Annotated in this window: 46 protein-coding genes, 3 tRNA genes and 1 other annotated feature (2 of these 50 cut by a window edge); of the genes, 20 read left to right on the top strand and 29 right to left on the bottom strand. The window is 43.2% G+C overall.

The genetic code is table 11. The annotated features are described in order from the left end of the window. On the bottom strand, window positions 1–1823 hold the 5' portion of the coding sequence (gene adhE, locus BM243_RS10735) for a bifunctional acetaldehyde-CoA/alcohol dehydrogenase (RefSeq protein WP_074912370.1). Its footprint begins 766 nt before the window's first position; only the first 1823 of its 2589 coding nucleotides appear in the window; it begins with the start codon at window positions 1821–1823; its stop codon lies off the left edge, out of view. Between the two features lie 546 nt (window positions 1824–2369). Between adhE and thiM (BM243_RS10730) the strand changes: the two genes are divergently transcribed. From thiM (BM243_RS10730) to BM243_RS10715, 4 genes are all read left to right on the top strand, one after another. After that, entirely contained in the window at window positions 2370–3209 is an 840-nt protein-coding gene (gene thiM / locus BM243_RS10730; protein ID WP_177213511.1) for a hydroxyethylthiazole kinase, read from the top strand. A 10-nt stretch (window positions 3210–3219) separates the two neighbouring features. Then, on the top strand, window positions 3220–4050 hold the full coding sequence (thiM, locus tag BM243_RS10725; RefSeq protein ID WP_074912369.1) for a hydroxyethylthiazole kinase: 831 nt from the start codon (window positions 3220–3222) through the stop codon (window positions 4048–4050). Window positions 4051–4164: 114 nt separating this feature from the next. Then, window positions 4165–4240 (top strand) — tRNA-Thr (locus tag BM243_RS10720). Window positions 4241–4566: 326 nt separating this feature from the next. Further along, complete coding sequence (locus BM243_RS10715; RefSeq protein ID WP_074912368.1) at window positions 4567–5016, top strand: tyrosine-type recombinase/integrase; 450 nt, start codon at window positions 4567–4569, stop codon at window positions 5014–5016. Between the two features lie 184 nt (window positions 5017–5200). On the opposite strand, the gene BM243_RS10710 is transcribed toward BM243_RS10715, so the two are convergent. Both BM243_RS10710 and BM243_RS10700 read right to left on the bottom strand, forming a co-directional pair. Continuing rightward, window positions 5201–8350, bottom strand: a complete 3150-nt coding sequence (locus tag BM243_RS10710; RefSeq protein ID WP_074912367.1) for an ABC transporter ATP-binding protein/permease — start codon at window positions 8348–8350, stop codon at window positions 5201–5203. A 676-nt stretch (window positions 8351–9026) separates the two neighbouring features. Continuing rightward, window positions 9027–10409, bottom strand: coding sequence for a transglutaminase domain-containing protein (locus BM243_RS10700; protein ID WP_074912366.1), 1383 nt, complete (start codon window positions 10407–10409; stop codon window positions 9027–9029). Window positions 10410–10679: 270 nt separating this feature from the next. On the opposite strand from BM243_RS10700, the gene BM243_RS10695 reads away from it, so the two are divergent. The 4 genes from BM243_RS10695 to BM243_RS10680 are packed head-to-tail and all read left to right on the top strand — an operon-like array spanning window position 10680 to window position 15192. Further along, complete coding sequence (locus BM243_RS10695; protein WP_074912365.1) at window positions 10680–12068, top strand: SLC13 family permease; 1389 nt, start codon at window positions 10680–10682, stop codon at window positions 12066–12068. 14 nt (window positions 12069–12082) lie between these two features. Beyond that, window positions 12083–13441, top strand: coding sequence for a condensation domain-containing protein (locus BM243_RS10690; RefSeq protein ID WP_074912364.1), 1359 nt, complete (start codon window positions 12083–12085; stop codon window positions 13439–13441). After that, window positions 13401–14927, top strand: a complete 1527-nt coding sequence (locus BM243_RS10685; protein ID WP_074912363.1) for an AMP-binding protein — start codon at window positions 13401–13403, stop codon at window positions 14925–14927. The genes BM243_RS10690 and BM243_RS10685 overlap by 41 nt, the downstream gene beginning before the upstream one ends. Before the next feature lie 28 nt (window positions 14928–14955). Beyond that, window positions 14956–15192: a phosphopantetheine-binding protein gene (locus tag BM243_RS10680; RefSeq protein WP_074912362.1), complete on the top strand. Its 237-nt coding sequence runs from the start codon at window positions 14956–14958 to the stop codon at window positions 15190–15192. Between the two features lie 105 nt (window positions 15193–15297). Here BM243_RS10680 and BM243_RS10675 read toward each other — a convergent pair whose 3' ends face one another. Beyond that, window positions 15298–16161 (bottom strand): DUF368 domain-containing protein, encoded by an 864-nt coding sequence (locus BM243_RS10675; RefSeq protein ID WP_074912361.1) that lies wholly within the window; start codon window positions 16159–16161, stop codon window positions 15298–15300. Window positions 16162–16501: 340 nt separating this feature from the next. Here BM243_RS10675 and BM243_RS10670 point away from each other — a divergent pair, with 340 nt between their 5' ends. Together BM243_RS10670 and BM243_RS10665 are read left to right on the top strand one after the other, a co-directional pair. Then, window positions 16502–17932 (top strand): DEAD/DEAH box helicase, encoded by a 1431-nt coding sequence (locus BM243_RS10670; RefSeq protein ID WP_074912360.1) that lies wholly within the window; start codon window positions 16502–16504, stop codon window positions 17930–17932. A gap of 209 nt (window positions 17933–18141) precedes the next feature. Continuing rightward, window positions 18142–18624 carry a hypothetical protein gene (locus tag BM243_RS10665; RefSeq protein ID WP_074912359.1) on the top strand — a complete coding sequence of 161 codons (483 nt, stop codon included), beginning with the start codon at window positions 18142–18144 and terminating at the stop codon, window positions 18622–18624. Between the two features lie 46 nt (window positions 18625–18670). Here the strand turns inward: BM243_RS10665 and ade are convergent, their stop codons facing one another. The 7 genes from ade to BM243_RS10630 form a co-directional block, all read right to left on the bottom strand. After that, window positions 18671–20416, bottom strand: coding sequence for an adenine deaminase (gene ade / locus BM243_RS10660; protein ID WP_074912358.1), 1746 nt, complete (start codon window positions 20414–20416; stop codon window positions 18671–18673). A 134-nt stretch (window positions 20417–20550) separates the two neighbouring features. Next, window positions 20551–22551, bottom strand: coding sequence for a S9 family peptidase (locus BM243_RS10655; protein WP_074912357.1), 2001 nt, complete (start codon window positions 22549–22551; stop codon window positions 20551–20553). A 201-nt stretch (window positions 22552–22752) separates the two neighbouring features. Then, entirely contained in the window at window positions 22753–23361 is a 609-nt protein-coding gene (locus BM243_RS10650; protein ID WP_074912356.1) for a superoxide dismutase, read from the bottom strand. A 248-nt stretch (window positions 23362–23609) separates the two neighbouring features. Beyond that, window positions 23610–24404, bottom strand: a complete 795-nt coding sequence (locus BM243_RS10645) for a putative ABC transporter permease (RefSeq protein WP_177213510.1) — start codon at window positions 24402–24404, stop codon at window positions 23610–23612. Window positions 24405–24479: 75 nt separating this feature from the next. Beyond that, window positions 24480–25094, bottom strand: a complete 615-nt coding sequence (locus BM243_RS10640; protein ID WP_074912354.1) for an ATP-binding cassette domain-containing protein — start codon at window positions 25092–25094, stop codon at window positions 24480–24482. Beyond that, the gene (locus tag BM243_RS10635; RefSeq protein ID WP_143093582.1) at window positions 25091–25732 is read right to left on the bottom strand and encodes an amino acid ABC transporter permease; all 642 of its coding nucleotides are present in this window, start codon (window positions 25730–25732) and stop codon (window positions 25091–25093) included. Before BM243_RS10635 ends, BM243_RS10640 begins: the two co-directional genes overlap by 4 nt. Then, a complete protein-coding gene (locus tag BM243_RS10630; protein WP_074912353.1) occupies window positions 25725–26507 on the bottom strand; it encodes an amino acid ABC transporter substrate-binding protein in 783 nt (260 codons plus the stop codon). Before BM243_RS10630 ends, BM243_RS10635 begins: the two co-directional genes overlap by 8 nt. Before the next feature lie 63 nt (window positions 26508–26570). After that, window positions 26571–26823, bottom strand: a binding site (T-box leader). Window positions 26824–27191: 368 nt separating this feature from the next. Between BM243_RS10630 and BM243_RS10625 the strand changes: the two genes are divergently transcribed. Further along, on the top strand, window positions 27192–28112 hold the full coding sequence (locus BM243_RS10625; protein WP_074912352.1) for a PfkB family carbohydrate kinase: 921 nt from the start codon (window positions 27192–27194) through the stop codon (window positions 28110–28112). A 132-nt stretch (window positions 28113–28244) separates the two neighbouring features. Here the strand turns inward: BM243_RS10625 and BM243_RS10620 are convergent, their stop codons facing one another. Both BM243_RS10620 and BM243_RS10615 read right to left on the bottom strand, forming a co-directional pair. Next, window positions 28245–28709, bottom strand: coding sequence for a GNAT family N-acetyltransferase (locus tag BM243_RS10620; protein WP_074912351.1), 465 nt, complete (start codon window positions 28707–28709; stop codon window positions 28245–28247). A gap of 109 nt (window positions 28710–28818) precedes the next feature. After that, window positions 28819–28909 (bottom strand) — tRNA-Ser (locus tag BM243_RS10615). Between the two features lie 263 nt (window positions 28910–29172). On the opposite strand from BM243_RS10615, the gene addB reads away from it, so the two are divergent. The 3 genes from addB (at window position 29173) to BM243_RS15130 (ending at window position 36500) form a co-directional block, all read left to right on the top strand. Beyond that, window positions 29173–32613 carry a helicase-exonuclease AddAB subunit AddB gene (gene addB / locus BM243_RS10610; protein ID WP_074912350.1) on the top strand — a complete coding sequence of 1147 codons (3441 nt, stop codon included), beginning with the start codon at window positions 29173–29175 and terminating at the stop codon, window positions 32611–32613. After that, entirely contained in the window at window positions 32606–36256 is a 3651-nt protein-coding gene (gene addA / locus BM243_RS10605) for a helicase-exonuclease AddAB subunit AddA (RefSeq protein ID WP_177213509.1), read from the top strand. The genes addB and addA overlap by 8 nt, the downstream gene beginning before the upstream one ends. An 82-nt stretch (window positions 36257–36338) precedes the next feature. After that, window positions 36339–36500 carry a DNA-binding protein gene (locus BM243_RS15130; RefSeq protein ID WP_143004630.1) on the top strand — a complete coding sequence of 54 codons (162 nt, stop codon included), beginning with the start codon at window positions 36339–36341 and terminating at the stop codon, window positions 36498–36500. Window positions 36501–36834: 334 nt separating this feature from the next. On the opposite strand, the gene BM243_RS10600 is transcribed toward BM243_RS15130, so the two are convergent. The 4 genes from BM243_RS10600 to BM243_RS10585 all read right to left on the bottom strand — a co-directional run bounded on the left by BM243_RS10600 (window position 36835) and on the right by BM243_RS10585 (window position 41285). Next, window positions 36835–37566: a TIGR03915 family putative DNA repair protein gene (locus tag BM243_RS10600; RefSeq protein ID WP_083422760.1), complete on the bottom strand. Its 732-nt coding sequence runs from the start codon at window positions 37564–37566 to the stop codon at window positions 36835–36837. Next, complete coding sequence (locus BM243_RS10595) at window positions 37563–38912, bottom strand: putative DNA modification/repair radical SAM protein (RefSeq protein ID WP_074912347.1); 1350 nt, start codon at window positions 38910–38912, stop codon at window positions 37563–37565. Before BM243_RS10595 ends, BM243_RS10600 begins: the two co-directional genes overlap by 4 nt. A gap of 109 nt (window positions 38913–39021) precedes the next feature. Then, window positions 39022–39951 (bottom strand): AEC family transporter, encoded by a 930-nt coding sequence (locus tag BM243_RS10590; RefSeq protein WP_074912346.1) that lies wholly within the window; start codon window positions 39949–39951, stop codon window positions 39022–39024. Continuing rightward, on the bottom strand, window positions 39948–41285 hold the full coding sequence (locus BM243_RS10585; protein WP_074912345.1) for a CCA tRNA nucleotidyltransferase: 1338 nt from the start codon (window positions 41283–41285) through the stop codon (window positions 39948–39950). Before BM243_RS10585 ends, BM243_RS10590 begins: the two co-directional genes overlap by 4 nt. Window positions 41286–41393: 108 nt before the next feature. Between BM243_RS10585 and BM243_RS10580 the strand changes: the two genes are divergently transcribed. Continuing rightward, the gene (locus BM243_RS10580; RefSeq protein ID WP_074912344.1) at window positions 41394–42353 is read left to right on the top strand and encodes a 3'-5' exoribonuclease YhaM family protein; all 960 of its coding nucleotides are present in this window, start codon (window positions 41394–41396) and stop codon (window positions 42351–42353) included. A 58-nt stretch (window positions 42354–42411) separates the two neighbouring features. Beyond that, window positions 42412–43632: a peptidase T gene (gene pepT / locus BM243_RS10575; RefSeq protein WP_074912343.1), complete on the top strand. Its 1221-nt coding sequence runs from the start codon at window positions 42412–42414 to the stop codon at window positions 43630–43632. Between the two features lie 61 nt (window positions 43633–43693). Here pepT and BM243_RS10570 read toward each other — a convergent pair whose 3' ends face one another. Then, entirely contained in the window at window positions 43694–44584 is an 891-nt protein-coding gene (locus BM243_RS10570; RefSeq protein WP_074912342.1) for a DegV family protein, read from the bottom strand. 198 nt (window positions 44585–44782) lie between these two features. On the opposite strand from BM243_RS10570, the gene BM243_RS10565 reads away from it, so the two are divergent. Further along, a complete protein-coding gene (locus BM243_RS10565) occupies window positions 44783–45010 on the top strand; it encodes a hypothetical protein (RefSeq protein WP_074912341.1) in 228 nt (75 codons plus the stop codon). Between the two features lie 23 nt (window positions 45011–45033). Here the strand turns inward: BM243_RS10565 and BM243_RS10560 are convergent, their stop codons facing one another. From BM243_RS10560 to BM243_RS10515, 10 genes are all read right to left on the bottom strand, one after another. Beyond that, window positions 45034–46296 carry an MFS transporter gene (locus BM243_RS10560; RefSeq protein WP_074912340.1) on the bottom strand — a complete coding sequence of 421 codons (1263 nt, stop codon included), beginning with the start codon at window positions 46294–46296 and terminating at the stop codon, window positions 45034–45036. Between the two features lie 150 nt (window positions 46297–46446). Continuing rightward, a tRNA-Arg gene (locus BM243_RS10555) sits at window positions 46447–46523 on the bottom strand. A gap of 46 nt (window positions 46524–46569) precedes the next feature. Next, window positions 46570–47595, bottom strand: coding sequence for a threonine aldolase family protein (locus tag BM243_RS10550; protein WP_074912339.1), 1026 nt, complete (start codon window positions 47593–47595; stop codon window positions 46570–46572). Then, window positions 47595–48728 carry a patatin-like phospholipase family protein gene (locus tag BM243_RS10545; RefSeq protein WP_074912338.1) on the bottom strand — a complete coding sequence of 378 codons (1134 nt, stop codon included), beginning with the start codon at window positions 48726–48728 and terminating at the stop codon, window positions 47595–47597. The genes BM243_RS10550 and BM243_RS10545 overlap by 1 nt, the downstream gene beginning before the upstream one ends. Before the next feature lie 73 nt (window positions 48729–48801). After that, window positions 48802–49689 carry a phosphatidylserine decarboxylase gene (locus BM243_RS10540; protein WP_074912337.1) on the bottom strand — a complete coding sequence of 296 codons (888 nt, stop codon included), beginning with the start codon at window positions 49687–49689 and terminating at the stop codon, window positions 48802–48804. Next, window positions 49673–50125 (bottom strand): nucleoside deaminase, encoded by a 453-nt coding sequence (locus BM243_RS10535; RefSeq protein ID WP_074912336.1) that lies wholly within the window; start codon window positions 50123–50125, stop codon window positions 49673–49675. Before BM243_RS10535 ends, BM243_RS10540 begins: the two co-directional genes overlap by 17 nt. A 133-nt stretch (window positions 50126–50258) precedes the next feature. Further along, window positions 50259–50975, bottom strand: a complete 717-nt coding sequence (treR, locus tag BM243_RS10530; RefSeq protein ID WP_074912335.1) for a trehalose operon repressor — start codon at window positions 50973–50975, stop codon at window positions 50259–50261. Between the two features lie 34 nt (window positions 50976–51009). Beyond that, window positions 51010–52677, bottom strand: coding sequence for an alpha,alpha-phosphotrehalase (gene treC / locus BM243_RS10525; protein WP_431602455.1), 1668 nt, complete (start codon window positions 52675–52677; stop codon window positions 51010–51012). Window positions 52678–52699: 22 nt separating this feature from the next. Beyond that, complete coding sequence (gene treP, locus BM243_RS10520) at window positions 52700–54142, bottom strand: PTS system trehalose-specific EIIBC component (RefSeq protein ID WP_074912333.1); 1443 nt, start codon at window positions 54140–54142, stop codon at window positions 52700–52702. Window positions 54143–54302: 160 nt separating this feature from the next. Continuing rightward, window positions 54303–55571, bottom strand: a complete 1269-nt coding sequence (locus tag BM243_RS10515; RefSeq protein WP_074912332.1) for an HlyC/CorC family transporter — start codon at window positions 55569–55571, stop codon at window positions 54303–54305. A 156-nt stretch (window positions 55572–55727) separates the two neighbouring features. On the opposite strand from BM243_RS10515, the gene BM243_RS10510 reads away from it, so the two are divergent. The 3 genes from BM243_RS10510 (at window position 55728) to BM243_RS10500 (ending at window position 57471) form a co-directional block, all read left to right on the top strand. Beyond that, window positions 55728–56318 carry a guanylate kinase gene (locus BM243_RS10510; RefSeq protein ID WP_074912331.1) on the top strand — a complete coding sequence of 197 codons (591 nt, stop codon included), beginning with the start codon at window positions 55728–55730 and terminating at the stop codon, window positions 56316–56318. 93 nt (window positions 56319–56411) lie between these two features. Beyond that, window positions 56412–56624 (top strand): hypothetical protein, encoded by a 213-nt coding sequence (locus BM243_RS10505; protein ID WP_074912330.1) that lies wholly within the window; start codon window positions 56412–56414, stop codon window positions 56622–56624. A 106-nt stretch (window positions 56625–56730) separates the two neighbouring features. Continuing rightward, complete coding sequence (locus BM243_RS10500) at window positions 56731–57471, top strand: NlpC/P60 family protein (RefSeq protein ID WP_074912329.1); 741 nt, start codon at window positions 56731–56733, stop codon at window positions 57469–57471. Between the two features lie 180 nt (window positions 57472–57651). Here BM243_RS10500 and BM243_RS10495 read toward each other — a convergent pair whose 3' ends face one another. After that, a protein-coding gene (locus tag BM243_RS10495; protein ID WP_074912328.1) for a Gfo/Idh/MocA family protein crosses the window boundary here: on the bottom strand, window positions 57652–57671 show its 3' portion. 973 nt of this gene lie beyond the right edge of the window; 20 of the gene's 993 nt are visible here — the last part of the coding sequence; its start codon lies off the right edge, out of view; the stop codon is at window positions 57652–57654.

Below are 57671 nucleotides of genomic sequence, written 5' to 3'. Positions count from 1 at the left end.
GCAAATGGAGTCACCTCAGAACCCGTACCGGAAGTGGTAGGCACTGCAATGAAAGTGGCCTTCTCACCCAGCTTAGGGAATGGATAGATTCTCTTTCTGATGTCCATGAATCTCATGGCAAGATCTTCAAACCGCACTTCTGGATGCTCATATAGGGTCCACATGATTTTGGCTGCATCCATGGGAGAGCCTCCACCTAGTGCGATGATGACGTCAGGCTGATAGCTGAGCATTTCTTCAGCGCCTTTTCTAGCGGTTCTTAAGGTTGGATCTGGTTCTACGTCCATGAAGATCTTGAAATCAACCCCTTGTTCCTCCAGCACTTTTATCATCTGATTGCAGTACCCTAGGTTGTAGAGAACTTTATCTGTTACGATATAGGCCTTCTTCTTTTTCTGTTCACCTAGTTCCCGAAGAGCTACCTCCAAGGCACCATATTTAAAATAGATTTTTTGGGGAACTCTGAACCACAGCATATTCTCTCTCCTCTCAGCGACGGTTTTGATATTCAGAAGGTGCTTTACTCCGACATTCTCACTGACAGAGTTTCCGCCCCAGCTTCCGCATCCCAGCGTTAGAGAAGGTGCAAGTCTGAAATTGTAAATGTCTCCGATGGCTCCCTGGGAGGAAGGCATATTGATGATGGTTCTTCCGGTTTTCATGCGTCTTCCAAAAGCATCCATACGATCCTTGGAACGGATCTGATCGGTGTAGAGCACCGAGGTGTGTCCAAACCCACCCAGCTTCACTAGAGCATCTGCCTGGTCAAGAGCATCCTCGAAGGTGGACGCACGGTACATACCAAGGACAGGAGACAGTTTTTCGTGAGCGAAAGGTTCTTCCTCTGTGATTTCTTCCACTTCACCGATGAGCACCTTGCTGTTTTCAGGGATATCAAGACCTGCAAGAGCAGCAATTTTATAAGCGCTCTGGCCTACGATATCGGCATTGAGAGCACCATTTTTAAGAATGATTTTTCTCACTGCCTCGGTTTCTTCAGAGCTCAAAAGATAGGCACCACGGTCTGTAAGTTCCTTCTTCACTTCATCATACACATCGTCCACAACAATGATGGACTGTTCGGAAGCACAGATGACTCCGTTATCAAAGGTCTTGGAAAGAAGGATGGAGCTTACGGCCATTTTGATGTGAGCAGTCTCATCGATGATGGCAGGTGTGTTTCCAGCACCTACGCCGATGGCAGGCTTACCTGAAGAGTAAGCTGCTTTCACCATGCCAGGACCTCCTGTGGCAAGAATGATATCAGAAGAGGACATGACAGTCTGTGTCATGGCCAGAGACGGAGCATCAATCCATCGGATGATGCCTTCGGGAGCACCAGCTTTCACTGCAGCATCAAGAATGACCTTTGCTGCCGCGATGGTGGAGTTCTTAGCTCTAGGATGTGGGGAGAAGATGATGGCATTCCTTGTTTTTAACGCCAAAAGAGCTTTGAAAATGGTGGTTGAAGTAGGATTCGTTGTTGGGATAACGGCAGCGACCACGCCAATGGGTTCAGCCACTTTCTGGATACCAAAGGAAAGATCCTCTTCGATGATGCCGCAGGTTTTATCGTTTCTGTACTGGTTATAAATATATTCAGAGGCAAAGTGATTCTTGATTACCTTATCTTCTACTATGCCCATACCGGTTTCTTCTACAGCCATTTTGGCCAGGGGGATTCTATGATTGTTGGCGGCCAGCGCAGCCTGTCTGAAAATCTCATCCACTTGTTCCTGGGTGTAGGTTGCGTAGCTTTGCTGCTGCTTTCTGAGATCCTCCATGGCAATCTGGAGTTCTTCTACGGTGGTGATTGGTGTCATTACATCCACATCCTTTGTTAAATTATTGACAATATAAGAATACCACCAGAAAACAGTACCGTCAATGGAATTCCTTATAATTATGTTAAAATAATATCAATATTATGATAAAAATAAAATTAAACGGTTTCATTTTAATAAATATAGTAATAACGCTGAAATATTCAGCAAATAGGAACCAATTCATGAAGAGGATTATTTGCGTATAAATTGATTTTTCTACAGGTTTTACTGCTAATTATGTTAAATAATTAACCAATGAGAGGGATTTCATATTTTATCAATGATTCAGGGCTGGTGTTTCTATTATGGAAATAATTGAGGAGATCTTTTTTGGGTTGAGGTTCAGGCGGTTTCCATAAAAACAAGGAGAAGTGTTTCTCGAAGACGCTATAAAAAACAAATATGGAGAGAAAGTGATGAAGTTAGTTTAAAAACTCTGTGATTTTTTTGAGACGAGATTGATTTTCAGGAGGGAGGTTCTATATAATGTGCTCTCGTGCAGAGGTTGCACTATGAAAAATGAAAATTTCGGAGGAAATGAAAATGAGCCATATAGATCAGATCATTCATCTAATGGATGAAGCAAAGAAAAAGAACCCCCTGGTGGACTTTCTTATTAATTATGTGACTGCCAATGAGCTGACCAGTATCACATCTTATTTCGGAGGAACTCCTGTCATGACAGATGATCCTATCGATGCGGCTGAGGTGGTGGAGTATGCGAAGGTAGATGCTTTGGTATTCAACATCGGAACCGTAACCAACAAACAGGTCAATGCTATGATCGAGGCTGGAAAGAAGGCTACAGAGCTTGATATTCCAATCATTCTGGATCCTGTTGCAGCGGGTGCAACGCCATTCCGTTCCGCATCCATCAGAAGAATGCTGGAGGAGCTGAAGATTTCTGTCATCAAAGGAAATCTTGCAGAAGTGAAGGCATGCCTTGGCGTGGAGACCACTTCCAAGGGCGTAGACTCCAATGAGGATGAAAGCGAAGCGGAAAAGTATGTGGTTGCTCTGGCGAAAAAATACAACTGTGTGGTTGCCATGACTGGCATTGAAGATGTCATCAGCGACGGCACAAGGGTTGTACGTATCAAGAACGGCTCCAAGAACCTTCCTAAGGTCATCGGAACCGGATGCACCATCGGCGCTCTTGTGGGCACTTTCAGCGGTGTTACGAAGGATTACTTCTACAGCGCCATGACTGGTGTCATCATCATGGGGATTGCTGGTGAGATTGCAGATACCATGGTAGAAAAAGGCGAAGGATACTATACCTACAAGCATCATCTTCTGGATACTCTTTCCATTCTCAGCAATGAGGCTGTAAGAGAAAGAGCGAATATTGTAGATGTTGCAGCGGAAGAGATTGCGGTATAAGGAGTTTTAAATGAATCTGAGAAATCATGTAGAGAAGCTCTACGCACAGAAATTCGAGGAGAAATATCCTCTGGTCTGTTTTCTGACCAATTATGTGACCGTACTGGATTTGGTGGATATGTGTATTCATTCCGGAGGTTCACCGGTGCTGACGGATGAAATCTCGGAAGCTCATGAAATGGTGGAATATTCTAAGTCCCAAGCGGTGGTCATGAACTTTGGCACCATCAACAGGGAGTATCTGGACATTATGACTTTGACAGGAAAAACTGCCAATAGAGTCCATGTGCCAGTGATTCTGGACCCTGCAGCCATCACTGCTTCTTCCTTCAGAAAGTATGCCATCGAGCATCTTCTGAAAGAGGTAAAGGTGGATATTCTCAAAGGAAACCTTGGTGAAATCAAGTTTATTCTAGGATACGACACAAAAAACAAGGGCATCGATTCTTTTGAGGATGAAGATGGAGCCGAGAAGTACTGCATCGAGCTTGCAGAGAAGCTGGGTACAGTGGTGGTGATGACAGGAAAAACAGATATCATCACCGATGGAAAGAGAATGGCCAAAGTATCCAATGGAGATGCCAAACTGAAGAAAATCTGCGGAGCGGGATCTTCTGTTGCGGCCATCATGGCGACCTATTCAGGTCTCACAGAGGACTATTTCTTAAGTGCCACGGTTGGGTGCGCTGTCATGGGCGTAGCCTCTGAGATGGCAGAAGAAAGAATGAAGGAAAGAGAAGGCATCCGCACCTTCAAGACCTATGTTCATGATGCGGTTTCAATGATGGAAACGAAGGAACTCATGGACAGGCTGAATCTTATGGAAATTGAGTTAGATTAGAAGAAGAGCATGCTGCGATCCGGTTCATCTGGTTTACAGCATGCTTTTTTCTTCAGACCATTGCAAAATTTTTCTGAATCCCTTAAGATATATAGGTATCGATGATACGGGTTTGCTACTATGGCTCAGTCGGTAGAGCAGCTGATTCGTAATCAGCAGGTCGCCGGTTCGATTCCGGCTAGTAGCTCCAAACTAGTAATTGCAATGATTTTGATGATTCAAGTCATTGCTTTTTTTATTAGGAAAAAAAGTAAATCAGCTGATTTAAAATATTAAGGAGTGATGTTTTAATGAAGAAGATTTGCAGTAGAAACGCCAGAGGAGTTATTAGCATTGAGGAGCTATATAATGAGTTATAAGTTCCAGAATAATCAGGAAAGTAAGAAAGGCTACAATAACTAGTTATAATAAGAATACAAAGAATTTTAAGTTGTGGCTTGATAGTGAAGGTATTAAAGATGTTAGCGAAATTGGTAAACATACGATTTTGATTACATGCTTTACTTGCAGGAGAACATGAAGAATCAAGCAAGTATTAACTCGTATCAAAGGGCTGTGAAAGCGTTGCTATATTTTGCGATGGAGGAAGAGCAAGGATATATAGAGTATTTTAGGTTCAAATTACCTAAAGAAGATTGTGCTGTTGGAAGCATTTATACAGAAAGTGAAATAAAAAAATTACTGAAGAAACTGAACTTTAAAACATGCTATGATGGCGAATATAAGATATGGGTTGTTGTAAACTACATGTTAGAAACAGGTAATAGACTATCAACAGTAAGAAATATAAAAGTAAATAATGTTTATTTTGAAAAGAATATCATCATGTTAAATCATACAAAGAATAGAGATGCCCAGTTCATACCGTTAACGAATCCTCTTAGTAAGTTACTTAAGAAATATATTTGTGATTTTGGATTGAAGGAAGAGGATTTTCTCTTTCCAACAGTAATGGGTAAGGCTTAGTTGTCATGCCCATAAAACAACGCTACTGGACTGGCGCTCATATTTTTGAGTTTTTGTAAACCTATGAATATCAATAATCAAGCAAAAGGAGCCGTCACAAAACTAGATCTAGTTTTGTGACGGTTTCTTTTTAGCACCTTAAAATTAGAGTATAGGTTTTTTCGGTTAGTATTTCAGTGTGTAATTATTCACTTCTCAAAGCTTCTACTGGATCTTTATTGGCAGCAGATGAAGAAGGAATTAAACCTGAAACATAGGCTAAGAACATGCTAATGCCAATTAAAACGCCTACTGCTGTAGGTTCTAAATTTGCGATGTTTGGAATATTAAATTGATTATAGACGATAATATTTGCAATAATGCTGATTCCATAAGTGACTAATATCCCAAAAGTCCCAGCAACAAAACCAATGATTAACGTCTCGGCATTAAATACCCGTCGAATATCTTTTTTACTTGCGCCAATTGCTCGCAAAATCCCAATTTCTTTGATTCGCTCCAGTACGGATACATAAGTAATTACACCAATCATAATTGATGAAACCACCAATGATATTGAAACAAAGGCCACGAGAGCATATGAAATCGTATCAATAATCGTTGTCACAGAGGATAAGATTGCAGAGATTAAGTCAGTATAATTAACAACTTTATCCACTTCGCCTGCATTTATCTTTTCTGTATTATAGTCTTCGATGAATTTCACAACACTTTCTTTGGTGGTAAAATCTTTTGGATATAAATTAATTGAAGTAGGATCATCCAAATCACGATAACCTAGGAGATTTAAGTTCGAACTTTGGCTAATTTGTTCACGTTGGCCAAAACTACTAATCAGATTAAAGAATTCATCTTCCTCAATGTTAAATTGGAAAGCATCTGTCAATGCGTTGGTATCAAAATTTACAGCATTTTGAATATTACCAGCTAAGTTCCCAATTTCTGCTTGGAACTGTCTAGTAACATCAGCTTGCACCTTACCGAGTAATTGATTGAAGCTGGTACTGATGTAGGTTGTAAAGTAATTCTGTACAATATCAATTAAGGTTTGCGTAATATTTGCATCGCTGTTAATCTTTTCGAAGTCTTGAATCAGCTGAGCTTGTACTTCTTCACTTTCAATGTAAACTTCAAAGTTAGCAACCCAGTCCTCGAGTTCTGTAACTTGCTGCTCATTTTGAGTCGCTACAAAGTCTTGGAGTACTGACACTAAAATGACTTGGATCTCTTCTACAGGTACATCAACTTGTGTTGCAATACTCTCAGCAAGCACATCTAATTGTAAAGCAGGTAAGTCCGACGCATCCACATTGATATTGAAATTGGAGAAGTTAATATTAAGTGCCGACTGATCAAAGCTAAAGGCGTTTTGAATCATTTCTTGATCCACAGTAATGAAATCTTCTAAGTTGAAGAGTTCACTTGGAGCGAATTCTTGTTCATCATCGAAACGTTTCCCAGTAAAGACATTTAATTCTTTGTCTTCTATCTGTTGCTGCACGATATCATAGCGGGCAGCTTCTGTAATTAAATACTGAGTTAGTTCACTAGAATAGTGGAGTCCTGAAGAGAGGACAGGGTTATTTGTATCCGGATTAGCTCTTACGATTCCAACAACCTCTAACTCCAGGGCTGATTCAATCACAGCATCCATATATTTCTTATCCTCTGACCGATCAACCCAAAGGTCAAAACTGTCATCATAAGTGTACTTTTCAGCTGGATTCACTAATTTAAAGGTCACATCCATTATTTCCTGAAAATTAATTTTATCTTTCTTATCTTCTTCCACTTCGATATTTTCGTCATTTACGAAATTCTCAAACATATTTTTTAAATCTTCTCGATCTTTGAGACCTAATGCGTACATGGTTGTATCAGTGAGTGAACCGCTATCTGTTAAGACAACCACGATTTCATTGATTTCTGTGGCCCATTTCCCTTCAAGGACATCGTATTGGTCTTCAAATAGTGAAATATCACCAGGGAGTTCGTTAAAGTTTTGCCTTCCAAAACTACCTGCCCCTGAGATTAAATCCAGTCCAGCCGGACTACCAAAATTAAATTGAGAAAGAACTGTATCAGGATTTACTTGTCGAACAGCATCAGCTTCATTCTCTAAATAAATTTGGGGTGTAATCCCATATTTGTATTGAATGTTTTTAACGTAGGGATCAATTTCGCTTTGATTCGTTTCTAAATGTTCTTTAAAGCTTCTTAAATCATTTTTATTTTGAAAGGAAAAAAGTGACGTCACCGTATTTAAAATGGGAACTTCATCTACTGGTCTTTCAACTTCTTGGGTTTGCCCATCTACAGCAGGCTCTGGAATGGTTTCAGAAGTTCCTTCTGTTGTGTTTTCGTCAGCATTTTCTTCGCCACCTAAAAAACTTGTGATATCAATCCCTGAAGAGTCGATACTTAGAGGGAAAGCGCTCATTGTTTCTTCCTCAACGCTATCAATATAATTATTGATGCCACTGGCTAAAGCGAGTATGGAAGCTATTCCAAGAATTCCGATGGAGCCTGCGATGGCTGTGATAATTGTTCGACCATTTTTTGTCAGCAAGTTACTAACAGAAAGTGAAACCGCTGTTAAAAAAGACATTTTCGTCTTTGTGGCTTTAGCCACTAAGGATGCATCCTTAGTCTTAATTGTATGAGGATTTGTATCGCCGATGATTATTCCATCTTTAAGCTGGATAATACGATTAGTATACTTATCTGCCAGCTCTGGGTTATGGGTAACCATGATGATGAGTCTATCTTTTGCAATTTCAACTAAGAGGTCCATCACCTGGTCAGCAGTTGTACTATCAAGTGCACCTGTGGGTTCATCCGCTAGTATGATTTCCGGGTCATTGATCAAGGCTCGTGCGATGGCCACTCTTTGCATTTGTCCACCAGATAACTGTGTCGGTCTCTTGTGGATATGGTCGCCTAGACCCACTTCTTCCAATGCTTCAATGGCCCGTTTTCTCCGCTCATTTGCCGATACCCCACTTAATGTCAGGGCTAGCTCCACGTTTGCTAAAGCAGTTTGATGGGGTATGAGGTTGTAACTTTGAAAAATAAAACCGACACGACTGTTTCGATATGCATCCCAATCAGCAGACTTATATTTCTTAGTAGAAATGCCTTCAATGATTAAGTCACCTTCATCATAACGGTCAAGTCCTCCAATAATATTTAACATGGTGGTTTTACCAGACCCCGATGCTCCTAATATTGAAACAAACTCATTTTCTCTAAATGATACGGAAACTTTATTTAAGGCATTCTGGGCAAAATCTTTTGTACGATAGGATTTTCTTATATTTTTAAGCTCTAACATCTCTACACCTTTCTTTTTTTTTCTATATTGGAGCGGATTACGGGTCTATGGAACGAGAAACCGTTAGGAGATAAATCTACTTACATAGATTTTATTCCATAGCTGGACTACTTTTCCTTATTAAGCAATAGTTGTTAGCATTCTATATCCAGCTTGTGTCATTGTAAAAAAATGCATGACTTCATTTGATGTTAAGCCAACAAATACAGATGTCAATTCAAGTGGTAACTACTCTAAGGTTCTAAATTCATTTTATATTTTATTTCATAAGATAATTGTAACTTCAAAGACTTACTAAAAGCTTAATTTAAAGAATTTTCTTATAATTTCCCTTTGCTCCTTAAGATTTAGGTCCAGATGCATCACATTCTTGACACACGATCACTCTCATAGGTTCCATTGCTCTTATCATAGATTACCTTGATCTCATCAGTATACATCTTTTCCTTCTTCCTTCCGTTTCTTCCAGTCACAGTATCCACTGCGAGAAAGTTTCATGAATCCATATGGATTTACCGTTACATATCCTAATGGGTTACGAGAAGTGATACTAAGATATAACAAGTAAAGTTTCTGATTCGTAATCAGCAGGTCGCCGGTTCGATTCTGGCTAGTAGCTCCAAAGAAAAAACGTCAGTGAATGATCACTGGCGTTTTTTTACAGGTCAGAGGGCCCTTAGTATGGTAGTAGAGACCTTGCCATCCACTGAAGCCTCAAAGAGTAGCGCTTCTCAGTACCCGTAGTGAAAGAAAATGGCCTAAGATCGAGAGTTTTCAACAGGTACTCATCCTGCTCCAGTTCCTTTTTCAGATAGTAGGTCAGATCAGAGCCCTTGGCTGACATCCCGTAGATGAAACCATCCTGTGGGCTCTTGGTGAAGATCTTTATAGTTTTATTTGTGAGGGGATCCATGGAGTAAATGGAGGCGTGGTCATGAAAATAGATGATGTTCTGCGCTTTTAGGAGTGTGCTGTAATTTTTGGCATAGTGGCCCATCACATCCGCTATCGGAGACCACAATCTGGTCAGGCGATTTCCATAACGGAAAACACCTCTCTCAAAATTATAGTAGAGTAGAGCGCCATCTCCATCGATTCCGATCCATTCCTGTTCTGTTGGAATCAAACCTGTTTGGATGGCTTTATATGAGGATTCATCATACTTAGTGTCTGTGGCTGGAAAAGGAGAGGTCCAGTTTTTATGAACGGGCTCTAAGTTTTTCATGGCGTCATCACTCAGAAGAAAGAACCTGTGATTCACTCTGCCTGGCTCATCGGGCTGGGGATCTCCCCAGGTGGCATCCACATGATAGTACTGTCCGTTCAAATGGATCAGGTTCCAGGCGTGATTCATCTCTTTTGAATAGATGTAGTGGGTCTCGATTCCGAGATAATCCCTCATGATGAGCGTATATGCGGATGCATACCCTTGGCAGACTGCTTGGTTTTCTAAAAACACACCATAGACAGTATAAAGAGAGTCCTTTTCGCCTGCGGTATAACTGGTTTCCAGAATCAGCTTGTCATAGACATAGAGCGCTTTCTCGAAGTCGGTCCAGGTTTCCTTAAGATCTGAAAGAAACAGGGTGATCTTTTCCGCCAGTTCTTTCTCCATGGCCGGGATCATGGACTTTGGATAATAGTAATCCAGGTTCAATTGAATCACCTCATTGTGCTCACTGATCAGAGCTGAGGTGCTGTAGCTGAGATAGAAAAAATGAGGTGTCTCATTATAGAGCCTGTAGTAGATTTCGAAGGCTTGGCTGCTGGTGAGATGAAACTCCTCCAAGGATACGGTATCTTCATAGGCCGCTACGGCTTGGAGAAACCGGGTTTTGATTTTCTGATACTCAGACTCTCCATAGGATGAAGAGGTTCTCCTGGAGGCTTCAGCAGACAAGACGTGTCTAGAAAAGATATCCTCCGGGGAGATATCTTCAGTGTACGCGGGATCTGATTCCATCAGTTTCTCTGGTCTCTCAGGATTATTGAATGACAGCGGAAGAGTCATAAAACCTAAGAGGATAAAAAGGATTGCTTTGCGAAGTACTACCTTCATGGCAGATCTCCTTTATAGTGTTTAATAATTTATTATACAGTTGAAGAGAATAGAATAGCTACAAGAAAAAAACGTCATGGATTTTAAGGAATCATAAATATTCACAACTGAATAATTTATGAATACAACTATTTTTATTTTAATTTAAAATTAATATCTTCTATTGTTTATTGATCGTTAAATATTTGACATCAAACGACATAAAACGTAAAATTTTCTTACAAGATATAATATGTTTCCATTCCAATAATAAACAGTAGGCGGGATTGTATGAAAGCAGAAAAGAAAAGAGTTGTTGGAGTCATTGGAACTGTTCTCATTATAGCTGCTGCGCTTCTTGTTTCTGATGCAGGTACTCTTTCTACGGCATCTGTCCGAGGTTTCGCCATCCTTGCCGCTGCTCTTCTGATGCTCATTACAGAACCCATCCCCGCTGGAATTGTTGAGCCGCTTCTTTTGGTTTTGCTTCCGCTTCTTGGTGTGGTTACTTTTGATCAGTCCCTGAAAAATGCCATGACCACGCTCTTTCTTTTTCTCATGGCCTGTTATGGCATCTCTATGGTTTTACTGAAATCCTCAATCCCAGAAAGGCTTGCAGTTTTTCTCCTGGCAAAGTCCCAGGGCCGACCCCTTTATGTGGTGGGTGCCTTTATGCTGGGCACTGCGCTCATTTCCTCTGTGGTTTCCAACGTGCCCTGCGCCGTCATAATGACAGGACTTGCTGCCAGAGTGCTTCACGCCATGGGAGAGGATATGGAAAAGAGCCCTTTGGGAAAAGCAATGATGATGTCTGTGCCTTTTGGCGCTGTTTTTGGAGGGATGATGACTCCCGCCGGAAGCTCACTGAATGTATTGGCCATTACTTTGGTGGAGGAAGCCACGGGACAGAAGGTCTTATTTACAGAATGGATGCTGCTGGGGATTCCTTTGGCCTTGGTCCTTATTTTCCTCTCTGTGCCTATTCTGACTCTGTTTTTTAAGGTGAAGCCTTTGGAAGGTGGAGTCATGGAAAAAGTCCTGAAGGAGATGCACAATCACGAGAAGCTCTCGAACTATGACAAAAATGCACTGATGATTCTTCTTGTAACGTTTGTTCTCTGGGTGATGACCTCCTGGGTCCCCAGGCTTAATGTGACGATGGTTTCTGTATTGACACTCACGGTCTTTTTTCTTCCGGGCTTGGATATGCTCACGTGGAAGGAATATTCTAGGGAATGTGGATGGGATACCATTCTCATCTGCAGCGCCATATTGTCCGTAGGTGCTGCTCTAGTGGAAACAGGGGTGACTGCTTTTCTTGTGACGGTCATATCGCCATATTTCACCAATACAGTGCTCCCGGTTTTTCTCCTAATCATTGCCCTGCTGGTGAACTGGACACATCTTCTCATACCCACTGCATCGGCCATTGTGGTTCTTTATGCTTCAAGCTTTGCGGTTCTTTCAGCATCCTATGGATATGATCCCAGAATGATCAGCTTCATTGTGGCAGCCATGGCCAGCTGTGTTCTCCTGATTCCTTTTGATCCTGTGGTCATGGTTTCCTATACCAAAGGATCCTATAAGATGAAAGAGCTCTTTACAGCGGGAACCATTGTATCCACCATCTGGGCCCTACTCCTTGCTCTTTGGATTCCGTTTGCTTTTCTGTTTATCTAGGGGGATACACGTTTATGGAAGATCTGTTTTCACTCTCCATGGCACAATACACACTGATTTTAGGGATGATTTCCCAGACTGATTTCAAGAATCTATCGAAACTGAACACGCTGACCTGTGCCTTCGAATGGAAAGGGGGCACAGTGGAGAGGCTTCAGATGATCGGGAATGATCTTGTTTCGAGAAATGACTGTTTCCGCCTGGTGCCTGTATACCGTTTTCCGTGGCACTGGCGGCAATACATCCGGTCTTTTCAGCCGGAGAAGTTTGAAGTAGTCCCCTTTTATACAGAAGAAGAGTATGAGAGCTGGCTTCAAAATGAAAAGGACCGGGGGATCCGGCTTCTGAAAGATCAGCTCTACTCCATCAAAGTGCTGAGAAGAGCTTCGGGGGATTTGACTTTATGGATTCAGATGCATCACTTTCTCACCGATGGCTACAGCATGAAGCTTCTGGCGAAAGAAATCCGTATGCTGAACCGGTGCTATGAGGAGAATCTGCCGGTGCCAGCTACAAGCAGCGGCTCCTACAGAGAGTTTGTAGAGAAAGAGAAAGAGTACCGACAAAGCAAAGCATTTAAAGAAGATCAGACCTACTGGAAAGAAAAGCTCAGAATGAGACGGAATTTCTCATTTCCAGGGGGGAAAAGATCCATGAAGATTGACTGCGATTCAAAATCTATTCTTCTAAGGGGAGACCTGTATGAAGGACTCACTACACTTCAGAAAGAGCTGCAGGTTTCTATGCCAAGTCTCTTGGAGTCTATGGCTGCGCTGCTTATATATAGGATTCAAAGGAATACCACCTTCACCTTCGGTACATTGAACTATGGAAGAATGGATGGCAGAAGCAGGCAGACCATGGGATGCATGATGAACTCTCCACCGCTTCTCATTGCAGTGAACCCGGAGGAAACATTTGAGTCCTTTGCGAAAAGAAACTACGAGGAGAATCTGGAGATGCTCCGACATATAAGGTTCAGCACACTGGATGTGACCCCTTTATCTTATGGGCTATGCCTTTCCCATGGTCTCAACTTCAACTTCAATTGGATTCTTTTCTCTTATATGGATTATGAAGCGGTGTTCCAGGAAAGCTATCCCAAGGGAAGAATGTTCTGGTCCAATACCAATGTCTCTCAGTTTTATGCAGCAATATTTGATATGCCGAAAAACAAAGAGATCTCTTTTGAACTCCGGTATCAGAAAAAAAGATTCCAGGAGGAGGACATCAAAAATCTTCTGGTATCTTATCGTTACCTGATCCGGGATGTGCTGGATCATTCAGGCTGCCTGCTGAAGGAGTTTCTCGAGGACAAGGAGGAGATGGGTTATGATCTTAGAGATGCTGAAAAAAAGAGCTCAGTCCAGTGACCTATGCGCCGTAGATATCAATGGAAACAAGATGACTTTTCGTTTGCTCCAGGAGCATTCGGATGCCCTGGCTTCCTACTTTTTAAAAACTCTGGAGCCAAAGGCAAAGGTCATGATCATCGGAGATAAGGAGAACGAGTATCTCACGGTGATGTTTGCCTGCCTGAAATCGGGAAGAGCTTATGTGCCTATTACATCATCCTTACCAAAAGAAAGAGCGCTTTTTATCTTGAAGGATTCAGAAGCTTCCTTGGTGATCTCATTTTCGGAGGAAGATCTGAGCCAAGACGAAGTCCCTGTGATAAAAGAATCAGAACTTCTGGAGATTATATATGAGTACAGGAAGGAGAAGGTTTCAGAAGAGTCCTGGCTTTCATATGGAGAAATGATGGCGCTGCTTTATACTTCCGGAAGTACCGGAAATCCGAAAGGCGTGATGAATGCGCTGGGGGATCTGGAAAATCTTTTTCTTGCACCGGAGGAGTATTATATTGGGGGACATCAAGAAAAGGTCATGAACAACTTTTCCTATATGTTTTCAGCCCATATGCAGCATATCTATCGAACCATGATTCTCATGGGATCAACGCTTTATGCGGTCCCATCAGAGTATCAGAAAGACCCTGGGAAGCTTCTGGATCTCTATCTTAAGATTCAACCGGAGTATCTGGGACTCATTGCCACATCCTGCAGTATGCTTCTGATGGATGAGAGGTTTTCTGCGCTCTATCTTCCGAAGGTGAAGTCCATCGCCTTAGCAGGAGAGGTCTGCGGAAAAGAGCTTGTGAAGGAAGTGTTTAGAAGGTTTCCGAAGATCACAGTGAAGATTCAGTATGCCTCGACAGAGCTGACCACGGTAGCCATTGGCTGCATACTGACAAAGGAAGCAGTAGAAGAACTTACGGAAGAGAGGATTCCTCTTGGAAAAGCAGTTCCTTCTATAGAGGCAGTGCTTGTTGATGAAGAAGGAAATCCGGTGCTTGAGGGAGAAAAAGGCGAACTGGTTATCCTCTCCAGTAGACTCTGTGATGGTTATTACAAACTGGCGGAGGAAACGAACCGAGCCTTTTTTGTGACAGATTCTGGGAGGAGAGGATTTCGGACCAAAGATCTTATGATGAATAAAGAAGGGCTATATTATTATCTTGGAAGATTGGACAACAGAGTCAAAATTGGCGGGAACCGCGTGGAGCTGGAGGAAGTGGAGAGGGCACTCAATGAGGAAGAATGGATACATCAGAGCGTGGTTAGGCCTGTTGTGGATCAGGAAGGTACGGTGAAGTTTCTTGTGGCCTATGTGACCCTTACTTCAAATGATAAGAACCGGTCGAAGCTGTTTCTGGACATCAGGAAAGGGCTGAAGGAGAGGCTTCCTTCGTATATGATTCCACAGAAAATCATAGAAATGGATGTCTTTCCCAAAAACAGCAGTGGGAAAATTGACCGATATGCCATGAGGCTTCATCATGAGAAGTTATATTCTTAAGGTAAGTAAATAGCGAGGGGTGAAGAAAGTGGAACGAAATGAAATCGTAACTGATGCACTGCTTGAGATTTTTGGGTTGGATATAATGGAGCTGGAAGAGGATATGGATCTACTGGATAACGGGCTTCTGGATTCGCTGTCCATGGTGAATCTGATTATGTATCTTGAGGTTCGGCTGGGTAGAAGAATCGATCGAAAGGATTTCTGCATGGAGGATCTGAGAAGCGTATCCAGAATGAGAGCTTTTTTATCAAGTCTTCAGTGAGTCTTGATAGGATGCCCCTGCCTCATGTAGGGCATTTCAGAGTAGAAAAACACCTGATTTCGAACTAGTTGAAATCAGGTGTTTTAGTATGGATTCATTTTATAATTATTTCTCTCCAAGTTTCATGGAGATGTAAAAACCTATGGCCAATGCTATGGCTGCAGCTAGGATCATAAGGGGCGTCACTGATGCCAAAGAGATCTCATGAAAGATTGCCACAGGTGAGGCTGCTACAAGACCGATGATTCCTGCATAAGTGATGGAAGGAAACCTCTCAAAGAGCCACTCAATGAGCTTTGCCACAAGTCCTATGCCAAGGAGCACTCCAATACCAAAGGGCAGGAGCGGCAGAAAGTTGTCTAATGTGGACTGAAGATTTAAAGAAAGGACACCTCTTATGAATGAAGAGAGGGTTTCTAAAATTCTGTTGTAATAACCCAGGAGTATGAGCACAAGAGAACCGCTGACCCCAGGAATCACCATGGTGGCGGCAGCGATGATTCCTACCACGAAGAGCAGGAACAGGGAAATGGGATCCAGTGAAAATGGACCGGATACTCCATCGGAGGTTTTCGTGAAGGTCATGAAGACAATGGTCCCAGCCATGATGATAAAGGACAGGACTTCTGGCCATGAAACTTTATAGGATTTTGCTTTATTCCATAGTGTTGGTACTCCACCTAGTATGAGTCCCAGGAAAAGACATGCGGTGGCAAGAGGATATGTCGCCATGGCGCCTTCAATCACAAAGGAGAGAAGACCAATGCCAATCCCTGCTCCGATGACATAAGGAGCTAAGGTTTTTGCACTTTTTCTCCAGTCTTTTCTCACATGATTCACGGCACCGATGAGCTCATCATATGCCCCCACGGACACAGCCATGGTCCCTCCACTGACACCAGGAATGATATTGGCGATGCCGATGAATAATCCTTTTATGATCGTAAGTATACTGCTGTTTATTTTCATAGTATTTTCCTCGTTTTATATCATCTATTCTTTCAAATATGTATCTTTGCGTTTAAAAAACACGTATATAGTATAACATCTTCCATTTATCTTTTGGTTGAAGAATTTATGAAATTTGGACATAGAAATAGTTTTCAGATATGAAGACAGGATCTGTTTTCCATGGCGGTGCCCTATAGAAAATGATGCAGGACCCTATATGGTCCAGCACTGAAAGATTATGAGAGAAAAGAAGTTTGCATTGTAACGGAGAATTGCATATAATGAAGGGATGCTTTTTTGATGCAAAAATGGAAGGTAATATTGAGCTGCATGAAGCAGCTATAGGAGATAGAAATAAATGGAATTTAAAGACATAAAAATGGATGAGGAGATTTTAAGGGCGGTCAATACTCTGGGATTTCTGAAGCTTACGGAAATTCAGGAAAAAGTGGCGCCACTGGCTCTGGCAGGTGAGAACATTCTGGGCGCCTCTTCCACAGGAAGCGGAAAGACCATAGCCTTTCTCATGCCAGTTCTCGAGAGAACAGACTGGGAAGAGCAGAAGGCCAATACGCTAATTCTGGCGCCATCCAGAGAGCTGGCCATTCAGATCAAAAATGAATATGATGCATTGGGCAGATACAAGAAGCTCCGCTGTGTGGCTCTTTACGGCAAGCAGCCTATGAAAGAGCAGCTTCTGGATATGAAGAGCAGATATCAGGCCATCAGCGGGACTCCCGGAAGAGTGCTGGATCATTTAAAAAGAGGAACCATAGACCGTGAACGGATCGATACCCTCATCATTGATGAGGTGGATGAGCTTCTGGATAAGGGATTCCATGATGAAATGATGGAAATCATTGGGCATCTGCCTGGTGTCAAGCAGACCATGATGTTTTCAGCAACCATCACAGAAGAGGTCAAATCCTTGGCAGAATCTGTGGCGCCCATGTATAAGACCATTGTGGCCACCACCGATGAAGAGCTGAAAATCACAGAAACCCATTATAAAGTGGAAGAAAAGGATAAGTTCAAAGCCCTTCTGTCGCTTCTATATGGAAGAAAACCCCAGGGGATGATCATCTTCGTCAACACCAAAGAGCAGTGCGGAAAGCTCCACAAAAAGCTGGAGGAGGCCAATGTGGATGCCCTGAAAATCCATGGAGGCATGCTTCAGAAAGACCGGGAGCTGGCCATGAAAAGATTCAAGCAGAAGGAAGTCCCCTACATGGTTGCCACAGATGTGGCGGCACGAGGGATTGATGTGTCCTTTCTTGAGATTTCCCTGAGTTATGACTTTCCGGTGGAAAAAGAAAGCTATGTGCATCGAAAGGGCAGAGTGGGCAGGCATTTCAAAGAAGGGCAGGCCATCTACTTTGTCACTGAATATGATGAGAGAAAAGTCCGGGAAGTGGAGGACTTTGTAGGCTACACATTTGAAGAGCCATTAGAAATGGATTATAAGCCTTTCCGGGAAGAAAAGGATGCGTTCCGGGAGTTTCAGAAGAATCTCAGAAGGTCCAGACCCAAGAAAAAAAGTACTCATGCGGATATTACAAAGCTCTATATCAATGGAGGAAAGAAGAAAAAAATCAGAGCCATTGATATTGTGGGAACCCTATGCTCCATAGAGGGGATTTCTAAAGAGGATATTGGAATCATCACCGTGGAAGACCAAGGATCCTATATTGATATTCTCAACGCGAAAGGAACCCTAGCCTTAAAAGGACTTCAGGAGAGAAAAATCAAAGGGAAGGCTCTAAAAGTCGAACTTGCGAAAAAACTATAGATTTTTTGTATACAGAAAGGGCAGGATTTTATTACCTGCCCCTTCTTTTTTTATAAAACTGCGGTTCTTTTGACATTCATATATATCATCAGCGGTGAAACAATACTTTCACATAATGTTATCGTGTTTTTATTATTATCTTTCATGAAGTATGATATACTTAGGTATGAGAATTTTTAGAATATTATAAATGGCCTGAGGTGAAAGAAATGGAAGTACACGAGAACGAAAGAAGAGAACTGTTGAAAGAAAAAAGAATGATGGAGATCAAAGCGTTAAAGCGGCTTCTCAGCCAGCATGACGAGTTTTTCAATTTCATCAATCTCCATGATGTTTGGTACAGATGGATTGCCGGACGATATTCGGTCACCAGCATCGATAGTATGGGAGAGACCCTCATTGAATATCTTTGCAAGTTCTGCAGGGAACATGGAATTTTGGATCATAAAGATATGAGCTCCCAAAGAATCCTGGTTCTGGACTATAAGGGTGTAGAACTGATGCTTCGCAAAACAGACGGGAAAGATGAGTTTTCAGCCATATCTCTTGTGGATGTTCCACACAACTTCAAAGTCATTTCATGGGACCGTTTCTACAGCTTTTTGGAAAAGGAGCTGTTTCTCTGGATGGAAGATCCGGAGTCCTTGGAAAAAGAAATATCAATAGAAGATCTTACATATTTAAAAGAATAGGAAATGATAGAAAGAAAAGACCTGGCGTGCCAGGTCTTTTCTCATATCAGATCTCGGTTTGCTGCAACTCTTCATCAAAGGCAATGAAAGTCTGCTGATTTGTGTCAAAAAGGCCTTTGTCGGTGATTTTCAACGTGGGGATCACCGGGAGTGTAAGGAAGGATAGGGTCAGGAAGGGGTTGAAGTCCAGCTCATCAAAGAGCATCTTCTCCATCTCTCGGACTTTTTGAAGCTTTTCTGTGATTTCCTCTAAGGGCGCACTGGACATGAGACCTCCGATTTCAAGGGGGAGCTCCGCCAGTATTTTTTTGTTCTCCACAAGAACCAGTCCACCTCCGATTTCTTCGATCCTTTGGACGGCCAGGAGAAGATCCTCATCATGGACGCCCAATGCCACCAGATTATGGGAATCGTGGGCGATGGTGGTGGCCACTGCGCCGCTTTTCATTTTAAATCCTTTGACGATACCTTTTCCCATGTTGCCGTGGTTTCCATGACGTTCCATGACAAAGAGCTTTGCCAGATCTGCTGTGGGTCCTATGGCCACTTCCTGATTTACTGGTGTTTCCATCACCAGATGGTTTGTGAGAAGGCTGTTGGAAAGTATTTCAATCACATGGAGAACCCCTGTGCCTGATACCATGGAAAGATCGTCCAGAGTCAGTTTTTTTAGTGTGACTGTGCGGGGAAGAGCGGGCAATGGATGGTTTTCATAAGAGAAGATCACCTCTTCTTCTTGAAACACACAGTGGCCCTTCTGATACACAGAGTGAATGTGGAAACTTTCCAGATTCTTAAGGACCACAAAATCCGCCTGGTATCCTGGAGCCACAGCGCCAAGGTCCTGCAGGTGATAGCACGTGGCTGGATTTAAGGTGGCCATTTTTATTGCATCTATGGGATCCAGTCCGGATGCGATGGCTTTCCGGATCATGGTATCAATGCTGCCGTTTTCGTAAAGATCATCAATATAGATGTCATCGGTGCAGAAAGTAAAGCGGTGATGGTTGTTTTTGGTTACCACCGGCAAAAGCGTATCAAAATTCTTTGCCACGGAGCCTTCTCTGATATGGACATAGAATCCTTTAGAAAGCCTGTCTTTGGCTTCTTCTACGGTAGTGCATTCGTGATCTGTTGAAATGCCCGCCACACGGTAAAGATTATTGTCCATGGCACTGAGACCTGCCCCGTGTCCATCGAGAGTTTTGCGGTGCTTTTTTGCATCCATAAGTTTTTGAAGCACATCATCTCTTGTGGTCTTCACCCCCGTAAGATCCATCATTTCTGCAAGTCCTGACACACGGTGATCCTCATAATAAGGAGCCAGGTCCTCAGCGCGAAGGATCGCACCTGATGTTTCGTGGATGGTTGCGGGAACACAGGAGGGCAGCATCATCTGAAAGGTTACAGGAAGATTTTTTGAGGACTCCAGCATAAAATCCAAACCCTTGGTGCCAAGAACGTTTCCGATTTCATGGGGATCCATGATGACGGTTGTGATGCCATGCCTGATGGCAGCTTTTGAAAACTCCTTTGGGGTAGCCAACGTGGACTCAATATGGATATGAGAATCGATGAGACCGGGCACCACTGTTTTCCCCTTCAAGTCCACCACGTGATCGGATTTATAGCTTTCACCAAAACCCACAATCATCCCATCTGTCACTGCAAATGTAACATCTTCCAGAACTCCGCTGAACACGCTGAGCACTTTTCCACCTGTAAACACAGTATCACAAGGGATGCTGGCATCAGCACTTCTGAGAAGGTTACGAAACTTGTTTTTATTCAAGAATTCCACCACCTGTCTTTAATTATCTGATTTTTATTACTATAGGGGAAAGGAGATCGGTTTGTCAATGATGAAAAAAATGAACTGGCCGGGAAGCCAGTTCAACTATATAGGAGTGTTAGAGATATGCGTCGTTAGCTTTCTTTAGGCTGGAACTTTTTGAACCACTCATCAATCTCTGTCAGTCTTCGGACTCTATGCTTAGGTTTTCCAGAGCGGCTGAGTTCGTGGTTCTCACCCCGGAACATGCAAAGTCTTGATTCCACGCCATGATATTTGAGTGCGGTGAACATCTGGAGGCCTTCCGTGAGCCAGCATCTGTAGTCTTCTTCTGAATGAATGAACAGGGTCGGTGTTTTCACCTGATCTGCATATTTCAGCGGAGACTGGTCCCACATCTTCTCATGGTTTTCCCATGGAGAAGAAGCAGTCTGATCATCAGCAAAGTAGTATCCGATGTCTGTGGTGTTGAACATGGAGATCCAGTTGGAGATGCTTCTTTGAGAAGCTGCTGCCTTGAATCTGTGGGTATGTCCGATGATCCAATTGGTCATGAAGCCTCCGTAAGAACCACCAGTGACAAACAGATTCGATGAATCCATGTCCTCATAGGTTTCCAGAGCGAGGTCTGTGAAGTTCATGAGATCTTCGTAATCAATGGCACCGTAGAGCCCTCTGATGTCAGAGAAGTCATTTCCTTTTCCATCACTTCCTCTTGGATTACAGAAGATGACAAAGTATCCTTCACTGGCAAAATATTGAAGCTCATGATAGAAGACTGAGCCATAGACCGTTTTGGGTCCACCATGGATTTCAAGAAGTACAGGATACTTCTTTCCTTTCTCGTAATCAGCAGGTTTTAGAACAAAACCATCGATGGTTCTGCCATCCTCTAAAGGATAGGATAAGGTTTCAGGGATAGAAAGTTTCAGTTCTTCATGGATCCAATCATTAAAGGTTGTGATCTGCCTGGAGGTGCCGTCTTCTAAAGCATAAAGTGCCTGAAGAGAAGTATTCTTCATGCCGATATAGAGAAGATGTCCTTCTTCTATGCTGAAGGAGTCCACAGAACCTTCCTCTGCCAGCACTTCTGTAAGTTCTCCCTCTCCGTTCACCTTCATGAGATGAGAATCTGTTCCCTTTGTTGTTGTGAAGTAGAGCTCTCCGTTATAAACACCGCGCTGCTTTCCTCCGCCGTATCGTGCGTCACTGCCTACAGAGCTGTAAAGGGACATATCCAGGTCTTTCGTCAGCAGTGTCAGCTCTCCTTTTTCCAGATCATATTTGTAGAACTTCCCGTTTTCATTGATGCCCAGATACTTCATATCCGTTGCGGTGAGAATCAGTGTTGTGTCACTTAGAAAATCAGCATAGGACAGGGAAAGTCCTTTGGTTTCTAGAGGCAGCACATTGGCACCGTCAAAAATGGACAGCTCATTATAGAGGGGCATCTTATCTGTGAATGTGGAGGAAAGGATCACAGCATGGCTTTTGTCCCTGCTGAGTTTAATCAGTTCCACATCGGTGAATTCTGAAGAGAGATACTTCTGGAAATTTCCTTCACTGTCAAATAAAGCGAGCCTGTTTCTTTTTCTGGATGTGAAACCTCCCCCGTTGGACCAGTAAGGAATCTCTTCGAGGACTTCATAATCTTTTTCCTCTTTGAGCCTCTTCAGCTCTTCAGAGAGCTCTTTCTCGTCCAGGCTCAGCTGATCCTTGGCATTGTTGTCAAAATAGACAGATGCGAGAATCATGCCGTTTTTAAGAAACTCATAGCTGGAGACTCTCTTATTAAAACGGATGAATTTATCCGCTTCACCACCATGAATATGTATTTTATAGACCTGGGTGAATTCTTTGAGGGACTCACTGTCTTCCTTATCTTTATCATCCCGGATGGTGGAAAACACAATCTCTTCTTCGTTCAGCCATTTGAAGGAAGACTCTTTGTTGAACGCAGTCAGTTTTCTTACTGCGTTTTTTTCCGCATCGTAGAGATGCAGGTTGGAAAGATATTTGTTGCCTTCCAGGTCCACCTTGTGCACCGCAAATGCAGCAAATTTACCGCCTGGGGCATGGTCTATCCCAGACAGAAAGGTATAATTTTTGAACTCATCTAGTGTAATCTTTCTCATATACTCCTCCAGAAATCATTAGTTATCCTTATCTTACCGTAAAATTGACAGAAGGTTTTGAAAGGATGGGAACTTCTGTATTTTCGTTTCATATTCTGTATTTCATTTTCAGAAAAAAAGGCAGAAAAAAAATCCTGCCGGGGGAACAGCAGGATTTTTCATCATAGGCCAGTTAAAATATATATCAATTTGAGGGGTTACTTATTTTGCTTCGCTGTAAAGTTTTGCAACTTCGTCCCAGTTCACTACGTTGAACCAGTTTTCGATGTATTCAGGTCTTCTGTTCTGATACTTCAGATAGTATGCATGCTCCCATACGTCAAGTCCCAGGATTGGGGTAAGTCCGTCTGTAATTGGATTGTCCTGGTTTGGTGTGGATACTACATCAAGCTTTCCATCCTTTACTACCAGCCATGCCCAACCTGATCCAAATCTTGTTGCGCCAGCCTTTGCGAATACGCTCTTAAATTCATCAAAGCTTCCGAACTTCTCATTGATTGCTGTCAGGAGTTCTCCTTCTGGAGCCTGTCCTTCTGCCTTCTTCATCATCTTCCAGAACATGGAGTGATTGAGGTGTCCGCCACCATTATTTCTTACAGCGCCTCTGATGTCTTCTGGAACTGCATTAAGATCTGCAACGAGATCCTTGATGTCCTTTTCCTGTAGCTCTGGATATTTTTCAAGAGCTGCATTCAGATTGTTCACATAAGCCTGATGATGCTTGCTGTAATGGATCTCCATGGTCTGAGCATCCACATAAGGCTCCAGTGCACTGTACTCATAAGGTAGTTTTGGTAATTCATGTTTCATTCTTTCATTCCTCCAATTTTGTTTTCAACGATTACTTTTATTATCTAGAAAACTCCCTGTAGTGGGAGCGGTTATTAACTGTATGCCTTTACTATAAACTAACCGAACACAAAATTCAATAGCATACAATTAAATTTACGGTCAATCTGTATATTGTTCATTTATTTGTAACAAAGTTCATGAATCCTTTGACTTCTGTGGGGTTGTAGGAGGAGTATCAAAAGAAAAAGAGAAGCCTTTGGAGCTTCTCACAGATGATTGTTGAAGTTGCGGATCTTGTCATCCAGTTTTTTCTTGTTTTCCAGAAAACTGTTTTTGAGTTTGCTGAATATCTCGTTGTTCTTTAAGGCGGTGAGGTTTGGAAAGGCATTGAAGATTCGCTTGTTCTGATAGCGGCCTTTCTGAAACAGAGCTTTTACCCGATCGGTATACAGCACCGTGCCTTCCAGTTTACTTTGAAGGATCTGCCGAAGTTCATCCAATTTCAGCTCACCTTCTTTCACCAGTCTGTCAAACTCATCCCGAACAGCGCTGATGCGAAGATGAAGGAGAAGAAGATGCCTGACGGTGATGAAAAGATCGATGAGAAGGATGAGGAAAAGCGTAATGGAGAGGGTGGCTTTTGAACTGGAGGATAAGGTGCCAATCATGGACTCCACAAAAGGATGGAGAAACCTTATGATGAACACGGATAACGTAGCAAAAACCAAAGCTCCAGTGAGATAAACCCGGCCATGGATATTAAAAGGACGTCCGGAATAATCCCACCACCTGGCGTGGAAGAGTTTTTCCAGAAGAACAGCAGTAAAATACTCCACGACACTGGTCAGAACCATACTGGACAGAAAAAGCGGAAGAAGGCTGGTCTCTTTTCCGTAGAAAACCAGTACAATCAGCAGCGCGCCAAATCCATAGACAGGACAGACGGGGCCGTTGAGAAACCCTCTGTTCACAAGCTTTTTTCCAGTGATGGAACATAAAATGGATTCATAAAGCCAACCTAGAAAACTATAAATGATGAAATAGAGAAAATAAGTAATCAAAGACACATACATCACGTCCTTATTGAGTGTTCTCTATTTCAAGTATAGCTGATTTTCTAAAAGATAGGTTAAAAACTAACGCAGCTGAATCTTTTTGTCCGCAACCTTTTCGATGAAGTCCTCGTCGTGGGAGACGATGAGAATCGCATGATCTTTTTTGATTTTCTGAAGTATATCCAAAAGAAGCATTTTATTCTCCTGGTCCAGACTGCTGGTGGGTTCATCAAAACACAGAAGAAGAGGTTTCAAAAGAAGAGCCCTGATGATGGCGATTCTTTGCTTCTGGCCCCCTGAGAGTTCGGAGGGGTATGCAAACTTCTTATCGAGCAGGCCAAAATCCTGCAGATACCTGTCGGCCATGGAAAGCAGTTCCTTATCTTCATATAGTTTATGATAGCGTGGCGCCATCACCAGATTCTCCAGCACATTTTTGTGCTGAAAGAGAGAGGAAGACTGAAAGACCAGGCCCACTTGAGTCCTGTTTTTTTCTGTGAGTGTTTCTCCATTGAGCATAAAAGATCCGCTGTCAATGCTCTCCAGCTGAACAATACACTTCAAGAGGGTTGATTTTCCGATTCCTGAAGGGCCTAGAATCGCAGCAATCTCATTTTTGTCCACTTCAAAGGACAGGTTTTCCAGCACGGTGAGATCGCCATAGGTTTTTTTGATGTTTTTTGCCTCGAATATCATAAAGTGACCCTCCTCATTCGTTTTTCAAGTTTCTTGAGCCCTTTTTCCAAGAAGAAGCTTAAGGTGAAATAAATCAGCCCTACAATGAGGAAAGGTGTACCAGAAACATAGATATTGGCCAGAGTTCTTGAGACCTTGATCAGCTCACTGAGTCCGAGAGCATAGATCAGCGCAGTATCCTTCAGGAGCACCAGCACTTCATTGGCTAAAGATGGAAAACTGTTTCGGATCCCCAAAGGCAGAAGAATCCGGAAGAAGGTATATCTTCTGCTGAATCCAAGAACAAAAGCCACGTCCTTCTGGTCTTTCGGAATGCTCTCCATCCCACCCCGAAGAATTTCAGCAATATAGCCGGTGTAGTTGAAGGTGAACCCTAGAAGCGCCGCATTCATTCTGCTGAGTGTGATGCCGAAGTAAGGCAGACCGAAATAGATGAAAATCAGCTGAAGGAGAAGCGGAGTTCCTCGCACCACGGAGATATAGAAGGACAAAAGAGGCTTCAGAGGCTTCAGGGTATAAAGATATGCCACGAGAAGTCCAAGAAGTCCGGATGTGACCATGGTGGTTATGAAGTAGAAGAGGGTCTGGGAAAGACCCTCCAAAAGCAAAGGATAACTGGTTGTAATCATGTCAATCATTGATATACACCTTTTTGATTTCATCGAAGGTTCCATCTTCTATGAGTTCTGCGAGAGTTTCATTGGTCTTTTCAAGAAGAGTCTTATCAGATTTTCTAAAGCCGATTCCATACTCTTCTTCTCCAAAATTATCTTCAAGAATTCTGTAGTCTTCTATGTTCTTGCTGAGAAGAACGTATCTTGCAAAGACCTCATCCAGAACAATGGCGTCGCTTCTTCCAGCTTCCAGATCAAGAAACAGGTCCAGATTGGAGTCGAAAGTAATGAGCTCACCATTTTTCAGGTTCTCATAGATGTCAGTCTCCTTTGAAACTGCATCATAGGCACTGGACTCTTTCTGTACAGAGACGGCCTTTCCTTTGAGATCTTCTTTGGAGTTGATATCGGAGCTGGCCAGGGTGATGATGATTTGCGTGTTCTCCATATAGGGAGTGGAGAAGTTGACCTTTTCCTTGCGGGCATCGGTGATGGTGTATCCATTGAAAATCACATCAATGTTTCCGCTGTTCAGTTCGCTTTCTTTCAAAGACCAGTCAATGGGCTGGAACTTAGGAGTAAGACCGATTCTTGTGAAGATTTCTCTAGCCAGATCCACATCGAACCCAACGAGTTCACCTTGAGGATTTCTGAACCCCATGGGTACAAAAGTATCGTCAAGACCTACAATAATTTCACCTTTCTCCATCATGGCATCAAAGGTATCCTCGTTTTTTGTGCCACCTGCACAACCTGCGAGAAGTAAGAGTCCGAGTAGAATTGGGATTAGTTTTTTCATGATAGTTTCCTCCTTTTTTTGATTTAACTTCTTTGAAAGAAAAAAAGTCCTTAGTCAAAATTGACTAAGGACGATATCTCTTCGTGGTTCCACCTTATTTCATCAAACACCTCACGGCGCCTGACCTCATCGAGTACAATCATACTCTAGTCTTGGTAACGGATGACAAGGATTCCCGGCACCCACTACTCTTTCTTTAGAAATTTTGCAGGTACAGCTCAAAGATGTGTTCCCAAATGCGCCACTGTTTTTTCACACCAACCAAAAACTCTCTGATAGCTTTGCATAAGATACTATTTCTTTTCAACGCAGTTAAATTATTGTTGTCATCTTACAACGCCTAAAAAAATAATGCAAGTTTTTTATTTTTAATTATCATTTTAAAAAATCAAAAGGTTTTCAGGGAGCATCATAGCGGTAATTCCTGCATGAAAAATCACAAATTAGTATGTTTTATTGAATCGTGCGGTATTTGGTACTGTAAGATATAAAATTTCTGTGTCCAAAACCTGGAAGCAGACCAACAGAAAAGCTCTGAGTTGCTGGAATGCTTGCATTCCAATGAGAGACAGGTGTTTTCCATCAGCGGCGCACCTAATCTGACAGAAAACCGCAAATTGACGGAAATTTCTCATTATGATACTGTAAAGCCAAAGTGAATATTATTTTTTAGGAGGGAGTAAAATGTCTGCACGTATACTGATGGTTGGAAGTGTCATGATGGATCTGATTTTACGCTGTGAAAGAGCGCCTAAACCAAGTGAAAGTGTTCTGGGCCACGATTACAGCAATGCACCTGGTGGTAAAGGCAGTAATGCTGCTGTTGCAGCAAGAAGAGCAGGAGCAGAGGTTGCCTGCTATTCAACGGTTGGAAAAGATGCAAATGGACAGTATCTGCTGGACAAATGGAAGGAAGCGGGAATTAAAACAGACCATGTCATTGAAAGAGAAGGAGCCAACACTGGATTTGTTGCCATTACTCTGGAAGACAGTGGCCAGAACAGACTGATCATTTTCCCGGGTGCCAATATGAAAACACCTCCAGATCAGCTGGAAGAGGCATTTCAAGATCCCTTTGACGCAGTGCTTCTGCAGTTTGAGATTCCTTTCGAAACAAACAAGAGAGCAATAGAAATTGCCAATGAGAAGGGCATTATCACGGTTCTTGATGCAGGTCCTGCACAAAAGTACGACCTGGAAGGTCTCCCACCAGTAACGATTCTTTCTCCTAATGAGACGGAAACAGAAGCATTGGTTGGAATTTACCCCAAGGACCATGAAAGTGCACGAGAGGCGGCAAAGCTTCTAAAAGAAAGAAATGGAGCGAAGTATATTGTGCTGAAGATGGGCGCTAATGGATCCTACCTCTATGGAGAAGAATATGATGAAATCGTCCCTCCATTCAAGATCAATGCCGTAGATCCAACTGCTGCAGGAGATGCTTTCACAGGTGTCCTGGCGAAAGCCTTCGTGGAAACAAAGGATCTTAGAGAGGCGGCTATGGTTGCCAATGCTGCTGGAGCTCTTACCTGCACAAAGCTGGGCGCACAGCCATCACTTCCTACGAAGGAAGAAATTGAAGCTTTCTTAAGTGCTCAGAGCTAAACTGAAAATCTGAAAGCCACCTGAAGGAGTGATTTACTGCTCCATACAGGTGGCTTTTTTATAGATATATAGACGAGTTTGCACAGCAGGTAAGTCCTAAGGCTGGCGGATCGTAACCACACGAAGTGTTTGTTATTTTTCCAATTTAAGGAAAATTCTGTACCCGTGTATCAGTTCATCTTTGAGACGTCCATATTCTTTCCAGCCATTTTTTTTATAAAAAGAAATGCCCCTATGATTTTTATCAAAACATTCTAAATGGAGCTCATTATATAAAGCAAGTTTCTCTGGAATGATCTGATTGCAAAAATATTGAGCGGCACCTGTACCATGATAGTAAGGATCAATCATAAAACCTTGCAGCTGATTCTCATGCCAAGTCATAATACCAATGATTTTTTCATCAAGAAGAAGCAGTGTGGAATTCTTTAGCCCTTTTCTTATATCTGAATCACAATTTCCGCTATTAATATACCAGTCGACAACTTCATCGCCAAGGTATGAACGAGTATAGTGATCTGCTATGATTCTTGATAAGTTTATCATATCTGATTCATCTTTTTCAGTTGCTGGTCTAATACTGTAATGATCACTCATCTATTTTCTCCAGTTCATAACGTTGAAAGTAAAAGATAATTTCACTAAAACTATCAGATAAAATAATTAAAGTCATGTATTAGTTTCAAACTAATACATGACTTTAATATGGCGGAGAACGAGGGATTTGAACCCTCGCGCCGGTTACCCGACCTACGCCCTTAGCAGGGGCGCCTCTTCGGCCTCTTGAGTAGTTCTCCACAACCGAAGTAATCTAATATTCAATTACCACAAAACACATTATAGCAAGGCGAAGGACCAACTGTCAATAGAAATTGGGCATTCTGTATTTCGGACATGCATCTGAGATGCCTCTCTGAGATGAATCAGTTAGAGGGTGAGAAGTGGGAAGGGTCACGTCCTGATTAAAATGTATTCCAATCAGGTGTATTTGTGTACGTATTTTGGGATACCTCTTATAGTATAATGGACTAAATGATAAAAATGAGAAAGGGGTGGTTTTGTGAGTTTTAAACTGATCTACGGACGTGGAGGAAGTGGCAAAACCCGAGAAATATACGAGGAAATCAAGAGAAGAAGGAAAGAGGTCCCTGAAAGAAGCATGATTCTTCTGGTGCCGGATCAGTATACATTCCGTGCAGAGCAGAAGCTATTGAAAGAACTGGGCAAGGAAAATGTGTTTCACGTCACTGTCTACAGTTTTTCTACCATGATCCGCAAAATACTTCAGAACGCAGGTGGGGCTACCCATAATCTGATTTCAGATCTGGGAAAGAGTATGCTCATGACAAAGACTTTGACGGATGTGGAAGAAGACCTTGTTCTTTTCCGGAACGTGGCAAGAAAACCTGGATTTGTGGAACTGGCTAAGAATCTTGCGGATGAGATGAAACGTAACAATCTGGATCCAGAAAAACTGAGAGAAGCTGTGGTGTCATCGGGAGATGCAGAACTCATTCAGAAGTTTGGTGATATCCTTCTTTTTTTTGAAACTTACGAGAAAGAAGTCCATAAAGGTCATGTGGATTCCATGGATGAAATGACCTTTGCTGGAGAGCGGATGGACAAGGCTGATTTTCTGAAGAATGCAGAGGTGTTCATTGATGAGTTCAATGATTTTTCTCTTGTACAGCTGAGTTTCATTGAGCATCTTATGAGGAATGTGAAGCGGGTTGTGATGACGCTGACCATGGATAAGGATGGAGAAACGGGAGATGTATTCCAGATTACAAAAGATACGGAAGATAAACTCTTTCAGGCTGCTGAAAGAGCTCAGGTCTCCATCGAAAAGCCCCTGATTCTTGTAGAGGAAGTACCGTTGAGATTCAGGGAGAATCAGGAGCTGGCTCATCTGGAGCGGGAGTATTTCAGATATCCCAATAAAACCTACAAAGAGGTGCCTCGGTCTCTTTCCATCTACAAAGCCCAGAACAGCTATGATGAGGTGGAAAAGATCGCACTGGACATCCGTAGAAGAGTCCGGGAGGATGATACGCTGAGATACCGTGATTTAGCGATTCTTTGCAGAAATATTGATGCGTATGAGAGTATACTGATCTCCGTTTTCCGTGAACATGAGATTCCAGTATTTCTGGATAAAAGAAGGGAAATGGATGGAAGTCCTATTTCTCAATATATTTTGGCTTTGGTGGATATTGCCAAAGAAGGGTTCACCTACGATGCCCTGTTCAAGCTGCTTAAAACTGGCCTCTCTCATTTGGAGAAAGAAGAAGTGGACCTTTTGGAAAACTACGTTCTTGCGAATGGAATAAAGGGTGGAACCTATGAAAAACCTTTTGTTTATCCATACCCGAATATTGTGCCCGAGGAGATGAAGGCGGAGTATCTGCAAAAGACCAACGAAATCAGAGAAAAAATAGCTTCTGTGTATCAGCCTTTGCGAGTTCAGCTGGAGAATGCATCCACCGCAGAGGGGATTTCCGCCGCACTTTATGAGCATCTAGAGGAGCATGGTGTCTTGAGCCGCTCCCTGGGTTTTGTTTCATCCCTTAAGGATTTGGAAGTTCTGAAAGAGCATGAAGAGACCCTCAAAGGACTTATCACCATCTTTGACGATCTGGTGGAGGTGCTCGGAAACGAAAAATTGTCGTTGGAAGTATATGGAGACATTCTTCAGCAAGCCATGGTCAGCCATAAAATTGCCCTCATTCCGCTGACGTTGGACCAGGTGATCCTTGGAGATGTGGCCAGAGTAAAAAGTGATAACATCAGAGGTCTGTATATTCTTGGAGTGAACGATGGAGTTTTCCCCAAAACGGTCTCAGATGAAGGAATCATTACGGACCATGATCTGGAGAAACTGAAGGCGGAAGGTCTGAATTTTCTTGTGGATTCAAAGCTGCGTTCTGTATACGAGCAGTTTTTAGTGTACACTGCATTTTCTATTCCGAGAGACTTTTTAGCCATTTCCTATCCGGGGTCGGATCTGGACGGAAAGTCCCAAAGACCATCCCTGGTCATTGGGCGTATGAAAAAGCTCTTTCCAAAACTCGTGGAGAATGCGTATGTGAATCCAATGGACAGAAAAAGTGGAACGCTGGAGGAAGTGGAAAGTAAAGTGGCTACCTTCAATGAACTCATTAAAGAGATGAGAAGAAACTACCAAGGGGATGAAGTGAATCCTCTTTGGGGTGAAGTGTATCAGTGGTTTCAAGATCATGAGAAGTTCAGCAGGCGTCTGAAGATCTCAAGAGAAGGCCTTTCCTACACCAATGTAACAGAGAAGCTTTCCAGAACCTCTGTAAAAGAACTCTATGGCGAGCAGCTGTACCTGAGCGTTTCAAGGCTTGAGCGTTATACGTCCTGTCCCTTTGCGTATTATATCCAATACGGACTGAAAGCAAAAGATAGAGTCATGCATGAGGTGACAGCACCAGATGTGGGTACCCTGATGCATGAAGTCATCGATCAGTTTACGGAGGATCTGAGGGGCATGGAGAGGGATCTGTCTACCGTGGACAAGACCTATATCAGAAGTGCTGTGGATCGTCTGGTTGATGAAGCGATAGAAAAAACAAATGCGATCTACAAGAGTTCTCCCCGATACAAACATATGGGGGAAAAAGTGAAGAAAATCATCAACCGCTCAGTAGAAACCATTACGGCTCAGATTGCTAAGGGGAAATTTGTGCCCATGTTCAATGAACTTGGATTCGGAAAAGACGGAGAAAAGCTGCCGGCATTATCCATCGAAATTCCTGATACTGGAGAGGATGCACTGCTGCGGGGAAGAATTGACCGAATCGATGTCATGGAAATGGACGGAAAAGCCTATATCAGAATCATTGACTATAAGTCTTCTGCGAAAGATGTTTCCCTCCAGGATGTATTCTATGGTCTTCAGCTGCAGCTGCTGGTTTACCTGGATGTTGTTCTTAGAAACTGGGAGAGTCTGCAGTCCCAAAAGGCGGTGCCAGGTGCGGTTCTTTATTTCAAAATGGATAACCCGGTGATTTCCGGAAATGTCAGAATGACCGATGAGGAAATTGAAAGAAAGGTTTTGGAGAACTTAAGACTCAAGGGTCTTCTTCTTAAAGATGCCAAAGTGATCCGATCCATGGATGAGGATATTGATACATTCTCACTGGTGGTACCGGCAAAGATCAATAAAGAGGGAGAAGTGGTTTCTTCCTCCAACAGGAAAGAGAAGAATGAGGAGATCATTCTTACAGAGCAGGAGTTTGGTGTGCTACGTGAGTACGTCTTGGAAACCATTGGAAGAATTCTGAAAGAGCTCTTCGATGGCAATATTTCCATCCAGCCTTATAAGGATAAGGATAAGATTCCATGCACCTATTGCACCTATAAGAGTATTTGTCAGTTTGATGGAAAAATAAAAGCGAATCATTACAGAAATCTGAAGGCGCTGACCATTGAAGAACTATGGGAGAAAATGAAGAAAGGGGAGAATGCCGTTGAGTAACCAGTGGACGAAAGAACAGCTCAGTGCCATTGAAACAAGAAATACAAATCTTCTTGTTTCTGCAGCGGCCGGCTCGGGGAAGACGGCGGTTCTAGTAGAGCGAATCATTCAAAGAATCACCAAGGATCAGGTGGATATTGATGCGCTTCTTGTGATGACTTTTACCAATGCAGCTGCCGCGGAAATGAGAGAAAGAATCGGAGAAGCGGTGATCAAAGCTTTGGAAGAAGATTCAGGTAACAGAAATCTTGAAAAGCAGCTGACCTTATTAAACAGAAGCAGCATCATGACCATTCATTCCTTTTGTCTGGAAGTGATTCGAAGCCATTTTCATGAAATCGGACTGGACCCTGGATTCAGAATTGCAGATGAAACAGAAGGGGCCATCATGAGAGAAGAAGCTCTGGAAGAGGCTCTGGAAGAATCCTATGAGATCGGCAGCAAAGAGTTTATTTCTCTTGTGGATGCCTATGGCGGCAAACGGGATGACAAAGAACTTGGAGATCTGGTTCTTACTCTTTATCATTTCATCATGAGCCATCCGTGGCCTCATCAGTGGCTGGAAGAGAAAGTTTCTTTGTTTGATGTGTCAGGGAAATCTTTCACAGAGATCCCTTTGGTGGCAGAGTTCATGGAAGAACTCCAGGAAACCCTTAAGCCTTATCTGAACCATATTGATAAAGGCATTTCTTTAACAGTAGACGACGCGCTGCTTTTTCCCTATGCTGAAACCCTGCGGGAGGACAGGATCCTTCTGGAAGAACTGCTCTCCATGCTGAAGACTAAACCTTCTTTCAATGAAATCAAGGATCATCTCGAGGGATTGAAATGGTCCACACTGAAACGTGGAAAGAAAGGGTATGATAAAGTCCTGGCTGATATGGTCAAAGGCCTTCGCGATGAAGTGAAAGATGCCGTTAAAGGTCTGAAAGCGAATTACTTTGCGGAAACGGAAGAAGAGCATCTGGCGATGCTGAAGGTCATCTACCCTCATCTTCAAGCGCTGAAGTCCCTTACTGAACTTTTCATGAAGAAGTACAGCCGGAAGAAGCGTGAGAAGAGTCTTTTGGATTTTTCAGACCTGGAGCATCTGGCGCTGAAGATTCTGACTGTGGAAGAAAACGGCAGGGTAGGACCTTCTGATGTGGCCAAATTTTACAAAGAGAAGTATGAAGATGTGCTGGTGGATGAGTATCAGGACTCCAATGAAGTTCAGGAAGTGCTGATCACCATGGTCTCCCGCAAAGAGGAAGAGAGACCCAATGTGTTTATGGTGGGTGACGTGAAACAGAGTATCTACCGCTTCCGTCAGGCGAAACCTGAGCTTTTCATGGATAAGTATAAAAACTACAGCGAAGATGGAAATGAGAGAGGCAAGAAGATTCTGCTTTACAAGAACTTCAGAAGCCAGAACAATATCCTTTCTCTGGTGAATTATATTTTTGAAGGACTCATGAGCGAGAAGGTTGGAGAGCTGGAATACACGAAGGAAGAAGCGCTTATCTATGGAGCGACCTATTACGAGGAAGCAGAGGGAGATGAGCCTGCGGTCAATGAAGCAGAACCTGTGGAACTGCTGCTTCTGGAGGAGAAGAGTGCTCAGGAGGATTCAGAAGAGGACACAGAGGAGGAAGGGGAACTGGATTTATCCGCATATAAATCCATTGAAGTGGAAGCGCGGCTTGTGGCAGGCAGAATCAATGAGCTTATCAAAAGCGGATTTCTCGTTTTCGATAAAGAAATCAAGGGTAAAAGACCAGTGACCTACCGGGATATTGTGATACTCATGAGAGCGACATCCAGAACGGCCAATATCTTTTTGGAGGCACTGCATGAGAATAACATTCCTTCTTACAGTGACAGCTCAACGGGATATTTTGACACCATTGAGATCAGAACCATGCTTTCGCTTTTGAAGGTGATTGATAATCCCTTACAGGATATTCCGCTTCTTTCCGTATTAAGAAGTCCACTGTTTTCCTTCAGCGAGGAAGAACTTGTGGAAATCAGAAAAGTTCATAAAGATGAATTCTTGTTCCATAATCTAAATAAAGGAACTTTTGAAAGAGAGCTTTCAGAAAAAGTGAATGATTTTATGGAAAAGTTGGAGCTTTACCGGCTGAAGTCCCGGTTCATGAAGCTGGATGAGTTTATTTGGTACCTCTATACGGATACATCCTATCTGGATTATGTGTCTGCCATGCCAGATGGATTGGAGAGGCAAGCGAATCTGAAGCTGCTGTTTCAACGCGCCAGGCAGTTTGAAGAAACAACCCTGAAAGGGCTCTTCAACTTCATCCGATTCATCGATAAGCTTAAGAAGAGCTCAGGGGACTATGGTGCTGCGAAGATGCTGGGAGAAAATGAGAATCTGGTGAGAATCATGTCCATTCATAAATCGAAGGGGCTTGAATTTCCGGTAGTCTTTTTGGTGCACACATCAAAAAGATTCAACAAGATGGATCTGAATAAGTCTATGATTCTTCATGAGTCTTTAGGATTTGGTCCAAGTTATGTGGATATGGAAAGAAATATCAAAAACACAACATTTATCAGAGAGAGAATCAAAAGAAAAAGACTCCTGGAAAGTCTCTCAGAAGAGATGAGAATACTTTATGTAGCACTCACAAGAGCAAAGGAGAAGCTCATTATTACAGGTCAAGTCAAGAATCTTGAAAAGAGCATGGAAAAATGGACCACGCTATCTCAGGGAGAAGCATTCAGACTGTCTTCCGAAAAAGTGGAAAAAGGGTCTTCCTATCTGGACTGGATGATGAGTATCTTCTTGAAACATCATCAGCTTTCGGAAAACAGAGCGGATGGAGAGAGATACCCCTTTGGGAAGGATGTGGCGTTACAGCTCATCGTTCATACGAAGGAAGGTGTAATGCTTGACCAGATTGAGGAGGAAGGAACAGAAGAAGGGGTTTTCACCCTGCATGAGACCAGAGATCCTGCATCAGCATTTCTTGTACAGCAAAGGCTTGCTTTTCAATACAAGTATGAGAAAGATACAAACAGAGGATCAAAGATTTCGGTGACTGAGCTAAAGAAGCTGAGGGCTCTTGGCGAAGAGACGGAGAACACACAGCCCATCATCAAAGAGGAGTTTTTGGAAAGACCTCGATTTCTGATGAAGGAAACAGGATTGAAGGCCACCGAAAGAGGAACCGCGTTTCATAAAGCCATGCAGTATATCTCACTGCAAAGTGTCTCCCTGGAAGAAATCAAAAATGATCTTCAAAGTCTTATCCTTCGAGAACTTATGACAGCAGAAGAAGTCTCCGCGGTGAACCCTTGGAAGATTCTTCAATTCCTTGAAAGTGGTCTTGGAAAAAGAATGCAAAAGGCTGAACTTGACGGGAATCTGTATAGAGAACAGAAATTCATATTATATTTCGACGAGAGTGAAGTTATGGTAGTTGGGGTCATAGACAGCTATTTCCGAGAAAATGATGAGCTCGTCATTGTGGACTACAAGACGGACCGTGTTATAGAAAAAGAGGCTGCTAAGGTGCTGACCGACCGGTATAAAGAACAGCTGGACTATTACAGTGAGGCGTTATCATCCATAACTGGTCTAAAAGTAAAAGAGAGTTATCTCTACTCCGTCGAAAATTCTAAAGAAATATGTATAAACTAAAAACATTTTCTTTAATATTTTTTTAATTTGAAGTATAATAAGATTATAATTTATCACGCAATAAAGATAGGGGTGTTTTTATATGGCTGTTGGTAAAGATAAAACTCGGATACTGCTGACTCTGCCTCAGGATCTAAAAGAAGAACTAACTTCTGAGGCTAAAGGCGATAATCGCTCACTCAATAATTACATATTGAATTTGCTGATTAGTTCCGAGAAACGAACCGAAAGCGAAAGAGACTAAGGAAAATCCAGAGCGGGAGCGACTTCCCGACTCTGGATTTTCCTTTGTTTTTCCTTGCTTTCAAGGGTTAGTTCAATGTTTAACAAAACCTATGAAAACACCTTAAACGATTAAGGTGTTTCAACGTGATATTTAAGTGATTTTCTCTAATCCCATTAGAACAAAGTGTATGACTGTACGTACACGCATGCACAATGGGTGCGAAAATTGTGAAATTTACTGATAATTTTTATAGAATTATAATTAAATCATAAAAATAGAGAAAATACATAAAATGGGATATCAGTGAATAAGTTCAACAGATTTGCATAAAAAGTCTTCGAAAAGAAAACAGCTATGTAGATTCTGTCTCTGGAAGATTTACCCAATATCGGACTGGCATGGATCGTTTTTGTTGAGTGGGATTTTCCCTGGCGGAAATAGTGATATTTTTAAAATAGGTTTGCCATGCTTCCGTGGTAGTATCCCTCTGAAAGAGTTTTTCGTTCAGGGCTAAATTTTTCTGGATGATCCATCTGCCATCTTGACATAACAGGGCTTCCTTCTTTCCCTCATCGTAGATAATGAAGTTCATATCACCGAATCTTTCAGCAAAATGGTCTGCGATAAAGGGGAGGATATAGTGATCTGGACTGATTTTCGCCATGAAAACCGATCCGAACTGATTGAATCGGACAAATCCCATGAAACGGTGGCTTTCTAAAGATACCTGCCGAGAAAGCTTCGTGACTTCCATGATGAAAGAGTCCTGATACCGAAAGGCATTTTTAGGATTCTCAAAGCATTTGATGATGAATTTCAGAATCATCGTTGGAGCATGAACAGAACTGTGGTTCAATCCGTAGGTGATGATATCCAAAGCTTCTTCGGAGAACTTCTCACGCATGGATCTTCGGACTCTTTTAAATTCTTCTTCCATAAACTGGATTTTCACAGGATGATCAATGAGATTGGGTGTAAACTGTTCTTCCCGAAAGAGAACAGGTGGAAGTTTATCAACATATACTTTGTAAACGGCAACGAGAAGCTCTTCCATTGAACCGTCAAACAACATGACATTCATCATAATCCACCTGCCAAAGAGTTTTTGATGATGGTCTTTTCCAGAAGAAGCTTTTTGATTTTTTCTTTATCGGTGAATACTCGGTTTTCTTCAGAACCATGGAGTCCCAGGGATTCATCGATTTCTCCAAACAAGTTCATCTGAATCTGATCTTTCTTCTCACTGATGGCTTCATATATGAGATCTGGCCTGAGAGAGAAGTTTCCGTAGTATTTTCCGGAAATCAGAATAAAATGCTTGGCCCTTGAGATCACTGCACCCATTTTTTTGAGACCATCATAGGTGATGGGAGAAAGTTTTCTAGCCCGAAGAATCCGCTTGGCAGAGGTGAGTCCGATTCCTGGTATGCGTAGAAGCATTTCATAACTGACCCGATTGATCTCCATGGGGAAGAGAGCCATATTGGAGAGAGCCCATTGGGTTTTTGGATCCACATTCATATCAAAATTCTCTCCCTCTGACAATAGTTCCTCTGCAGAGAACCGGTAGAACCGGAGCAGCCAGTCTGCCTGATAAATTCTATGTTCCCGGAGAAGGGGAGGGTGGGAAAGCTTCGGCATAAGCGCATGGGTACTCACAGGCACATAGGCGGAGTAATAGACTCTTTTTAGCTGAAAGCTCTGATAGAGATTCTGGCTGAGTGAAAGGATTTTACCGTCGCTGGCTGGGGTAGCACCAATGATGAGCTGAGTGCTTTGCCCTGCTGGTACAAAGTCCTCAGTTCTATGCAGGATTCTCCTTTCCTCGTTATTTGCCAGGATATTCGTGGCGATTTGTTTCATAGGTTTCAGAATTTCAATTCTGTTTTTCTGAGGCGTGATGCTTTTATAGCTTTCTTCCTCAGGCAGCTCAATATTGACACTGACCCTGTCCGCATAAAGCCCGGCCTCATGGATGAGATGTGGACTGGCCCCAGGTATAAGTTTGATATGAATATATCCGTTGAATCGTTCCCGCTGCCGAAGGGTTTTTATAATGCGAATCATTCTTTCCATGGTATGATCGGGGCTCATAATCACCCCTGAACTTAGAAAAAGACCTTCGATGTAGTTCCGCCTGTAGAATCCCATGGTCAGCTGAACCAGTTCTTCCGGTTCAAAGGCGGCGCGTTCCACATCATTGGAGATCCGGTTCTGGCAATAGGCACAGTCATAGATACAGTAATTGGTCATAAGAATTTTCAATAGGGAGATGCACCTTCCGTCCGAAGTGAAACTATGACATATACCCGCAGCAGCAGCGTTACCGACACCACCAGGAACCGCAGAGCGGCTGCTTCCACTGGAGGAACAGGATACATCATATTTTGCTGAATCTGCAAGAATTCTAATTTTTTCCAGAAGTTCCATAGAGATTCCTCCTTACATTTGAGTAAATTATAGCACATACGTTCTTTTTCGGCAATAAAAAAGCAACATATGTTCTTTTTTGGTGCAAAAAAAGGATGAGCAACTCATCCTAAATGAAAGTGAATAATTTCAGGAAAAATGGAATAATAAAAATGAAGACTGCAGAAGAGAGTGCGGTCATAAAGGAAGAGTAAGAAGGATCCCCTCCATAACGACCTACTGCAATGGAGATGTTCTGCATCACAGGAAGACCTGCACAGACAATAAACACTTTGATGAGCTCCACAGGCATTTGAAAAGCCTTCAGAAGAAGCAGACTGATGACGGGAGACAGAATAAACCTCATGCTGAGGATGAGTACTGAGGCTACTGGACTTCCAGCGTTCCTAAGACTCAAGTCTCCTATGACACTTCCCATGAAAAGGAGAGATAGAGGCGTCAGGAGTATTTTCAGATACTCGATGCTGCTGAAGAGATAAGTGGGGACCGCTACGTTATAGTATAGGAGCACCATACCTGCGATGAACCCAAGGATAGGAGGATTGAGGATTTTTAGGATATTTTTGCTGCTGAAGGCACTTCCGTTGCTTTTTACGATCTGATTGATGCCAAGGGTCCAAAAAGTCAGCGTGTTGGCGATATAGTACAGCATTAGATATGGAACAGCAGAGTCCCCGAATATTCCTGTAATGAGCGGCAGTCCTACAAAAATTGTATTGGAGAAGGTAGCCATGGACACAAATGCACCCTGCTCCACTCCTTTCAGTGATAAGGCCTTTGATACGCCCCAGGCAATGATGTTCATCAGAACCATGGTCAACATGGCAAGGAGGATGCCAAGGTAAGATTCTTTGAAAAACGACAAGGAAAAATTGGTCAGTGTGATGTGAATCATCAGGGCAGGAGTACAGAAGTTCACGAGTAGAACAGAGATAAATTTATCTGTTCTTTTATCAGTGACTTTGGTTTTTTTCAGGATAAAACCCAGCACACCCAGAATCAGCATGGTTAAAACGGTATTTGTAACATTAGTTGTCATCGGTTAATCTCCTTAGAAGCATATTCAAGTAATTGTTCTTTATGATTGTCATCAGGATTTTTCAGGACCTTCTCCAGAAGCACATCCAGGATCCGGCCTACTTCCTGGCCTTCACGGATACCAAGAGCAAGAATATCCTTTCCGTTCACAGCAAGATCTCTTACGGTGAGAGGATCCCCACGGTTTACGATGTGTTCAATTCTATTTCTGAAGCTATTGATTTCAAAGAGTTTTTCATCGCTTCCTTCTGGCTTGCCAATGAAATCAGCAATCTTAAGATCTATGAGAGCGTTGAGATTCTCCGCTCCCAGTTTGTTTACAAATTTTTTCAGCTTCACTTCATTCTTCATATCGGTACTGGTCATATGGAAGAAAACCAGGGTTTCAACTTTCCGGATGGTTTTATGGTCATATTTCAGCCGCATCAATACTTCATGGGCGATGTCTCTTGACCGCTTCTCATGGCCGTAGAAATGTCCGATGCCCTTCTCATCCATGGTGAAAGTGGAAGGTTTGCCGCTGTCATGGAAAAGAGCAGCAAGACGTACTGGAAGATCCGCAGGCACATGGCTCAAAACCTCCAGGGTATGTCCCAGAACATCCTTGTCATGATGAGGATTATGTTGAAGAAATCCAGACATGGTCATGAGTTCGGGCAGAACATACTTCATGATTCCCAGATCAAAGAGCATGCGGATTCCCCGGGCAGGATTCTTTGAAAGAAGAATATTGTTCAGCTCTTCACGGATCCTCTCCTCGCTGATGAACCGGAGGCCATCCATGGTTTCCACCATGGCCTTCAGGGTGTTTTCTTCTATGTTGAAATTCAAGGTGGTGGAGAGCCTCACAGCCCTCAAGATGCGAAGAGCATCCTCTTTAAAACGAAGAATAGGATTTCCTACTGCCCGGACAATCTTACGATGGATGTCCTCAGTCCCATTGAAAGGATCAATAATACCTTTTTCGGGATTAAAAGCAATGGCGTTTATGGTAATGTCTCTTCTTCTCAGATCTTCAACCAAATCATCCACAAAGATGACATTCTTCGGGTACCTGTGGGCTTCATACTCACCGTCCATTCGGTAGGTGGTCACATCAAAAGCACCGTCATGGGTATGGACTTCCACAGTACCGTGCTTCAAACCGGTGGGGACGGTTTTTTTAAATAGGGCCATGACTTCCTCAGGTGTGGCAGAAGTGGTCACATCATAGTCTTTAGGCGTGATCCCTATGAGGACATCACGAATACAGCCCCCCACGACATAACCCTCATGGCCATTCGTGCTGAGCTCTTTCAGTATGTATCGGACGCCTTTTGGCAGGTTGATGTCCATGTTGCCGCCTACCTTTCATGGATAAAGATTTGGTAAGATTCTTTCGTTTTCAGCCAGTCTTTCGTGTATACTTAAATTATACCCTATTTTTTATTGAAGGAGAAAGAAATGGAATTTAGCAGCAAGAAAATCCGCGATTTAGCTGTGGGCGATCGTGTGGATTGTTATTTTATCATTAAAAGAGTAGATTTGAAGACAACAAACTCAAACGACAAAAAGTATCTGGACTTTATATTTGGAGATAAAACGGGAGAGATCTCAGGGAAGCTTTGGGAAGTTCCTCAAGATATTGAAACATATTTTACAGAAGGGGATCTGGTGAAGGTTCGGGGAACCGTGACTAGCTATATGAACAACAACCAGTTCAAAGTGGACAGAATCAGAAAAGCTTCAGAAGAAGATGGTGTGATACCAGAGGATTTCGTGGAATCCGCTCCACTTAAGAACACCGATATGCTCCGGGACATCGAAGGATATCTTCAAAGGATTGCTGATCAGGATATTCACCAGGTGGTGCGTATGGCCCTTGAAGAAAAGAAGGATAAGCTGATGTTTTATCCGGCGGCAAAAAGGAATCATCATGCCATAAGATCCGGTCTCCTTTACCACGTCCTGACCATGCTGAAACTTGGAGATCAGATTTCAAAGGTGTATCCAGCTGTGAATACAGACCTTCTCTTTGCGGGGATCATTCTTCATGATCTTGAAAAAATCAATGAGATGGATTCTTCTGAGCTTGGCATCGTGAAGGAGTACACTTTGGAAGGAAATCTTCTGGGCCATATCAGCCTTGGGGTCAAAAATGTGGACAGAATCTGTGATCGTCTGAATACCCCGGAAGAAAAAAGAATGCTTCTGCAGCATATGATTCTTTCTCATCACTATGAGCCTGAATATGGAAGTCCCGTGAAACCGATGTTTCTCGAAGCGGAGCTTCTTCACCATATAGATATGATCGATGCTCGGGTGTTTGATTTCACTTTAGCGGTTCGGGATCTGGAGCCTGGCGGCATATCTGAGAATATTTTCTCCCTGGACAGAAGGCGCATCTATAAGCCGACGTTCTAGACCAGAAAACAGGAATCTGTCATATTGAAACAAGAATATATTAGAAAGAGGGATTAAAATGAGTGTTGTAGACAAGCTGATTAAGTATGTGAAGTATGAAACCACTTCAGACGAAAACAGTGTAACTGTACCATCCACCGAAGGACAGAGAGTCCTGGTGGAAGAGCTGAAGAGAGAACTGCAGGCATTGGGGCTGGAGACTGCTTTGGATGAGAACGGGTATCTTTTCGGGTATTTAAGAAACAATACCGGAAAAAATCTGAAGAAGCTTGGCCTGCTGGCTCATGTGGACACCTCACCGGATATGAGCGGAAAAAATGTGAATCCTCGGATTCTTCCCTATGAAGGTGGAGATATTGTGCTGAACGAGGAGCTTCAGATTGTCATGAAAGAATCTGATTTTCCTCAGCTGAAAGACTATGTGGGAGAAAACCTTCTGGTGACAGATGGAACTACTCTTCTTGGGGCAGACGATAAAGCAGGAGTAGCAGAAATCATGGAAGTTCTGGAATATCTGTTCCAGAATCCTGAAGTTCCACATGGAGATCTTCATGTGGCATTCACACCGGATGAAGAGATTGGCCGTGGTCCACATCATTTTGATGTGGAAGCCTTTGGCGCGGAGATTGCCTATACCATGGATGGTGGGCCTGTGGGCGAGCTGGAGTATGAGAACTTCAACGCGGCTTCAGCCAAGGTGACGGTGAAGGGCAGAAATGTGCATCCTGGAACTGCAAAAGACAAGATGAAGAATTCTATCTTTGTGGCCATGGAATATGCGGATTCGTTCGACCGGAAGGACACACCTGAACATACGGAAGGGTATGAAGGATTCTTCCACCTGAATGATATAGAAGGGGATGTGGAGGAGACTTCTTTGTACTACATCATCCGTGATTTCTTTGAGGATACCTTCGAAGGAAGAAAGGTGCAGATGATGGAAGCTGCATCTGCACTCAATGAGAAATATGGAGAGGGAACTGTTACTGTAGAAATCAAAGATCAGTATAAGAACATGAGAACCATGGTAGAGCCTCATATGTATCTCATTGAACATGCAAAAAAGGCCATGGAGATGGCTGGCGTAAAACCTATTATAAAGCCCATCCGCGGAGGCACCGATGGAGCTCAGCTTTCTTATATGGGACTTCCCTGTCCGAACCTTTTTACAGGTGGAGAAAATTATCACGGAAGATTTGAATTTATTTCTGTAGAATCCATGGAAAAAGCGGTGACGGTTCTGAAGAACCTCGTCAGCATATACGCAGAAGAAGTATAAGTTCAGAAAATAAAGAACCCCTGGTGTTCCAACATATTCCGTTGGAGCTCCAGGGCTTTTTCTATGATTTTTTTATGGTTTCTTCGCGGTCTTTTCCAAAAAAGACCATATTGATGACATTGGCGCCGGTATGGGCACCGATGACCATACCCAGTGGAACCACGGTGACGTCTTCGGAAAGCTTCTTTTCCAGAATGAGATTCCGAAGAAGAGCTGCATCTTCTTCACAGTTTCCATGTGCAATGAGCACGTCTTTTGTGAGATCTTCTGTTCTTCCTTTTTCCAGATAATCAGCCAGTGCATGGATGGATTTCTTTCTTCCTTTGATCTTATCAATGTTCAGAAGCTTTCCTTCTTTGCTCATATAGAGGATGGGCTTGATGGAGAGCATGGTGCCCATGGTAGCTGAAAAACCGGATATTCTTCCGCCCCGCTTCAGGTGGTTGAGATCGTCCACAGTAAAAATATGATTGATGTGATACTTCAAGGTTTCCAGTTTCTGTGCAATCTCTGCTGGGGCATAGCCTTCTCTTTTGAGCTCTGCTGCTTTTAGCACCAGAAGACCAAAGCCTGCGGAAGCACACATGGAATCAACGAGAAGAATTTCTCTATCCGGAAACTCTTCCTGAAGCATACCCTTTGCAACATTAGAAGCGCTGAAGGTGCCACTGAGAGAGGAGGAGAATCCTACATAGAGGATGTCCATGCCTTTTTCCAGGTAAGGCTTGAAATAGTCATAAAAACGGTTAGGCGTGATCTGGCTTGTGGTGGGGGTAGCGCCTTCTTTTAAAGAGGTATAGTAACTGCTTATGTCGACACTTTTCCAGTTGTCCTCCACATACTCTTTCCCGTTATAATTTACAATAAGACCGATGACATCCACGTCATTTTGCTCCAGTAGTTCAAAGGGTAGGTCACATGCGGAATCAGTTAAAATCTTAAATTTATTCATCGCTGTTATCTCTGGATTTCTTGTTTCCAGAAGTCCTCCTTTATGATGTAATATAATTGCTTTGCCATACCATAAAAATCGATATCGCTTCTTTCAATATACCACAAAACGCTCCCGTTCATCGTTAAAATATTTCAAAGAAGGATTCCCTGAGAAAATCGTGCTAGAATAGAATCAAAAAGAAACGAGGGAAAAAGAGTGCATTTCGAAGAACATGAGATCATTGATCTTTTGAAATATCTGAGGACCGCAAAGGACCAGACAGAAGAGCTTCTGACAGCCATGATAGACATTGAGGTCTATGGTGAAGTGGACCATGATGGGATGCCTGTGGTGAATTCCGTGGAGCTTCAAGAGGATTTGAAGAAGATGAATGAGTACATCCTAAGGATTGAAAAAGAACTGAAAGAGAGAAAGAAGCCATAAAGGAAAAAATCTACAGCAGAAGATCAGACTCTTCTGTTGTAGATTTTTTTTACGTGTTCCCGTTTCCTGTACATGATGAAATAGATGGCGAGCATATTGATGCTCATGAGGCCAATGATCACATGGCGCTCGGGGTAGATTTCTCCGAGAAAACCAGCCAGAAGCTGTCCTAAGATGTTACCAGCGGATACAATCATCTGGAATGTTCCGTTGAAGCGTCCTCTTTTATCATCCGGCACATAAGACTGGGTGGCAGATATCCTGATGTTAAAGGAGGTGACACCCATGATCCCGATGAGGAAGAAGCTTACTGCCATGAGCACCACTGGGAAGTAGAGCTGGAACGCTTCCAGAAAGGCAATGCTCGTATACACACATAGGGCAATCAGAAATTTCTTGGGTACCGGATAGTGGTATTTATAATGGATCATTCCACCAATGAGCCGCCCTAGAACACCGAAACTGCTGATGATGGTGTAAAGGGTGACGGAGTTTACCAGTGGGATGTTGGAAAAAAGCTCTGGATTGTTCTTGAAGAACGGAAGGTGAAGCACATGGAGGCCGCCTCCAGCAAACATGGTGATGCAGAAGTAGATGGTGATGACCAGAAGTCCCTTTTCTGCACGCATATAATCCAGACCTTCTTTGAAGTCAGTCTTGTAGGAGATAAGAGAAAAGCCTTTTTTAGCATCTTCTGTATTTTCTTTGATGTGGTTCTCTTTATATCCGATTTGCGTTTCAAAGATCGCAGCCAGGAAAAAAGTGACTGCATTGAACGCAAAAAGTGGAGCCGCTGATCCTGAGTTCTCATAAACAATGGAAGCTATGGGGAGCATCAGGCTTGCAAGGGGATAAATCATACTGGAAATGGAGTATGCCTTGGAAAAATTCCCTTCCGAAACAAGATTGGGATAAAAGCTTTCATAGGCTACTGAATAGATACCGTCAATGGTTCCGATGAGAAGCACGATGAATAGAAACACAGGGTAATTGAACCACTTCACATAAAGCAAAAAGAACATAATCACATAAATGAAGGCGGACATAAAATCCAATGTGTAGATCATTTTCTTTCTGGAGAACCGGTCCAGATAGGGGCCTGCAAAAAGTGGGGCTACGATTTTCGGCAGGTTATAAACCACCATAAAAAGTGAGAATAAGAGCGTGGAGTCTGTCAAATCCAGCACCAGAAGTCCAATGGCAAAACCAGCCACAGAATTTCCCAGCATGGAGATGATGGACCCGATGGTGATGATTTTAAAGTCCTTAGTCCATAATTTATTCAATATACTTCTTCCTTTTTCATATCATTCTACTAGAGAGTATTCTACCACAGGGGGACCTTCTTCTTGCTCATTTAAAGTACAGGAAATGATGTTTAGAAAACAGATTTAGGGAAACAAAAAAATCCATGAAGATTAACTTCATGGATTCTATGGTGCAGTGAGAGGGATTCGAACCCCCGGCCGACCGGTTCGTAGCCGGTTACTCTATCCAGCTGAGCTACCACTGCATGACTCAATTATAATACCATAACTGAGCCTTCTTTTCAAACAGTTCTATTGAAAATATTCACGAAGGATCTGAAGAACCTGGTTTATCCTCTCTCTTGTGACATAGTAGTGGGTCACAAAGCGGAAAACACCCTCATCACTGCCATTCATGAGAATCCCGTGCTCTTTCATATGTGCTACAAGATCTGATTCCTGGAAACCTTCTTTATCGATGGTGAAGAAAATCATATTGATCTTGATCTCATCGAGCCGTACAGAGATTCCAGGGATTTTATGAAGCTCTTCACCGAAATATCTGGCGTTTTCATGATCCTCATTCAGTCTATGCCTCATGTCCAGAGCCTCCAGACCTGCAGCGGCGAGAATACCCACCTGTCTCATGCCTCCCCCTAAAATCTTTCGGTTTTTCCTGGCCTTGGCAATGAATTCTTTTGAACCCGAAACCACAGAGCCCACAGGTGCGCACAGACCTTTTGAAAGACAGAGGGAAATGCTGTCTGCATACTGGGCGATTTCTTTTGCATCCACCTTAAGATGTGCTGCCGCATTAAAGAGCCTTGCGCCATCCAGATGAACGGGAATCTCATAGGCCTTTGCTATTTCAGAGATGCTCTTAAGATTTTCCAGTGAGGCGACGTTTCCGGTGGAGTGCGCTGTTTCCACGCAAATGAGTCCGGTTTTTGGGAAATGAATGTCTTCTCCTTTTCGTACAGCTTTCTGCACTTCTTTCGGATCCAGTTCTCCCAGATCGTCCTTCAGCGTCCTGGTCTGGACGTTTGAAATCAGGGCCACAGAGCCTGCCTCATGGGCAATGATATGGGAGTTCTCACCAAGAATGATTTCATTGGTTCTTTCGGTATGAGTCAAGATGGAGAGCTGGTTGCCAAAGACACCAGAAGGCACAAAAAGAGCGGCTTCCTTTCCAAGGATCCGTGCTGTTTCTTCTTCCAGTTTTATAACAGTCTCATCATCTCCGTAGACATCATCCCCCACAGGGGCTGATGCCATGAGCTGACGCATTTTTTCGGTGGGATGGGTGACAGTATCGCTTCTCAAATCAATGAATTTCACTAGGAACCTCCTAAAATTCTATTTTGGATCATTTTGATAAACAGATTGGCAATGGCGAGTTTCGGGCTTGTTACAGCTAAGGCTGTGATTGCTGGAGGGTCCAGCTCCCTGAAAACAGCTCTTTCCTTCCATGGGATTTTGTCTTCTCCCTGGACCATTTCCTGGATTTTACTGAAGATCGCATCCAGAAGCTCGCCCTGATGTCTGTATACTTTAAGCGGGCTGATTTCAAGGGCTTCCGCAGTGATCTCCAGCGCTGCCTGAGCCAGAGAATAGTCTGTAAAGAGCAGTTTCTGATATTTTTCCAAGGTTTTATTCAGGAAAAATGGATGAATGGTTTCTTTGAGGGTTTTGACTTCTTCCGCATTGAGAGAGGAAAGAAGAGCGAAATCATCCAGATGTTCAAAGTAATAGGTAGCACCATAAAGCTTTTTGAAGGCACGGAGTGTGTCCAGATAACCGTAGGTCATATTATTCCGGATGGTTTCCGGATCTGGAAAGAGAATGGATCCCAAAGGATTGTCTGACTCGATCTCGATGAGCTGATAAGGTCCGCTGAGGTTTCGGCGGTCTCCAAAAGTATGGAGATTCACTGCGATGATCTCTGTATATCCCCTATCGTAAAGTGGCCGTACGGGAATGTTGTCGAAAACAGCTCCATCAATATAAGCATCCCCATCAATGAGAAGCCTCTGGAAACTGGGGTGGTTTGCGCTGGCTGCCACATAATCGATGAGTTTTCCCTGGGGGATCTCCTCTTTAAAGAGCACCACAGGTTTCCGGGCAGTCAGATTGTACGTCACAATGCCCAGATCCGTGGGATGATTCCGAATGGTCTCCTCATCAAGAATCTCATGGAGAAGGGAAAGAAGAATCTCAAAGTCCAAGCCCCGTTGCCGGATCACTTCAGGGACCAGCTGTGACTCAAATTTAATGAGAGAATCTCTATTGAGAGACATCCAGATTTCTTCCATCAGCGTAAAATCATTCATCAGATAAGCCGCAGCATTGATGGCGCCTATGGATGTGCCAGTAATGGCACCAATCTCTATGTTCAGTTCTTGTAAGGCTTTCAGGACTCCGATTTCATAAGAACCTCGGGAGCCACCTCCGCCCAGGGCCAGTCCATACATAAGCAATCCCACCTTTTAGTTCAATTCTAGCCTTAACTTCTATCAGAAAGAAAAAAAGTAAATGAACAGTTCTTTAAATTTTTCTTTTTCCGATGGTCTCTCCAAAGAGTACTCGAGTTTCTATTCCCTGATGAGAATGGTCCAGTATATCCTGGTCCACCGTCACTGTATCTTTTGCAAAAAATAAAATGACAGTGGAACCGCCGAACTTGAAGTACCCTTTTTCAGCACCTTTCTCCACAGGGACAGCGGGCGTATAGGTCTCAATGATGCTGCCCACATTGGTAGCGCCCACTTCCACATAAAGAACAGGGCCAAAGTGCGTACTCTCAAAAAGTGTCAGAGCCCGCTTGTTTTCAATGTACAGCCTCGGTATGGATTTCAGTGCCACAGGATTCACCGAGTAGTATAGCCCATCGATAGACGTCGTCTCTTTTGGCGTACCGCTGTCCATAAAATGAAACCTGTGATAATCCAGAGGATTGAGCCTGAACACAAGGACTGTCCCACCGTCGAAAAGATCTGCAAGGTCTTTGTCTTTTAAGAGGTCCTCCAGTTCATACGTAAGCCCCTTCACCTGGAGGACGGCATCTTTTCTGAGATCTTCAAACACAAGAAGCCTGGCATCTGCAGGGCTGATGAGGATGTCACCAGCTGCATCAAAGGGCCGTGCAGTTTTTTTCAGTTTTCGGGCGAAGAACTCATTAAAGGACTGGAACGAAGAAAGGGGATTAAGAAGCTCTGAAGACTTCACTCCATTGTTTTCCACGAAGGAGGGGATCAATTTCTTGGACCATCTGGTGTCCATGAGTTTACCGTAAAATGCAGAAAAGAACTTTCTTTTCACAAAGAACAGAAGAGGTTTTCCGTAGGGTTTTTCATAGAGAAGAGACAGAAACTGACCCCCCAGCACGTTCTCTTCTTCCAGTTTTTTTGTTGTTCTGTTATATAGCTGAATCATTTCGAAGCTCCTTGAAGAAATTTTTGATGAGCTTTTGTGATGCATCATCGTGAAGGAATACGCAGTCCACATGATGATAGTATGGGGGCAGATCATTAATGGAAAGTACACTGCCAAAAGCACCTTCCCGGGGCTCAATGGCGCCGATGACCACCTTTCTGATTTTGGATTTCTTAATGGCTGCTGCGCACATGAGGCAGGGCTCCAGGGTCACATACAGGGTGCAGCCGCTAAGGCGCCAGTTCTTCAGGGACTTGGCCGCATCCCTGATGGCGTGGAGTTCAGCATGGCAGGAAGGGTCATGGTCTTTTTCCATGGTGTTATGTCCACGTCCGATGACCTGACCATCTTTTACAATGACGCAACCCACGGGCACTTCCCTGAGGCTGTAGGACTTTTGGGCTTCTTTTAATGCTTCTTCATAAAAGGGATCCATCCTGCTGCTCCTTTCCTTTTGTATAGTTCTTATTGTAGTGTATCTTCTGCGTCTGGTCTAGAAAAAACCGGCATTCATAAAATGCCGGTTCTGATGTTCTTATGCTCTGTTTTCAGTTATGCTCTGTTTTCAGTTATGGTGTGTTTCTTCTGGCCACATCGATGAACTTGAATTTATCCGGACAGTGTCTGGATTGGGTAAACTGAAACAGTTTTCCGTTCACAAGGTAGACCAGTGTATTGACCACAGCGACCATGTCATAATCATAAAGGTCCAATAAAAGACGGTCTTCAGCAGTGGCTTTTTCCATGACAATTTCCTTTTGCGCAAAGCCGATCTTAAGACCCAGATTCTGCTCCAGATACTCATAGATTGAGTTGGAAGAGATTTCTTCTGTCAGCTCTGGAACCACATCCTGATAAAAATAATCTTTATCCAGTATGACTCTCCTGCCATTTATGGTCCTTACCCGGATTACCTCCCAAATGGAGTGGATCTCCTGAGCATCCAAGGCTTTTGTGGGAAAGGTGGCAGATTTCTGAATCTGAAGCCGGATGACTTCTGTCGAATAACTGGTCATTCCAGTTTTTGCTGCCATTTCCTTGAAGCTGATGAGCCCTGCCACAGGGAAATCAAATTTGTTCATCTCCAGGACAAAAGAGCCTTTTCCCTTGATCTTTCTGATGTAATTGTTCGTGACAAGAAGACTGAGCGATTTTCTCACCGTATCTCTTGACAGGTCATACTCATCCATCAGTTCTTTTTCGGAAGGAAGCTGTTCTCCTGGTTTCAAGCGTCCATCTTCAATATCCTTCTGTATTTTATTGTACAATACGGAATACTTTGCCATACATATCACCCAATCCATCATACCACTTCAGGTATTAAGGCTCAACGCCAATTATCACAGATTCATAGGGTCTCAGACAGATTTTTTCGTCTTTTATGCAGAGTTCTTTGTAGTTCGAAAGTAAAAGACGTACTTTCTTTTCATCCACTGGAGGAAAACCATGGCTTTTGAGAGAGAATGCTTCTTCCTGGTCGTAGAAATTGTTCAGCACCAGCACCTTTTTCTCACCCAGGGCTCTTACATAGCAGAAGAGAGATGGATGGTCTTTCTCGAGGATCTCATAGGAGCCTTCCTGAATAACTGGGTTTGTTTTTCTAAGCTTTATCAGCTTCTGATAATAAGAGAAGATGGAGTCTGATTCGTTCAGGTCTTTCTCTGCACTGACGGAAGGACCCTTCGCAAAAGGAATCCAAGGAGTGCCGTGAGTAAAACCTCGTCCTTCTTCGTCGTTCCACAGTACAGGGGTTCTACCGTTGTCCCTTGACTTTGCCTGGAGAATCTCCAGGATCCGCTCTTCAGGAAGCCCTTCTTTTCGGAGGATTTCATAGTAGTTGGTGCTTTCCACATCCCGGTACTCATGAATGGAAGTGAAATAGGCATTGGTCATGCCGAATTCCTCTCCCTGGTAAATATAGGGAATGCCCCGGAGCATATGGATGGAGGTGGCCAGCATTTTTGCGGATTCTTTATGGTACTTCTTGTCATGACCAAATCTTGAAACCACTCTGGGCTGGTCATGATTGTTGTAGAAGAGGGCCATATTTCCCTGATGCTCCTGCATCCCGGTCTGCCAGTGGTCGAAGATATCTTTCAGCTCCTGAAAATCAAAGGGCTTCAGCGACCACTTGTCTCCTTTCTCATAATCCACTTTGAGATGATGGAAATTGAATACCATGCTGAGCTCCTTCTCGGAAGGGTTCGAATATCTCACACAGTTTTCCAGAGACGTGGAAGACATCTCACCAACGGTCAAAGAGTCTTCTTTCTGGCCAAAACTATTCCGGTTCAGCTCTTTCAGATACTGATGGATTTTTGGGCCATCGGTATAGAATCTTCTGCCATCACCCAGCGCATCATTTTCAAACAGATCCGGTTTGGAAATGAGATTCACCACATCAAACCGGAATCCACTGACACCTTTGTTCAGCCAGAAGTTCACAATATCATATAGCTCTTTCCGGACTTCCTCATTTTCCCAGTTGAGATCTGCCTGGGTCTTGTCGAAGAGATGGAGATAGTACTCATCAAACTGAGGCACATATTCCCAGGCGTTCCCGCCGAATTTAGACTCCCAGTTTGTGGGGGGAGCACCGTCTGCCCCTTTTTTGAAGATATAGTAGTCTTTATATTTTGGATTTCCCTGGAGAGCCCTCTGAAACCACTCATGGGCGGTGGAGGTGTGGTTGAAAACCATGTCCAGCATAATACCCATGCCTCGTTTTTTCGCTTCCTTTATCAGGTTTTCCAGATCCTCCATGGTGCCGAAGGACGGATCGATTTTTCTGTAGTCTGCCACATCGTAGCCGTTGTCATTCATGGGGGAGACAAATACAGGAGTGAGCCAGAGGTAATCTACCCCCAGCTTCTCCAGATAGCTCAGTCTGCTGGTGATCCCAGCGATATCGCCAAGACCATCGCCATTGGAATCCATAAAGGATTTCACATAAATCTGATAGATGACCTTGTCGTTAAAATTCATCAAGAGAGTTCACTCCTTTTATTCTTTAGAAATACTTCAGTTTCAGGTCCATTCCTTTGCCTTTGAGAATGCCCTTCTTGTCGAAGATGATGGTCAGCACAAAAGGCACCACGATGGCAATGAGCATGGCAATCACAAACATCAGCATGTACTTTGGCTGAATGGATAAGAATCCAGGAATACCACCGACACCGATGGAGTTTGCCATTACGCCGGAACTGACAGAAACGATGGCAGCCAGAGCCGATCCAATCATGGCAGCAACAAAGGGATAGATGTATTTTATGTTGATACCGAACATGGCAGGTTCTGTAACACCCATGTAGCAGGATATGGCTGCAGGGATGGAAATCTGCTGCTCTTCTTTATTTCCTTTATGCAGGAAGATGATGGCAAGAACTGCAGAGCCTTGGGCGATGTTCGAAAGAGCAATCATCGGCCAGAGGTTGGTTCCCCCAAACTCGTTCATGAGCTGAAGGTCGATGGCATTGGTCATATGATGGAGTCCTGTGATGACCAGTGGCGCATAGAGGAATCCGAACACGCTGGCGAAAAGCCATCCAAAGGCGGAGGTGAGCCCACCATAGACTACGGATGAAATAGCATCTCCGATGACCCAGCCGATGGGACCGAGCACTACGTGTGCAAGAAGAACCGTTGGAATGAGCGCAAAGAAAGGAACAAGAATCATGGAAAGATATTCAGGTACAATTTTCTTGAAGAATTTCTCCAGATACACCAGGGTGAACCCGGCCAGCATGGCGGGAATGACCTGGGCTTGGTACCCGATCATATCGATCTGGAAGAATCCGAAGTCCCATTGAGGAATCTCTGCACCACCAGCAACGCCATAAGCGTTCAGAAGCTGTGGAGATACCAGGGTAATACCTAATACAATACCTAGAATCTGAGTGGTACCGAATTTTCTTGCTACGGACCAGGTAATACCTACAGGCAGGAAGTGGAAAATGGCTTCACCGATGATCCACAGGAAGTGATTGACTCCTGCCCAGAACTGATACTGGGATACGATGGTGTCTTGACCATTATTAAGAATGGGCACTGCTTCCAGAAAATTTCTAAAACCTAAAATAAGACCGCCGACTACCAGAGCAGGAATGAGAGGGGCAAATATTTCAGCTAGGTTTGCAAGGAGTCTCTGTGCCAGGTTCATATTGCCCTTAGCTGCTTGTTTCGCTGCATCTTTTGACACGCCTTCCACGCCGGATACCGCTGCAAAATCGTTATAGAAGTTTGCGACATCATTGCCGACGATCACTTGGAACTGTCCAGCCTGGGTGAAGCTTCCCTTTACACTTTTCAGGGCTTCAATCCCTTTGATGTCCGCTTTGGATGGATCCACCAGAACAAATCTCATTCTGGTCACGCAGTGTGAGACTGCCGAAATGTTTTCTTTGCCACCGATGAGTTCGAGCATTTTTTTAGCATCTTCAGTGTACTTTCCCATTGTAATCCTCCTTATTTTTAACTTATACGTACAAGTTGAGTCACTTCGAATATAACCTGTACGTATAAGTTTGTCAATACGTTTACATCAAAAAACTAGAAAGTTCAAAAAACCTTTACAGCTCAAATGAAAAGGAAGCCGATGAGGCTTCCTTTTGTCTCTAGAATTCAGTTTGTTTGGGCTTTAGGATCATACGGATTTTTTTGATTCTGTTTTTGTCCACTTCATCCACCACAAAGCGGATTCCATCTGTTTCAATGACTTCTCCACTGGCGGGGAAAGTACCGAGGATTCCGATGAGATAACCTCCGATGGAGTCAAACTCCTCTGATTCAATATCGGTTCCGATGAGATCGTTGAGTTCATCCAAACGGTAGGATCCGGATACCATATATTCATTCTTCCGGATGGTTTCGATGTCTGTTTCTTTATCGTCATCATATTCATCATCAATCTCACCGACAATCTCCTCCAGAAGATCTTCGATGGTGACGACTCCTACCGTACCGCCATACTCATCCAGTATGATGGAGATATGGGTGCGGGTCTTTTTCAGTTCTTTGAACAGATCTGTGATTCTTTTGAACTCATAAGCAAAGTAAGGTTCTCTGATATAGTCCTCCAGCTTAAAGCCTCGTTTCTCTGCCTCGGTGAGGAACAGAAGATCCTTCACGTTGAGAATACCGATGATGTCATCAATGTCCTCCCGGTACACCGGAAACCTCGAAAACTGCTCATCCTTCACAATTTCCAGAACTTCTTCGTAGGTGGCATCCACATCCAGAGCAGTGATGTCCACTCGCTGAACCATGATGTCCCGGACCTGAAGGTCTCCAAAGTCAAAGATATTATGAAGCATTTCCTTTTCTTCCTGTTCAAAAACCCCTTCTTCGCTGCCCACATCCACCATGGTTTTCAGCTCTTCTTCTGTGACCAGAGGATGACTCTGGCTGATATCTCCACCAAAGAGTCTGATGATCCAAGAGGAGATGCTGTAGAAAATAATGACGAAAGGGGTAAGAAGGGTCATGAGGATACCCACTGGTTTAGAGAACATCATGGATACTTTTTCTGCATGTTGTGTAGCAAATGATTTTGGTGTGATCTCACCGAATATGATGATGACAATGGTCAAAATTGAGGTGGCAATACCAGTGGCACTGATGCCGTACAAATCAATGGCAACAAGAGTTGCCAGAGAGGAGGCAAAAATATTCACGATATTGTTACCGATGAGCAGTGCGCTGATGAGCTTGGATGGATTTTCAATCAGTCTCAGCGCTCTTTTTGCACTTTTACTCCCTTCTTCTGCCATATGTCTTAACTTCAGACGGTTTGCTGCAGTAAAAGCAGTTTCAGCAGAGGAAAAGAATCCAGATGAAATCACAAGAATCACCAATAAAATAATCTGCCACGAACTCGGGTCCAAAAAAATCAACTCCTAATTTTTTAAAATTTGATATACTAGTTCTTAATAACACATTATAGCAAAAACCGATGAAAAATAAAAATGGTCTTTGTACCGCAGTCATCAAGAACTGTACGTGTTCAAGATCATTCAAGTTTTGTAAAGGAGGAAGAGCTCTTGATTTATATTGTCATGGGACCTTCAGGTTCAGGAAAAACACTGGTGGGGGAGTACCTGAAGGAAAAAGGCATGAACGAACTGGTTTCCCATACCACAAGACTTCCCCGTCCTGGTGAAGTCCAGGGCGTTTCTTACCATTTTGTGGATGAAGGAACTTTTCAGCAGACCAAGAAGGTAGAAGCAAGTGCCTATGGGGGGAACTGGTATGGGGTATCTGAAAAAGAAGTGGAAGAAAAAACAAAGCTGGGTGATGTGTTTGCGGTGATTGAGATCCATGGAGCACTTGCTTTCAAGAAGATGTACGGGGAAAAGGTGAAAATTTTTTATATCGCCAGCGGTCCAAGGGATCTTCGAAGAAGAATGACCCATAGGGGAGATCCCAAGGAGAGCATCCGGAAGCGGATGCTGATTTACAGAAAAAATGGTGAAGCCTTTCAGGACCGACACGCTGATGCGGTGCTGGTGAACAAAAGCTCGAAAAAGCAGCTTTTCTGTCAGGTGGAGTACTATCTTGCAGCCACAAAGAACCGAAAAAAACCAAAGACGGACCGTACCGTTTATCCAAGCAGACGAAAGCTGTTCTCATAATGTTTATGGGCCGTTTTGTGAATGTTTAACCTTCGTTAACAAAAAAGCAGAAAAATTTTGCTAAGATGGGAACAAGAAACGGAGGTGAGCCCCTTGGGATGGGTTGCATATATATCAGGAATACTGCTGAGCTCTGTAGAGGCTTCCTCTCAGATGGCGCTTGCTTCTGAGGAACTGAAGCAAGCTTCTTTCAGCTCCCAGGAAGTGTATGTTCAGGCTTTGCTCGCCGCACTCAGCACACTCCTTGTCATGGGGGTCCTCTGGATGATTATTTTCAGACCAAAATTCAAAAGTTCACAAGAGTAGTTTAAAGACAAGTTAATAAATCCTCTGTAGAATAGAACCTGAGCAATCAGGTTTTTTAATTTTGTGTAATAAGAACCAGTGGTAAAATAAGGTACAGGTGAAGAGAGTGGAAGACCGTCTGAAGTTTCATGGGAATGAGCGGGTGAAAAGAATACAGGAAGTACGAAAGAGGAACCGCCGCAAACGCAGATTGTGGGTGGGGCTTCTCGTGATGGCATTTTTGGTTGCGGCAATTTTTATGATGGACCAGAAGGGCCTATTTGAGCTTTTCTTTGATCATCGGGTACAGTACGAGGGGAGCAGCGAGTATGTGGAAGTTCTCAGTGAAGACGGAGCAGTTTCAAGAAATGCTCTCATCACCCTCTCGCAAACACTGATCAATCATCCCTATTCCTTGGGACAGGAGTCGCTGAACCTCGGGAAACCAGAAGGACCCTTAGGCTCCGCTGCATTTGTGGACTGGGTATATTATAACCTCAGTGGAAAAGCACTCAGTGCGGGCAGCAGCAGTGCAGGTCCTCTGGCAACAAAGATCTGGGAGAACTCCACTTCCATCATGGAGAACGAGCTTCAGCCCGGGGATTTAGGCTTTACCATCATTCCTGAGGGCAGCAAAGTGAATGCGATCGGGATCTATCTGGGAGAGATTGAGGGGGATAAAGTCTTTATCCATGCAGGAGGCGTTCAATATAAAGCAGAAGGGCTTCCGGAAGGAAGGATCGTGATCTCATTTAATAATGTTCTGAAGAGAAACAATAGAGATCTCAACGGACATAAATTTTCTCCATCCGCGCCCTCCACTCAATTTGTTTATTATAGAAGACCCAATGTGACCTTTATAGAATAAGAAAAGAGGTGGAATAAAATGTACAAAAAAAGAGATCTTATGGCAAAGATCATTGCGGCAGTAATCCTTCTGGGTATGCTGGGCTCTGTCTTTGCAGCGATTCTAGTATAGTAATGGAAATAGAAATAACCCTATGAGAAAATGAGAGCTTCATTTTCTCATAGGGTTATTTTGTTTGGATCAGTCCAGGTCCCTGGGAT

It is taken from the genome of Proteiniclasticum ruminis (assembly GCF_900115135.1).
Taxonomy (GTDB): domain Bacteria; phylum Bacillota; class Clostridia; order Clostridiales; family Clostridiaceae; genus Proteiniclasticum; species Proteiniclasticum ruminis_A.
This window is presented reverse-complemented; position numbering and strand designations above follow the sequence as displayed.

What these genes read in the sequence shown, in the direction of transcription:
- BM243_RS10570 (WP_074912342.1), bottom strand. Translation starts at nt 44,584, where the DNA reads ATGAATAAATTTAAGATTTTAACTGATTCCGCATGTGACCTACCCTTT.
- BM243_RS10640 (WP_074912354.1), bottom strand. Translation starts at nt 25,094, where the DNA reads ATGATATTCGAGGCAAAAAACATCAAAAAAACCTATGGCGATCTCACC.
- BM243_RS10685 (WP_074912363.1), top strand. Translation starts at nt 13,401, where the DNA reads ATGATCTTAGAGATGCTGAAAAAAAGAGCTCAGTCCAGTGACCTATGC.
- BM243_RS10710 (WP_074912367.1), bottom strand. Translation starts at nt 8,350, where the DNA reads ATGTTAGAGCTTAAAAATATAAGAAAATCCTATCGTACAAAAGATTTT.
- BM243_RS10580 (WP_074912344.1), top strand. Translation starts at nt 41,394, where the DNA reads ATGGAATTTAGCAGCAAGAAAATCCGCGATTTAGCTGTGGGCGATCGT.
- BM243_RS10620 (WP_074912351.1), bottom strand. Translation starts at nt 28,709, where the DNA reads ATGAGTGATCATTACAGTATTAGACCAGCAACTGAAAAAGATGAATCA.
- BM243_RS10670 (WP_074912360.1), top strand. Translation starts at nt 16,502, where the DNA reads ATGGAATTTAAAGACATAAAAATGGATGAGGAGATTTTAAGGGCGGTC.
- BM243_RS10625 (WP_074912352.1), top strand. Translation starts at nt 27,192, where the DNA reads ATGTCTGCACGTATACTGATGGTTGGAAGTGTCATGATGGATCTGATT.
- BM243_RS10650 (WP_074912356.1), bottom strand. Translation starts at nt 23,361, where the DNA reads ATGAAACATGAATTACCAAAACTACCTTATGAGTACAGTGCACTGGAG.
- BM243_RS10540 (WP_074912337.1), bottom strand. Translation starts at nt 49,689, where the DNA reads ATGATTCAGCTATATAACAGAACAACAAAAAAACTGGAAGAAGAGAAC.
- pepT (WP_074912343.1), top strand. Translation starts at nt 42,412, where the DNA reads ATGAGTGTTGTAGACAAGCTGATTAAGTATGTGAAGTATGAAACCACT.
- BM243_RS10590 (WP_074912346.1), bottom strand. Translation starts at nt 39,951, where the DNA reads ATGACAACTAATGTTACAAATACCGTTTTAACCATGCTGATTCTGGGT.
- BM243_RS10595 (WP_074912347.1), bottom strand. Translation starts at nt 38,912, where the DNA reads ATGGAACTTCTGGAAAAAATTAGAATTCTTGCAGATTCAGCAAAATAT.
- BM243_RS10600 (WP_083422760.1), bottom strand. Translation starts at nt 37,566, where the DNA reads ATGATGAATGTCATGTTGTTTGACGGTTCAATGGAAGAGCTTCTCGTT.
- thiM (WP_177213511.1), top strand. Translation starts at nt 2,370, where the DNA reads ATGAGCCATATAGATCAGATCATTCATCTAATGGATGAAGCAAAGAAA.
- BM243_RS10630 (WP_074912353.1), bottom strand. Translation starts at nt 26,507, where the DNA reads ATGAAAAAACTAATCCCAATTCTACTCGGACTCTTACTTCTCGCAGGT.
- BM243_RS10665 (WP_074912359.1), top strand. Translation starts at nt 18,142, where the DNA reads ATGGAAGTACACGAGAACGAAAGAAGAGAACTGTTGAAAGAAAAAAGA.
- BM243_RS10635 (WP_143093582.1), bottom strand. Translation starts at nt 25,732, where the DNA reads ATGATTGACATGATTACAACCAGTTATCCTTTGCTTTTGGAGGGTCTT.
- BM243_RS10545 (WP_074912338.1), bottom strand. Translation starts at nt 48,728, where the DNA reads ATGTATGGACTGGCCCTGGGCGGAGGTGGCTCCCGAGGTTCTTATGAA.
- BM243_RS10585 (WP_074912345.1), bottom strand. Translation starts at nt 41,285, where the DNA reads ATGGACATCAACCTGCCAAAAGGCGTCCGATACATACTGAAAGAGCTC.
- BM243_RS10715 (WP_074912368.1), top strand. Translation starts at nt 4,567, where the DNA reads ATGAAGAATCAAGCAAGTATTAACTCGTATCAAAGGGCTGTGAAAGCG.
- BM243_RS10535 (WP_074912336.1), bottom strand. Translation starts at nt 50,125, where the DNA reads ATGGATCCCTTTTATGAAGAAGCATTAAAAGAAGCCCAAAAGTCCTAC.
- BM243_RS15130 (WP_143004630.1), top strand. Translation starts at nt 36,339, where the DNA reads ATGGCTGTTGGTAAAGATAAAACTCGGATACTGCTGACTCTGCCTCAG.
- BM243_RS10690 (WP_074912364.1), top strand. Translation starts at nt 12,083, where the DNA reads ATGGAAGATCTGTTTTCACTCTCCATGGCACAATACACACTGATTTTA.
- BM243_RS10695 (WP_074912365.1), top strand. Translation starts at nt 10,680, where the DNA reads ATGAAAGCAGAAAAGAAAAGAGTTGTTGGAGTCATTGGAACTGTTCTC.
- BM243_RS10700 (WP_074912366.1), bottom strand. Translation starts at nt 10,409, where the DNA reads ATGAAGGTAGTACTTCGCAAAGCAATCCTTTTTATCCTCTTAGGTTTT.
- BM243_RS10655 (WP_074912357.1), bottom strand. Translation starts at nt 22,551, where the DNA reads ATGAGAAAGATTACACTAGATGAGTTCAAAAATTATACCTTTCTGTCT.
- thiM (WP_074912369.1), top strand. Translation starts at nt 3,220, where the DNA reads ATGAATCTGAGAAATCATGTAGAGAAGCTCTACGCACAGAAATTCGAG.
- treR (WP_074912335.1), bottom strand. Translation starts at nt 50,975, where the DNA reads ATGGCAAAGTATTCCGTATTGTACAATAAAATACAGAAGGATATTGAA.
- treP (WP_074912333.1), bottom strand. Translation starts at nt 54,142, where the DNA reads ATGGGAAAGTACACTGAAGATGCTAAAAAAATGCTCGAACTCATCGGT.
- BM243_RS10675 (WP_074912361.1), bottom strand. Translation starts at nt 16,161, where the DNA reads ATGAAAATAAACAGCAGTATACTTACGATCATAAAAGGATTATTCATC.